We start from the raw sequence: 55,567 nt of genomic DNA, 5'->3' as shown, positions 1-55,567 counted from the left end.
ATATCGAGGATGCGCTGCATCGGCTCGGTGTCGAGGAAGGCGCGTTTGCAGACGAAGAAGTAATCCTCGGTCACGATGCGAATGAAATCGAGGCCGAAGTGCCGAGCGGCCGCCTCGACGCCGAAACTCGCATCCGCCATGCCGCTCGCGACATAGGCGGCGACCGCGGCGTGGGTGAACTCGATCTGCTGCGCGCCGTTGATGCGGCTTTCGTCGATGCGGTGTGCGGCGAGCAACTGGTCGAACAGAAGGCGCGTGCCGGAATCATGGTCGCGGTTGACGAAGCGGACATTTGGCCTGGTCAGGTCCTCGATCGTTTCGATGCCAAGCGGATTGCCGCGCGCGACCATCAGCCCCATCTCGCGCGTGACGAAGCTGATGACGCGGTCCTCGCGCGGATCGAGCCATTCGCGCGCCGCCTTGATGCCTTGTGCCCGCAGCGCGCCGTGCGGCAGATGCAGGCCGGAGAGATCGCAGGCGCCCTGCGCCAGCGAGACCAGCGAATGCTGGTTGCTGACATAGCGCAGGTCGACGCCGATGCCGGGCTCGCGGTCGAGGAATTCGCGCAGCTTCGCCACCGCAAAGCCGTGGCTGGCGTGCACGCGGATCACCGAGGGGCGCTGCTCGAGGAACGGCTTGATCTCGCTTGCCAGCTCCTGTGCCAGGTTTTCCAGCTGCGGCCCGAGCCGGGCCTGCATGCGTTCGCCGGCCCATACCAGCCGCTCGCCGAACGGCGTGAGCCTGGAGCCCTTGCCGCGCTGGGTCTCGACCAGCGGCGTGCCGAAGAACTCCGACCATTGCTCGATCAGATTCCAGACGTGCCGGTAGGAGAGGTGCGCGTCGGCGGCCGCGCTCGTGATCTTTCCGGTCTTCCGGATTTCGTTGAGAACGCCGAGCATGACCACCGCCGTGCGCGGACTACCCTCCTGGCGAAACCGCCAAACTGCCTCGATCTCGATCTGGAGCATGAAACAACCTTATAAAGTGAAGTTCATATGGTGAGTGAGCCATAGGCACACGATATCGTATTTACTGCGGCAATCTCCGTCCTAATCTGGCATACCAGAACAGGAGGAAATATGATGTCAGTTGCATATGACTTTGCGCATTCGCCAGCCAGCGAGTTCATGGCCCGGCCGCAGCATCTGCTCATAGACGGCCGCCGCGTCCCCGCGAGCTCCGGCCGCACCTTCAAATCGCTCAATCCGGCGACCGGGCAGGTCATCGCCACCGTCGCCGAAGGCAACGAGGCCGATGTCGACCATGCGGTAGCGGCCGCGCGCCGGGCGTTCGAGGGCCCGTGGCGCACGATGCGCGCCTCCGAGCGCGGCCAGATCCTGCTGCGCTGGGCTGAGCTGCTCAAGGCAAACGCCGAAGAAATCATCGAGCTCGAGTCGATCGATGCCGGCAAGCCGATCTCCGCGACGCTGCGTCAGGACTTCCCGGCCGCCGTCGACACGCTGATCTACTACGCCGGCTGGGCCGACAAGATCAGCGGCGACGTCGTGCCGGTGCGTGACGATGCCCTGACCTACACCGTGCGCGAGCCGGTCGGCGTGGTCGCGGCCATCGTGCCGTGGAATTTCCCGCTGATGATCGGGATGTGGAAGCTGGCGCCGGCGCTGGCCTGCGGCTGCACGGTCGTGATGAAGCCGGCCGAGCTGACCTCGCTGTCGGCGCTGCGCATCGCCGAGCTCGCGCTTCAGGCCGGCCTGCCGGCAGGCGTCTTCAACGTCGTCACGGGCCCCGGCCGCGTCGTCGGCGACGCGCTGGTCAATCACCCTGACGTCGACAAGGTCACCTTCACCGGTTCGCCGGGCGTGGGTCGTGGAATCATGAAAGGCGCGGCCGGCAATTTCAAGCGCGTCTCGCTCGAGCTCGGCGGCAAATCGGCCAACGTCATCTTCGACGATGCCGATCTCGAAGCAGCCTCGAAAGCCGCGGCCTCCGGCATCTTCTTCAACGCCGGCCAGGTGTGCTCGGCCGGCTCCCGCGTGCTGGTGCAGGAGAAGGCCTATGACGAAGTCGTCGAGCGTCTCGCTGCACGCGCAAAATCGCTGAAGATCGGCGATCCGCTCGACCGCAAGACCGCGCTCGGGCCTGTCATCTCCGAGAAGCAGATGAAGTCGATCCTCGACTATGTCGATGTCGGCCAGCAGGAGGGGGCGAGCCTCGTCACCGGCGGGACGCGGGTCGGCGAGCGCGGCTACTTCATCAGCCCCGCGGTGTTCGCGAATGTCGAACACGAGATGCGGATCTCGCAGGAGGAAATCTTCGGCCCCGTCGTCAGCGTCATCAAGTTCGTGGATGAGGCCGATGCCTTGCGGATCGCCAACGGCACCGCCTACAGCCTCGCCGCCGGTGTTTGGAGCCGCGACATCGGCAAGCTCCAGCGTTTTGCCAAGCGGGCGCGCGCAGGCACGGTCTGGATGAACACCTATGGCTATACCGACGTGCGCCTGCCCTGGGGCGGCGAACGCGACTCCGGCCTCGGTCGCGAGCACGGTACCGCCGCGCTCGACAATTTCACCGAGCCGAAGGCGGTGTGGATGAACTTAGCCGTCTGATTTGGCCGTCTGATACCTCCCGAGCGGCCAAGCCTGGAGCCCGCCTGATCGTTCGGTCAGGCGGGCTCTCTTTTTCGAGATCGATAAAATTGTCTGCATCCCGCTCAGCGGCGGCAAACCCTGCGAACAAGAAGCACGGCGCCTTAAACCTGAGCTTTGGAACCAATGCGCATCCTGTCCGCAAAAGGGCAGGGCATCAGGATGTCAATTCTCAAGGAGATCGTCGCTGCGGTCGCGGGAGTCTACGCGCTCCTGTTCGTCTGCGACGCAGTGTTCGGGGTCGGCGAGGCGCGCTTCGACGACGCCTATTACAGCGCCAGCTTCTACGCGCCGCGGCCAAAGGAATTCCGCTTCGCCGGCGATACGCCGCCGGCCGTCCGCGTCAGCGATGCCTTCGCGCAGTTCGCGCCGGGTGAAGCCAGGCCGAACAGGCGCTACTCGTCGCTGACGACGATCATTCGGTAACGGCTCACTCGCCCTGGATCCATTCCGCCACGCCGCGCCACAGCGTGTCGCGGTGCTCGGGGCGGAAGAAGCCGAAATGGCCTATTCCCTTGGCCCCGACGTCGGACGGCTTCACCGTCAACACCTCCGGCTTGATCGCCGTGAATCCGCCTGTGAGCAACTCGACCGCGGGCCGCGTCGCCCAGGGATCGTCGGAGAAGCACAGCGCGCGCAACTCGCCCTTGAATTTGCGAAGTTCTCCAGCGCGGGCAGTTTTGAATCGAAGAGATAGCGCGGGCTCGAGACCCAGTCGGCCCATTGCAGGAACACGCCCTTGGGCAAATCCTCGCCAATGCCGGCCCAGCCCGGCGCGTAGCCGAACGCATGGGCGAGCGGCACGCCAATGAGGTTCATGAAGGCGAAGACGCGGTATTTCTCCGGCGAGGTCATCAGCCGCCAGGTCGCCGCCTGCGAGGCGACGAACGCGGCGCGCGAGATGTCGGTGTTGTTCGCGATCAGCCCGAGCGCCTGGCCGCCGAAGGAGTGGCCGATATAGGCGAGCGGCAGCGTGTTGTAGCGCTCGCGCATCCAGCTCACCGCGGCGGTGACGTCGAGCGTCCGGCATCGAGGCCTTGAAGCCGACCAGCGATTTCGGCTGATTGTAGCCGACCATTGCCGGCAGCCGGGAGTCGCCGATGCCGCGATAGTCGTAGGTCAGCACCGCGCAGCCGCGATGGGCGAGGTAGGAGGCAAAGCCGCGATAGATTTTTCGCGGGACGGCGGTGGCCGAATTGATCAGGACGGCATTGCGCTTGGCGGCGCGCGGCAGGAACAGGGTGCCGCTCAGCGCATACCCGTCGGTCGCCGGGAAGCTGATCTCGTCGATGAAAACGTCGTCGCGCGCCGCGTCCATGGGCCGCCGGTGTCCTGCCAGTTTCCTTAGCCTTCCCAAGCAAATGCGAATTTGGCTTTCCCTGCAAGGGTTTGCAGTGCGGAATGGATTTACAACTGGCGGCCGGGAGCCAGCCTGTGTATAAGGCGGCCCTCGCAACCCACAGATCAGGTTGTGCTTTTTGCTTCACGGAGAGATTGCGATGTCCGAGCGGTGGACGCCCGAGTCCTGGCGCAGCAAGCCGGTGCTACAGGTGCCCGATTATCCCGACGCCAAGGCTTTGGCCGACGTCGAGGCGCAGCTTGCGACCTTTCCGCCGCTGGTGTTCGCGGGCGAGGCGCGCAATCTGAAGAAGGCCTTGGGCCGCGTTGCGGCGGGCGAGGCCTTCCTGCTCCAGGGCGGCGACTGCGCCGAGAGCTTTGCCGAGCACGGCGCCAACAACATCCGCGACTTCTTCCGCGTGCTGCTCCAGATGGCGGTGGTGCTGACCTATGCCGGCGCAGTGCCCGTGGTGAAGGTCGGCCGCATCGCCGGCCAGTTCGCCAAGCCGCGCTCCTCGCCGACCGAAAAGGTGGGCGGCGTCGAGCTGCCGAGCTATCGTGGCGACATCGTCAACGACATCGCCTTCACCAAGGAAGCGCGTGTGCCGGATCCGCAGCGCCAGCTGATGGCCTATCGCCAGTCGGCGGCGACGCTGAACCTGCTTCGCGCCTTCGCTACCGGCGGCTACGCCAATCTCGGCAGCGTGCATGAGTGGATGCTCGGCTTCCTCAAGGACTCGCCGCAGTCCCGCCGCTACAAGGAGCTGGCCGACCGCATCTCGGACGCGCTCAACTTCATGCGCGCCTGCGGCCTCGATCTGGAGAGCCATCCGGAGCTGCGCGCGACCGATTTCTACACCAGCCACGAAGCGCTGCTGCTCGGCTACGAGCAGGCCATGACCCGCGTCGATTCCACCACCGGCGACTGGTACGCGACATCGGGCCACATGATCTGGATCGGCGATCGCACCCGCCAGCTCGACCACGGCCATATCGAATATTTCCGCGGCATCAAGAACCCGATCGGGCTGAAGTGCGGCCCGTCGCTCAAGCCCGACGAATTGCTGAAGCTGATCGACGTGCTCAACCCCGACAACGAGCCGGGCCGGCTGACGCTGATCGGCCGCTTCGGCTCCGACAAGGTCGGCGAGCACCTGCCGAACATGATCCGCGCCGTGAAGCGCGAGGGCAGGGTGGTGGTCTGGTCGTGCGATCCCATGCACGGCAACACCATCACCTCGACGTCGGGCTACAAGACGCGGCCGTTCGACCGTATCCTGTCCGAGGTGAAGTCGTTCTTCGCGATCCACGCCGCCGAAGGCACCCATGCCGGCGGCGTGCATCTGGAGATGACCGGCCAGGACGTCACCGAATGCCTCGGCGGCGCCCGCGCGATCACGGACGAGGATCTCAACGACCGCTATCACACGGTCTGCGACCCGCGCCTCAATGCCGAGCAGTCCATCGACATGGCTTTCCTGGTCGCCGAACTGCTCAAGCAGGAACGCGCCGGCAAGGCCAGGCCGATGCCGGTCGCCGCGGGGCTCTAAGACCTTGCTGCGGATCTGGAAGGCCACGATCAATTCGCGCAACGGTCTGGCCTTTGCACTTCGATCGGAGCAGGCGGTTCGCGAGGAGATCTTTGCGCTCCTGCTGTCGCTGCCGCTGGCCTGGTTCATCGGCGCGACCGCGATGCGCGCGGTCGAGCTGGTCTGTGCTGTGGCGTTCGTGCTGGTGGTCGAGCTGCTCAACACCGCGGTGGAAAAGCTCGCCGACCGCCTGACCCTGGATCACGACAAGCAGATCGGGCAGGTCAAGGACATGGGCTCGGCGGCCGTCGGCGTCGCGCTGCTGATGGCCGGCGCGTTCTGGATCTTTGCCGTCGTCGAGCGGTTGGGTTTCGTCTAAAGCGCTCATCGCGTTTGAGGTTGTTGTTTGAGCATGATCTTTTCGGAAAACCGCTCCACACTTTTCCGGATCATGCTCTAGCCATTGGATCGGACGGGGGCGGCCATGACCGAACGTTTCAACGCATTCGCGGTCACGCTCGCCCAGCTCAATCCGACCGTGGGCGACGTCGAGGGCAATGCCGCCAGGGCGCGGGCCGCGCGCGTGCGGGCGGCCGCCGATGGCGCCGATCTCGTGCTGTTTCCGGAATTGTTCATCGCCGGCTATCCGCCGGAGGACCTGGTGCAGAAGCCGGCCTTCCAGGCCGCCTGCCGGGCCGCGATCGAAAGCCTCGCGCGCGAGACAGCCGATGGCGGGCCGGCGATGCTCGTCGGCACGCCCTGGGTCGAGGACGGCAAGCTCTACAATGCCTGCGCGCTGCTCGACGGCGGCCGCATCGCCGGCTTGCGCTTCAAATGCAATCTGCCGAATTACGGCGTGTTCGACGAGAAGCGGCTGTTCGCGCGCGGGCCTGCCGCCGGGCCGGTCACGGTACGCGGCGTGCGCATCGGCGTGCCGATCTGCGAGGACATCTGGCTGGATGAGTCTGAGGACTACGAGAACGTGGTCGAGACGCTGGCCGAGACCGGCGCGGAGATCATTCTGGTGCCGAACGGCTCGCCTTACGCCCGCGACAAGAACGACGTGCGCCTGTCGGTCGCGGTCGCGCGCGTCACCGAGAGCGGCTTGCCGCTGGTCTATCTCAACCAGGTCTGCGGCCAGGACGAGCTGGTGTTCGACGGCGCCTCGTTCGCGCTCAACGGCGATCTCTCGCTCGCGGCGCAATTGCCGGCGTTCGCGGAAAGCATCACCACGCTGCGCTTCACGCGTAACGGCGAGGATTGGCGCTGCGCCGGGCCGATCGCCGCGCAACCGGAAGGCGACCACGCCGACTACGCGGCCTGCGTGCTGGGCCTGCGCGACTACGTCGCCAAGAACGGCTTTCCCGGCGTGCTGCTCGGCATTTCCGGCGGCATCGATTCCGCGCTCTGCGCAGCGATCGCGGTCGACGCGCTCGGCGCCGACCAGGTGCATGGGGTGATGCTGCCCTATCGCTACACTGCGGCAAGCTCGATCGCGGACGCCGGCGAGCTCGCGGGCCATCTCGGCATCCGCTACGAGGTCCTGCCGATCGCGGAAGCCGTGACCGGCTTCGAGACTATCCTGTCCGGCATCTTCAAGAATCTGCCGCCTGATATCACCGAGGAAAATCTTCAGGCCCGCACCCGCGGCACCCTCTTGATGGCGATCTCCAACAAGACCGGGCTGATGGTGGTGACGACAGGCAACAAGTCGGAAATGTCGGTCGGCTACGCCACGCTCTATGGCGACATGAACGGCGGCTTCAACCCGATCAAGGACATCTACAAGACGCAGGTGTTTCGGTTGGCGGCGCTGCGCAACAGCTGGAAGCCGGACAGCGCGCTCGGGCCGGCCGGCGAGGTGATCCCGCCCGATATCATCACGCGTCCGCCGACGGCGGAGCTGCGCGAGAACCAGACCGATCAGGATTCATTGCCGCCTTACGACGTGCTCGATGCCATCCTCGAACGCCTCGTCGAACGCGAGGAGCCGCTGGACCAGATCATCGCAGCAGGCTTCGACCGCGAGACGGTCACCCGCATCGACCATCTCCTCAACGTCGCCGAATACAAACGCCGCCAGGCCGCGCCCGGCGTGAAGGTGACACCCAGGAATTTCGGCCGCGACCGCCGCTATCCCATCACCAACCGCTTTCGCGACAAGGGCGAGCCGCTGGCCGCCCCGGACGACACGCTGATCTCGCGCGACAACGGCAGATCTGCGGACGCGTTCGAGGGGTAGCACCGGAGAGAGACGGGCGGTCTTGCCACACGTCTATCTGTCATCATCCGCCTGCGCGGGGCATGACAGTGGAGCGAGGTGCGAAATTCACATGAGCGCTACGACGGTGTTGCGAAGAACAGCACCCGAAGCAAGTGCGTGTATTCGGACTCGAGCACCATGATCGCCACGAATACCAGCACCAGGACCGGCGGCAGCAGGATGGCATAGGCCAAGGCCAGCCGCTCCCAGGCCATGTGCATGAAGACGGCGACGATGAGACCGGCCTTCAACACCATGAACAGCAGGATCAGCGACCATCTGAGACTGCCGTGCAGCCCAAAATAATCGACGAGGTAGGAGCAGGTGCTGAGAACGAACAGCCATGCCCAGACCACGAGATAGAGCTTGATCGGGTGCTGCTGGCCCTTGGCGTGAGCCGTCCCTGGTGCGGCTGCGGCGTGCACATGAGCCTGGATCTGTCCTTCCATGTGTACCGTGGCGTTTGTCATGTGCCGACCTCACCAAAGGTAGAAAAAGGCAAAGATGAACACCCATACGAGGTCGACGAAGTGCCAGTACAGGCCGGTGATCTCGACGATCTCGTAATAGCCTTTGCGGCTCGTGAAGAAGCCGCGCCTCTCGACATCGAAGTCGCCCCGCCAGACCTTGCGCGCGATCGCGATCAGGAAGATGACGCCGATCGTCACATGGGTGCCGTGGAAACCGGTGATCATGAAGAAGCTTGAACCGAACTGCGCCGCGCCCCACGGATTGCTCCAGGGACGGACGCCCTCCATGATCAGTTTGGTCCATTCGAAGGCCTGCATGCTGACGAACGTCGCACCGAATGCCGCCGTGGCCAGCATCAGGATCGCGGTCCTGACGCGATCCCTGCGGTAGCCGAAATTGACGGCCATCGCCATCGTCCCGCTGCTGCTGATCAGGATGAAGGTCATGATGGCGATCAGGATGAGGGGGATGTGCTTGCCCCCGATATTGAGGGCAAAGACTTCGCTGGGATTGGGCCACGGCACGGTCGTCGACATCCGTGCCGTCATGTAGGACAGCAGGAAGCAACTGAAGATGAAGGTGTCGCTGAGGAGGAAGATCCACATCATGGCCTTGCCCCAGGACACGTTCTTGAAGGCGCGCTGATCCGACGCCCAGTCGGCGGCGATACCCTGCCAGCCTTCAAGCCGGGCAGGCACTTGTCCGGTGTCTCTCAGCGCGGTCTCGGCCATCTCGTCTCGTCCTTCCTAGCTCAGCAATTGGCGACAGATGTCGACGAAATCGTCCGTCCAGCCCGTGAGGAGACCGAGCAGGACCAGCCAGACCAGCAGCAGGAAATGCCAGTAGATGGTGCACAGCTCCACACTCAGGCGCATCTCGGCCGTCCCGGTGTCGTGCCGCCATACCCCCGCTGTGGTTCGGCCGAGCGCAACCAGGCCGCCGGTCAGATGCAGCCCGTGCACCGCGGTGATCACGTAGAAGAAGGCATTGGCCGGATTGGACGCCATGAAATAGCCGGCGTCGCTCAGTTGATGCCATGCCAGCAGCTGCCCCGCGAGAAACGCGATCGCCGACGCTCCGCCGGCGAGCAGGCCGACGATGACGCCGTCGATGTCGTTCCGGCGTACGGCCATGAGGGCCCATTGCAGCGCGACGCTGCTCAGGACCAGCACGCCCGTGTTGAACCACAGCACCTTTGGCACCGGCATTGTCCGCCAGTCCACCATGTTCATGCGCATGGAGTAGGCGCTGATGAACAGCGTGAACAACGAACCGGCAACAGCGAGAAACACGCCAAGTCCGACCTTCGCTGCCGGCCAGGTCATGGCGTCCGTGCCGGGGAAATCATCGATCGGACCTGCCTCCAGCCACGGTTTCGCAGTCAGCCGTTGCTGCGAGAGCCACCATCCGACGATGACGGCGATCACGGCCAGGAACAGGATAACGGCGCTCACGGAGCAACTCCCTGAACGGCCCCCGTCGGGGGCGGCTGGTTCTGCGGAATGAAGTCCTGCGCCGCGCCCGGCACGCTGTAATCATAGGCCCAGCGATAGACGATCGGGAGCTGCTTGCCCCAGTTGCCGTGCCCTGGTGGCGTCTCCGGCGTTTGCCACTCCAGCGTCGTCGCTCGCCACGGATTGCCGCCCGAAGGCTCGCCCTCGAACAGGCTCCAGACGAGATTGAACAGGAACACCATCTGGGCGAAACCCACCGTCAGCGCCACCACGGTGATAAAGGCGTTCAGCGAGTGGGCCGACGGCGGGATGAACGCCGCGTCGCCGAGTTCGAAGTATCGGCGCGGAACGCCGAGCAGCCCGAGATAATGCATGGGAAAGAAGATCAGGTAGGCGCCGAGGAACGTAACCCAGAAGTGGAACTTGCCCAGCACGTCGTTCAGCATTCGCCCCGTGACCTTCGGGTACCAGTGGTAGATCGCCCCGAGCACGACCATGATTGGCGCGACGCCCATCACCATGTGGAAATGCGCGACGACGAACATGGTATCCGACAGGGGCACGTCCACGACGACGTTGCCGAGGAACAGTCCGGTAAGCCCGCCATTCACAAAAGTGATGATGAAGCCGAGGGCGAACAGCATCGGCACCGTGAGATGGATGTCGCCATGCCACAGGGTCAGCACCCAATTGTAGACCTTGATGGCGGTCGGGATGGCGATGATCAACGTCGTCGTGGCGAAGAAGAACCCGAAATACGGGTACATGCCGCTTACATACATGTGGTGCGCCCACACGACGAAGCTGAGCGCTCCAATCGCCACGATGGCCCAGACCATCATGCGATAACCGAAGATGTTCTTTCGCGCATGCGTGCTGATCAGGTCGGAGACGATGCCGAAGGCGGGCAGGGCGACGATGTAGACTTCGGGGTGACCGAAGAACCAGAACAGGTGCTGGAACAGGAGCGGGCTGCCGCCGCCATATTTGCTCAGCTGGCCCATCTCGACGAGGGTCGGCATGAAGAAGCTGGTCCCCAGCAGACGATCGAGCAGCAACATCACCGAGCCAACGAACAACGCGGGGAATGCCAGCAGCGCCATGACGGTGGCCGTGAAGATGCCCCACACCGTCAGCGGCAGGCGCATCAGCGTCATGCCGCGGGTGCGCGCCTGCAGCACGGTCACCACATAATTCAGCCCACCCATGGTGAAGCCGATGATGAACAGAATCAGGGAGGACAGCATGAGGACGATGCCCCAATCCTGTCCGGGTGTGCCCGACAGAATCGCCTGTGGCGGATACAGCGTCCAGCCGGCGCCGGTGGGGCCGCCGGGCACGAAGAAGGCCGAGGCCAGCACCAGGACTGCGAGCAGGTAGACCCAGTAGCTCAGCATGTTCACATAGGGAAAGACCATGTCCCGTGCGCCAACCATCAGCGGGATCAGGTAATTGCCGAAGCCTCCGAGAAACAACGCCGTGAGCAGGTAGATCACCATGATCATGCCGTGCATGGTGATGAACTGGAGGTACTGGTTGGCATCGATAAAGGAGAATGTGCCGGGAAATCCCAGTTGCAGTCGCATCAGCCACGACAGGACCAGGGCCACCAGTCCGATGGCGGAGGCTGTCAGCGAGTACTGTATGGCGATCACCTTGGCGTCTTGCGAAAAGACATACCGCGTCCACCAGCTCCTGGGATGGTAGAGCTCGACATCGGGCACTTCGGCAGGCGGAATGTCTGCAATCCTGTCATAGGGGACATCGACCATAGAGCACCTCCTCGGTCGTTTCCTTCGGGGGCGATCAGCTCGTCTTCACGCGCCCGACCTGCATTCTCCTAGTCGTCGCCGGAATTGTACTTCGCCCTCACAACGGCATTTCGACCTGACAATCCGGCAAACGTCTTCTGCTGCTCCAGCCAGGCGTGATAGTCGCTCTCTGCCTCGACGATGACCTTGGCGCGCATCTGGTAGTGAGCAGCGCCACACAGCTCCGCGCAGAGAACATCAAAGGTTCCGGTTCGGATCGGCCTTATCCAGAAATAAGTGACCATGCCCGGCACCATATCCATCTTGGCCCGGAACTCAGGCACATAGAAATCGTGCAGGACGTCAACGGACCGGAGCAAAACCTTGACCGGCTTCCCGATCGGAAGATGCAGGTCGCCATTTTCGATCACGACGTCGTCCTGGCCGTGCGGATCGTCGCGATTGAGACCCATCGGGTTCTCAGGACTGATGTTGCGGACATCGGACGTGCCCAACCGGCCATCCTTCCCCGGCAAGCGGAAGCTCCACTGCCATTGCTGGCCCATGATCTCGACCTCGGTGGCATCTGCCGGAACGGTCACGAACTGGTGCCAGACGACCAGGCCGGGTGCGAGCATGGCAGCGACGCCGACGCCGGTCCCGACACTGAGCCACCATTCAAGCTTCTTGTTTTCGGGATTGTACGCGGCCTGTCTTCCCTCCTTATGGTGAAAGCGAAAGACGCAATAGGCCATGAACAGGATGACCGCGGTAAAGACGAACCCGGTGATCCAGAACGTGATGTTGATCGTGTCGTCGATATAGCCCCAGTTGGTGGCGATCGGCGTCCACCACCACGGGCTGAAGAGGTGAAACAGCACCGAACCGATCGCGATCAGAAGCAGTATCAGTGCGACAGCCATCCTGAACCATCCTTGCCAACAAAGGCTGCGGATACGAATCCAGGGCGGAGCTCGCGTCTGTCGCGATGGCTGACTTTCTCTATGCTGGTTCTATGCTGACATATGCGCCATCGCCGCGCCTCTTGCCTCGCCCCTTCAACCGGTCGCGATATCAAGAGAAGTTCGCGACCGCCAATCTCACCGGAGCTGGGGGCGTCTACATTTCTAAAATGATCCCCCGCGAACCCGGCGTCAATAGCATGTCAACGAGCTTAGGCGGCGTGGGCGATCCATGTTGCCGTGCAAGCTCGCCATCGTCAGTCGCATTCTCGATGTGATGCATCGCACAAAATATGCGACGCACAATTTCACCCAGCCGGGAGCGCTGGTCATTCCACATCGCACGCGCTAAGCTTGGAGCGCAGGTCGCGACGGGTTTCGTCCGGCTAAGCTCCTTCCTCGTTGAGCCTGGAACTGCCGTACTCGGCTCGATCGCGTCTCCCGCACTTAAGGGCGGACACGCGTGGCCGGAAAGCGCGCCGTTCTCCGCCGCGACTTCAGAGGAGGGTGTGTCCATGGCCACTCTTTATTCCGACAAGATCGTCAAGCGGCACCTGTTCGGTGAGGCGGTCTCTTATCCCATTCGCAAGATCGGCTTGCTCGACTTGAAAGAGGTGCTGCGCCTGGGCTGGGAAGATTTCCAGGCGATGCCGAGTCACGCGATCGTCGTCTGCGTGATCTATCCGGTTCTCGGTCTCGTCCTGTTCAGGATGGTCCTCGGCTATTCGGTCCTGCCGCTGCTGTTTCCGCTGGCCGCCGGGTTTGCCCTGATCGGTCCCTTTGCCGCGATCGGCCTCTACGAACTCAGCCGCCGCCGTGAGCGCGGCGAGGAGGTCGATGCATGGGATGCGGTCAAGGTGCTGCGCGCACCGTCCTTCGGCGCCATGCTCGAGCTCGGCGTGCTCTTGCTCGTCCTGTTCGGGGTCTGGATCGGCGTCGCGAACGCGATCTATGTCACCATCTTCGGTCACGCAGCGGCTGCAAGCATTCCGGACTTTGCAACCCGCGTGCTGACCACGCCGGAAGGATGGTCGCTCATCATCGTCGGTTGCGGTGTCGGCTTCCTGTTTGCGGTCGCGGCGCTATGCGTCAGCGTCGTATCGTTTCCGTTGATGCTCGATCGGCATGCGACGGCGATCGATGCGATCCGTACATCGCTGCAGGCGGTGGCCGCCAATCCGGTCGCGATGGCGGGGTGGGGGCTGATCGTCGCGGCGCTGCTCGTGGTCGGCTCGCTGCCGTTCTTCGTCGGTCTCGCTGTCGTCCTCCCGGTGCTCGGTCATGCGACCTGGCACCTTTATCGGAGAGTGGTCGAGCCGAATCCGAATCCGCCGGACGAACCGCCGCCCCCGCCGAAGGGGAAGCGATATGCCGCGGATTTCCCGGCCAATCTCTTCCCGTGGAGCCGCGAGGGCGAGCAGTAGCTGCGAGACCCGGTGGGCGGATGACGGTGCGGCAGGGCTGAGCTACTTCTGCTGCTGCGGCAGGAAGGTCGGTCCGACTGAACGGATCGGCTTGTTCTCCGAGTTCGTCGGAGCCGTGCCGGTATCCGCCGGCGGCGTCGCGGCCGGTGCGGTGGCCGTCGTCGGCGCCGGAGCAGCTGTGCCCTTCTTGGCCGTCGTTGCAGGCGCGCCCTTGTTGAGCCGCTGCTGCTGCATCTTCTTGGCGCTCTCCTCGGTGACGATGATGTCGCCCTGCTGCTCGGCTGCGGCCTTGTCGTCGGCCGACTTCAACGCATCCGCCCAGGTCTGGCCCGCCGCCTTGCAGGAGCAGGACGGGTTGAACTCGCTGCGGAATTTGAATGCGGTCGGCAGCGCCGTGTAGGGCTGGCCGCTGATCGAGACCGCGGAGTTCATGTCTTCGCCGGGATTGCGATGGGTATAGAGCACGGCTTCCGCGGCCGGGCACAGCGCCTTGCAGGTCTTCTCGTCGTCCGGGAAGCGCGCCGGCACGGTCGCAAACGAGACCGGGAAATAGGCGCCGTCGCAGGTGCGCACGCATACGGTGCGGTAGGTGCCGGATTGTGGGCCGAGATCAGAGGGCGGCACGCTTTGCGGATTGTTGGGGTTGTTGTTGCCGCCGAACAGATTGCTCAGGAAGTTGCCGCCGCCTTGCGCCTGCGCGGCGTTGGCGTATTGCGGGCCGCAATTGTTCTGGGCGAGGGCCACCAGCACCGAGCGGCGCTGGCTGTCGCGTTCCGGGCTGAAGCCGCCGGGGCCGCCGCCGCGCAGGCGTTCGAGATTGCCGGTGATCTGGTCCAGATTGGCGCGCATCTGCTGGATCTGGGTGTTGACCGGGCCGCACTGCGCCGACTGGCCGTTGAACAGTGAGAAGAAGCCGGAGGAATCGCAGCCCATGCGCTTGGCCTGCATGGTGACGCGGTCGAGTTCGGCCTGCTGCTTGGCTTGGGAATCCTGATAGCGGCGGATCTGGTCTTCACGCGCGGGGTCACCGCCGCCGCCACGATCGAGCGCGGCGAGCTGGCCTTCCAGTCGCACGCACATCGGATTGGGGCCTAGCCCGTTCTGGCCGGGCTGAGGCGGAGGTCCGGGCGGGCCGGCCTGCGCGAAAGCGGCGTTGGCAAGCATGACGGTGCTCAGGAGCACGGTGCAGGCAAGGATCGAGCGGGCACGGGAGAGAGTCAAAAATTCAGGCATATCCGCCATTCTAGCGAGGTCACGGCCCAGTGTGACTTTCCAACGTGGCTTGGGGGGCGAAGCGCGCCCTCCCATAGCCGCTTCCTGCGGCATCGTCACGTCGTTTCAGGGGCCAAAGATTGGGCCTAAGGTCCGCCAGTTCCGAGCGAATTCAGCGCTGGCAGGTGATTGCGACATATTCGTCGCAATGGCCATGGGAGCAGTTTGCGCCGGTTTTGGGGACAGAGCCGGTAATTTCGTCGGGATCGACCCGGCGATAGCTTGAGGCCTGGGCAAAATCCCGTGACTGGCAATAGGTGCGCGCGACCTGCGCGCCGCATCTGTCGCCCTTGGCCAGGCACTGGTCGATGCCGTAGCCGTCCGCCTGGTTGGCGATGATGAAGACCCGGGTCTCGGCGAATGCGCCGGACGCTGCGATGATGGAGGCACAGGAGACGAGTGCAAGCAGGGATCGCATGGGTGGCACCGGGGGCTGGGGGAACCGCCAGCTTCCGAATAAACTCAAAAGGTTAATGATGATGAACCATCATGGCGGGGCGGCCGCGCTTTGCGGAGATAAGACGGCATTTTCGCGGCTCTCTTGACGCGGGGGCGCCTGATAGCCCATATGTGGCCGCATGTACGGTCTCCTCGCTATTTGCGCCATTTGCCGCGAGATTACGAGCTAGCGATTCGCTGGCTGGAGCCGTCTTTTCTCAAAAACATTGAGAGCCTTGGACGCCCGGCCAACAGCCGACGGGTATCCATATGGAATTGCGCCTCTACGATACGCTGACCAAGGAAAAGCGCACCTTCGTGCCGCTCGATGCGAACAACGTCCGCATGTATGTCTGCGGACCGACGGTTTATGACTTCGCCCATATCGGCAATGCCCGGCCCGTGATCGTGTTCGACGTGCTGTTTCGGCTGTTGCGCCATCTCTATGGCGAGGCGCACGTCAAATACGTCCGCAACATCACCGACGTCGACGACAAGATCAACGACCGCGCCGCGCGTGATTTTCCAGGGCTGCCGCTGAACGAGGCGATCCGAGAAGTCACCGAGCAGACGGGCAGGCAGTTTCACGCCGACGTGGACGCGCTTGGCGCGCTCCGGCCGAGCGTCGAGCCGCGCGCGACCGAGCATATCGGCGAGATGCGCGAGATCATCGAGATGCTGGTCGCCGGCGGCTTTGCCTATGTCGCCGAGGACCATGTGCTGTTCTCGCCGCAGGCGATGAACGCGGCCAATTCCACCCTGCCGCGCTACGGCGCGCTGTCCAATCGCTCGCTGGACGAGATGGTCGCCGGTGCCCGCGTCGATGTCGCGCCCTACAAGAAGGGCAGCACCGACTTCGTGCTGTGGAAGCCGTCCAAGCCCGGCGAGCCGTCGTGGCCGTCGCCGGCCGGCATCGCCGCGCAGGGGCGCCCGGGCTGGCACATCGAGTGCTCGGCCATGGCCTGGAAGCATCTCGGCGAGCACTTTGACATCCACGGCGGCGGCATCGATCTCGTGTTTCCGCATCACGAGAACGAGGTCGCGCAGACCTGCTGCGCCTTCCACCGAGAGCGCATGGCGAACTACTGGATGCACAACGGCTTCCTGCAGGTCGAGAGCGAGAAGATGTCGAAGAGCCTCGGCAACTTCATCACCATCCATGAGCTGCTGGCGGATTGGCCGGGCGAGGTGCTGCGCCTGAACATGCTCAAGACGCATTATCGTTCGCCGATCGACTGGACCATGAAGTCGCTGGAGGAGAGCGCCAAGACGCTCGACGACTGGTATCGCGTCGCGGCCGACGTCGATCCCGGCCGTCCCGCCGCGTCCGTGGTCGAGCCGCTGCTCGACGACCTCAACACCTCCCTGGCGATCGCGGCGCTGCATGGCCTGCGCAACAGCGACGTGAGCGCATTGGCAGGATCGCTGCGGCTGCTCGGCTTTCTCTCCGAGAGCGCCGCGCAGTGGGAAGATCGCAAGCAGAAGGCGAGCGGGGTCGATGCCGGAGAGGTCGAGCGCCTGATCTCGGAACGGACCGCAGCCCGTGGACGGAAAGACTTCAAAGAGTCCGACCGCATCCGCGATCAGCTCGCCGCGATGGGCGTTGCGATCAAGGACTCCAAGGAAGGGACGACCTGGGAGTTTTCGCGATGAAGCGGCCCGACACGCCTTTTCCGCGGCACTGGCTCTACTACATCGCGCTGAAGGTCCTGCTGCTCGCTGCCGCGGTGGCGCTGGCGCTCAAGCTCTATGGGATGTGGTGAAGACGATGGGACAGACTTTGCCAAGGCCGGGCTTGCGGCCCTTCCTGCCTGATGACGTTCCGGTGCTTGCGGCGATCTTCGTCGCGAGCATCGAGGAGCTGACCGGCGAAGACTATACCGAGGCGCAGCAGCAGGCCTGGATGGAGGCGGCGGAAAGCGAAGAGTTCGGCAAGCGGCTCGCCGCCGATCTGACGCTGATCGCGACGCTGGAGGGCTCGCCCGTCGGCTTCGCCTCGCTGCAAGGGGCCGATCACATCCGCATGCTCTATGTGCATCCGGCAGTCAGCGGGCAGGGCATCGCGACCATGCTGGTCGATGCGCTGGAGAAGCTTGCCGGCGGCCGCGGCGCGAAAAGCCTCTCGGTCGATGCCAGCGACAACGCGCAGGGCTTTTTCGCCAAGCGCGGCTACGTCGCCATGCAGCGCAACAGCATCACCGTGAACGACGAGTGGCTGGCCAATACCACCATGAAGAAGACGCTCGGAGCACCGCAATGAGCAAGGAGCGTGGTCACCAAGCGCGATCCTCTCTCCGCTCCCTCCCCCTTTGTGGGGGAGGGTTGGGGAGGGGGGTAGCCCCACACTCCGACCACCCGTGTGGCACCCCCCTCCCGACGATGCTGTGCATCGTCGACCTCCCCCACAAGGGGGGAGGTAACAAGAACGGACGCTCGCGATGAGCTCGGCACAAGCAAAGAAAGAGCGCCTCTATCTGTTCGACACCACGCTGCGCGACGGGGCGCAGACCAATGGCGTCGATTTCACGCTGACCGACAAGCAGATCATCGCCGCGATGCTGGACGAGCTCGGCATCGACTATGTCGAGGGCGGCTATCCCGGCGCCAATCCGACCGACACCGAGTTCTTCGGCAGCAAGCCGAAGCTCAATCACGCGCGCTTCACCGCCTTCGGCATGACGCGCCGGGCAGGGCGCTCGGTCTCGAACGATCCGGGCGTTGCCGGTCTGCTCGAAGCCAAGGCCGACGCGATCTGCTTCGTGGCAAAGTCTTCGGCCTATCAGGTGCGCGTCGCGCTTGAGACGACCAAGGAGGAAAACCTCGCCTCGATCCGCGACAGCGTCGCAGCCGCCAAGGCCGCCGGCCGCGAGGTGATGCTCGACTGCGAGCATTTCTTCGACGGCTACAAGGAGGATGCCAGCTTCGCGCTCGCCTGTGCGAAAGCCGCCTATGAGGCCGGCGCGCGCTGGGTGGTGCTGTGCGACACCAACGGCGGCACCATGCCGAACGAGGTCGAGGCCATCGTCACCGAGGTGACCAGGCACATCCCCGGCGCTCACGTCGGCATTCACGCCCATAACGACACCGAGCAGGCGGTGGCGAATTCGCTCGCCGCGGTGCGCGCCGGCGCGCGGCAGATCCAGGGCACGCTGAACGGCCTCGGCGAGCGCTGCGGCAACGCCAATCTGTGCTCGCTGATCCCGACCTTGAAGCTGAAGCAGGAGTTTGCCGACGCCTTCGAGATCAGTGTGACGCGGGAGAAGCTCGCTACCCTCGTCAAGGTGTCGCGCACGCTTGACGACATGCTCAACCGCGTGCCGAACCGGCATGCGGCCTATGTCGGCGAGAGCGCCTTCGTCACCAAGACCGGCATCCATGCCTCCGCCGTGCTGAAGGATCCGCAGACCTACGAGCATGTCTTGCCGGAACTGGTCGGCAATCACCGCAAGGTGCTGGTCTCAGACCAGGCCGGCCGCTCCAATGTGATCGCCGAGCTCGACCGCGCCGGCATCGCTTACGAGAAGAGCGATCCGAAGCTGACGCGCCTGGTCGAGGAGCTGAAGGAGCGCGAGGCGGCCGGCTACGCCTACGAATCCGCCAACGCCTCGTTCGATCTTTTGGCGCGCCGCACGCTCGGCAAGGTGCCGCATTATTTCGAGGTCGAGCAGTTCGACGTCAATGTCGAGCAGCGCTACAACGCGCTCGGCGAGCGCGTCACGGTGGCGCTTGCGGTGGTCAAGGTCGACGTTGCCGGCGAGCATCTGATCTCGGCGGCCGAAGGCAACGGTCCCGTCAACGCGCTCGACGTCGCCTTGCGCAAGGACCTCGGCAAGTACCAGAAATATATCGAGGGCCTGAAGCTGATCGACTACCGCGTCCGTATCCTCAATGGCGGCACCGGCGCGGTCACGCGCGTGCTGATCGAGAGCGAGGACGAGAACGGCGACAGCTGGACCACGGTCGGCGTGTCCCCGAACATCATCGACGCCTCGTTCCAGGCGCTGATGGATTCGGTGATCTACAAGCTCGTGAAATCGGGCGCGCCGGCGTAGTTTTGATGCTGTCATTCCGGGGCGATGCGAAGCATCGATCCCGGAATCTCGAGATTCCGGGTTCGGCTCTTCGAGCCGCCCCGGAATGACAGCGGAGATAGGGGAGGGGCAGAACTATGATCGACCACATCTCCGTCGGCGTCAGCGATCTCGATCGCTCCGCAACATTCTACGAGGCGACGCTAGCCGCCCTCGGCCTCACGCGTCTCGTCACGCGGCCGCGCACGGTCGGCTTCGGCAAGGCCTATCCGGAGTTCTGGATCAACTTGCGCGAGGGCATGCCGCCCGTAGCCCCGGAGAGCGGCGTGCACATCTGCCTGCGGGCGAAGACCACAGCTGAGGTCGATGCGTTTCATGCCGCCGCGCTGTCCGCCGGCGGCGCATCCGACGGCGCGCCGGGCATCCGCCCGCACGATCGCGTGCGCTACTACGCGGCCTTCGTCGTCGATCCCGACGGCAACCGGATCGAGGCGGTGACGTTTCCTGCGGAATAGAGCGTTATCGCCACGAAGGCGGTGCGCTCCCTCTCCCGCTTGCGGGGGAGGGTTGGGGTGGGGGTATCTCCACGGGCGAGAACCCCCAAGAGGAGAGAACCCTCACCCGCCGCTATGCGGCGACCTCTCCCGCAAGCGGGAGAGGTGACGGAGCCCGCGGTGAAATCGAGCCAACCAATCGTTACAGCTTGCGCGCGACTTCCGGAGCGAGCTCTTTTTCCGCCTCGGCGAGCTGTGCCACGGCGGCCTTCAGCTTCGGCAGGATCTCCTCGACCCGATCGGCCTTGAGGATGTCGACCGAGAGGCCGGCACGGATGAACTCGGTCTGGCGCATGTGCGACAGCAGCGAGAACAGCGGCTCCCAGAAATTATCGATATTGGCGAGCAGCACGGGCTTGGCGTGACGGCCGAGCTGCTTCCAGGTCAACTGCTCGACCAGCTCCTCCAGCGTGCCGACGCCGCCCGGCAGCGCCACGAAGGCGTCCGAGCGTTCGAACATCAGCCGCTTGCGCTCGTGCATGTCGGGGGTGACGATCATCTCCTGCACGCGCGTCAGCGCGTTCTCGCGCATCCGCAGGAATTCGGGAATGATGCCGGTGACGGTGCCGCCATTATCGAGGACGGAGGTTGCGACCGAGCCCATCAGGCCGAGCGAGCCGCCGCCATAGACCAGGCGGATGTTGTTCTCGGCGAGCGCCTTGCCGAACGCCTTGGCGCCTTCGGTGAAGCGGGGATTGGTTCCGGGGCCGGAGCCGCAATAGACACAGACGGTTTTGATCGTGCTCATTGGTGCCATGATGCATTGCAGCGAAGAGGCGTCAAGCCCAATCGGTGATTCGGACCTCCCGGAAATCTACCGGTAAATGGCGACAAACAATCAAAGATTCGCCATCTGGCGGGGTGCGCTCGCTCCCGGAAGCTTCTATATGACGAGCGAAAATCGTTAATCGCACCGCGCCCGCATCCGGCGGGCTTTCAGGCTTCTTGATGAACCAACCTCATTCGCCGCCCGGCGCCGACGTGCCAGATCCCGCCGGCGGGCCGCTCGAGCGGGCCACCCTGATGGGCACGCTGGCGCACCTGTGGCCCTATATCTGGCCGGGCGACCGCTTCGACCTGAAGATGCGCGTGGTCTGGTCGATGGTGCTGCTGCTCGCCGCCAAGCTGATCACGCTGACGGTGCCGTTCAGCTTCAAATGGGCGACGGACGCGCTGACCGGCGCGAACACCGCGCCGGTGCTGCCCGACAATTGGCACCTCTGGGTGATCGCCTCGCCATTGCTGCTGACGGCGAGTTACGGCGTGACGCGCATCCTGATGGCGGTGCTGACGCAGTGGCGCGACGGCCTGTTCGCGCGCGTCGCCATGCATGCGGTGCGCAAGCTCGCCACCATCACCTTCATCCACATGCACGAGCTGTCGCTGCGCTTCCACCTCGAGCGCAAGACCGGCGGCCTGACGCGCGTGCTCGAGCGCGGCCGCGAGGGCATCGAGGTCATCGTGCGCATGGTGATCCTTCAGCTGATCCCGACCATCGTCGAGGTTTCGCTGCTGCTCGCCGTGCTGCTCTGGCAGTTCGACTGGCGCTACGTGGTGGCGACGCTGATCACGGTCGCGGTCTACATGTACTACACCTACATCGCGACCGAGTGGCGGATCGGCATCCGCCGCAAGATGAACGATTCCGACACCGAGGCGAACACCAAGGCGATCGACTCGCTGCTCAACTACGAGACCGTGAAATATTTCGGCGCCGAGGCGCGCGAGGCGCAGCGCTACGACCGCTCGGTCGCGCGCTACGAGGAGTCGAGCGTCCAGGCCTATACCTCGCTCGCGGTGCTCAATACCGGTCAGGCCGTGATCTTCACGCTGGGGCTGACCGCCACCATGCTGATGTGCGCCATCGGCGTGCGCAACGGCACCAACACGGTCGGCGATTTCGTGCTGGTCAACGCCATGATGATCCAGCTCTACCAGCCCCTGAACTTCATGGGCATGGTCTATCGCGAGATCAAGCAGGCGATCATCGACATCGAGAAGATGTTTGGCGTGCTGGGACGCGAGGCCGAGATCAAGGACGGCCCCGACGCGCAGCCGCTGGTCATCTCCGCCGGCATCGTGCGTTTCGAGGACGTGCGCTTCGCCTATGAGCCGGCGCGTCCGATCCTGAAGGGCATCAGCTTCGAGGTGCCGGCCGGCAAGACGGTCGCGATCGTCGGGCCGTCGGGCGCCGGCAAGTCGACCATATCGCGGCTGCTGTTCCGCCTCTACGACATCTCCGGCGGCAGGATCCTGATCGACGGCCAGGACATTCGCGAGGTCACGCAGGCGAGCTTGCGCGCGTCCATCGGCATGGTGCCGCAGGACACCGTGCTGTTCAACGACACCATCCGCTACAACATCCGCTACGGACGCTGGGACGCCAGCGATGCCGAGGTCGAGGAGGCGGCACGCCTCGCGCAGATCGACAATTTCATCCGCATGGCGCCGAAGGGCTATGAGACCCAGGTCGGCGAGCGCGGCCTGAAACTGTCGGGCGGCGAGAAGCAGCGCGTCGCGATCGCGCGCACCGTCTTGAAGGCGCCGCCGATCCTGGTGCTGGACGAGGCGACCTCCGCGCTCGACACCCACACCGAGCACGAGATCCAGGGCGCCCTCGACCGCGTGGCGAAGAACCGCACCTCGCTGGTGATCGCGCACCGGCTTTCGACCATCGTCGGCGCCGACGAGATCATCGTGCTGGACCAGGGCCGGATCGCCGAGCGTGGCACCCACGCAAAGCTGCTCGCGCAGGGCGGCCTCTATGCCAGCATGTGGAACAGGCAGCGCGAGGCGGAGGCCGCGCGCGAGAAGCTGGCCAAGATGGCCGATACCAGCGAGGCGCCCAACCGGCAGCCGCCGCCGGTCGAGGACGCCCTGACGACGCCTGCGGCTGCGGAGTGATCTTGTCTCCGGTCCCAACTCTGGCCTAAACAACTCCAGCGCGCGGGACGCCCTGCGCCATCAACCCTGAGCGGCAGATAGCGATGTCCATTCTCGATTCCATTCAGCGTCAGATCCCGCCGATCCACAAGGAGGGCTATCCCTTCATCGGCGGCTTTGCGCTGGCAAGCCTGATCCTGTTCTGGCTGTGGTCGCCTTTGGGGTGGATCGGCACCATCCTCACCGTATGGTGCGCGCTGTTCTTCCGCGACCCCGTGCGGGTGACGCCGGTGCGCGAGGGGCTGGTGGTGTCACCGGCCGACGGCCGCGTCTCGATGATCACCATGGCGCTGCCGCCGGCCGAGCTCGGGCTCGGCGACCGGCCGCTGCCGCGCATCTCGGTGTTCATGAGCGTGTTCAACTGCCATGTGAACCGCAGCCCGATCGCGGGCAGGGTGGACCGCATCGCCTACCGGCCCGGCCTCTTCATCAATGCCGAGCTCGACAAGGCGAGCGAGGACAACGAGCGCAACTCGCTGGTGATCACGACGCCCACGGCACGGATCGGCGTGGTCCAGATCGCAGGGCTGATCGCCAAGCGCATCGTCTGCTTCGTCAGGGAGGGCCAGGCGATCGGCGCCGGCGAGCGGTTCGGCCTGATCCGTTTCGGCTCGCGCCTCGACGTCTATCTGCCAGTCGGCACCAAGGCGCTGGTGTCGGAAGGGCAGACCGCGATCGCCGGCGAGACGATTTTGGCCGATCTTGCCGGCGACGACCCGAGTCGCGCCTACCGCGCCAATTAACCAATAAGTCGGTCCCTGGGGCCCTTCCGCCGCAATGGCGGAGGGGGACGCGGCTTGCTATATCTCGCCTCAAGGTGAGGACGAGCCATGACGCCCTATGACATCAAAGACCCTGACGTTCGCCGCCGGCGGTTCCGCCCGATTCCGGTGCGGATGCTGGTGCCCAACGTCATCACGCTGCTGGCGATCTGCGCGGGCCTGACGTCGATCCGGCTGTCGATCGAGGGGCGGATGTCGCTCGCCGTCTACGCCATCGTGTTCGCCGCCGCGCTGGACGGCATCGACGGCCGGATCGCGCGCATGATCAAGGGCCAGTCCAAATTCGGGGCGGAGCTCGACAGCCTTGCCGACTTCGTCAATTTCGGTGTGGCGCCCGGACTGATGCTGTATTTCTGGCAGTTGCACGAGCTCGGCAATGCCGGCTGGATCGCCGCGATGGTGTTCGCGATCTCCGGCGGCCTGCGTCTTGCGCGCTTCAACGCCACCATGGACGATCCCAACAAGCCGGCCTTCGCCGCCAATTTCTTCACCGGCGTGCCGGCGCCGGCCGGTGCGATCACGGTTCTGCTGCCGATCTATGTGGCGTTCCTCGATCTCGGCCGCGCGCCCGCGGCGGTGACGGCGGCCTACACGCTGCTGATCGCCTTCCTGATGGTGTCGCGCCTGCCGGTGTTCTCCGGCAAGACCAAGCGCATGCGCGTGCCGCCGGAACTGGTGCTGCCGGCCTTCGTCGCGGTGATCGTCTTCATTGCTATCCTGATCGCCTATCCCTGGCACGTGCTGTCGATCGGCACGGTGCTGTATCTTCTCGCTTTGCCGCTCGGCTACAAATCCTATCGCGACCAGGCGCGCGCGATGGAGGCTGCCACGCCTGCGGGAGGCGAGATCTCGTCGCCGCCGTCGGCGCCGACGCTGGCGAACCTGTCGGAGCCGCCGCACGACGACGACCGGCCCGGACGGCTGCATTAAAGCGCGATGAGATTTGGCTGAAACCTCATCGCGCTTTAGGTCGTTGTTTGAGCATGATCTTTTCGGAAAACCGCTGCGCACTTTTCCGGATCATGCGCTGAGCGTTTTTCGCGGATATCTGCCATGAAGGCGCGCTGAGTTGGGTTGAGGCCCGATCTCGGCTATATCGCCCTGTGCCGGCGGCATCGCGTCAATCAGCCGCCAATCTGGGAGAGAACGCCGTGACTGATACCGCGACCGGGCCGCTGCCCGCTTCCGTCCTCGAAGCGCTGGGCCGCTATGACACCCCGACGATCTGCAACGCCATGGAGATCGTGGCACCCGAGCGCCGGCTGATCGGCTACACCACCAAGCAACTGGTTTGTCCGTTCCCCGACCTGCCGCCGATCGTCGGCTATGCCCGCACGGTTGCGATCCGCTCGGTGCTGAAATCCTCGCTGCCTGCCGAAGAGCAGTCGAAGCGCCGCATCGAATATTACGAATATGTCGGCACCGGCCACGGGCCGCGCATCTCGGTGATCCAGGACATCGACGGCCCCGACGTCGGCTACGGCGCGTTCTGGGGCGAGGTGCAGAGCAACGTGCACAAGGCACTCGGCTGCCTCGGCGTCATCACCGACGGATCGATCCGCGACATCCCGCAATGGGCCCCTGGCTTCCAGGCGCTGGCCGGCTCGATCGGCCCGTCGCATGCCTGGGTGCATGCGGAGAGTTTTGGCGGCGAAGTGCGCGTCGCCGGCATGACCGTGAAGTCCGATGATCTCATCCACGCAGATCAGCACGGCGCCATCGTGATCCCGCTCGACGTCGCCGCAAAGCTGCCCGAGGCCGCCGAACTCTGCGGCCGCCGCGAGACGCCGATCCTGGAGATCGCCCGCAGCCCCGACTTCTCGCTGGAGAAGCTGAAGGCCGCGCTGAAGCGCTCGGCGGAGATCCACTGAGCTTGCAGCTTACGGCCGCGATGCCGGCCGCGGGTCGCCCTGTTCCGTCAGAAACAGGGCGGCCTGATCCGGCTCGGCGAACATTGCGGCGGCGCATCCGATCAGGGTGAAGCCGCCGGCGAGATCCCACAGGGTGATGTCGTCCGCCTTGTCAGGACCTTGAACCAGGCGCGCTGCGATCACTGCGAAAGCGGCTTCGACAAAGAGCAGGACGCTGAACGCCGGCAGGACGAGTTCCGGTTCGAGCAGATGAAGCGCCAGAACCGCAGGAAGCGCGGTGAGAAGGCCGAACAGCGTCAACATTGCAAAACGGCTCCTGTGATGGAGCATGCCGCACCGACCATAGAATACTGTATGATTCCTGGTCACGGATGTGGCCTAGGGCCGCACTTGGAGGGCCCACGATGCAGATGAATGACAAGACGGTCCTGATCACTGGCTCGACCGACGGCGTCGGCCGCTACGTCGCGCGCCGGCTGGCGGCCGAGGGCGCGAAGGTCCTGATCCACGGCCGCGATGCGGCGCGCGCAAAGACGCTGATCGACGAGATCGTGAAAGCCGGTCATGCCGCGCCGATCTTCTATCAGGCGGACCTGTCGTCGATGTCGGGCACGCGCGCACTCGCGGAAGCGGTGAAACGTGATCACCAGCGTCTCGACGTCTTCGTCAGCAACGCCGGCATCGGCTCGCAGACTGACGGGCCGCAGCGTCAGGTCAGCGCCGACGGTCATGAGCTTCGCTTCGCCGTCAATTATCTCTCCGGCTTCCTCCTCGCCCGTCTCTTGCTGCCGCTGCTGAAGGCCGCGGCGCCGTCGCGCATCGTCAACGTCGCCTCGCTCGGCCAGCATCCGATCGACTTCGACGACGTCATGATCACCAAGGGCTATAGCGGCTCGCGCGCCTATGCGCAGAGCAAGCTCGCGCAGATCATGTTCACGATCGATTTCGCCGAGGAAGTGAAGGGCGCGGGTGTCACCGTGAACTCGCTGCATCCGGCGACCTACATGAACACCACCATGGTGCGGGCCGGCGGCATCACGCCGATCTCGACGGTGGAGCAGGGCGGCGCGGCGATCCTGCGCCTCGTCGAGGGCGACGACGTCGCAGGCAAGAGCGGATTGTTCTTCAACGGCATGAATGAGGCGCGCGCCAATCCGCAAGCCTACGATGCCGAGGCACGCAAGCGTCTGCGCGCGCTCAGCCTGGAGCTGGTGGGCATCTCGTCTTAGCCCCGCGCAAACATGGTTAGCGAAGTGTTGAGATTCCCGTCGGGGGGCGGCAAAGCCGGCTTTCTCCTGGCGCGCTGCGCCGGTCCGGCGCGCCGGCTCAACTTAACCTTTACGCGGCTTTAAGGGCGGCCCTCTAGGGTTTCCGATGCGGTTCGGGGTTGGGCCGCGCCAGCGGCCAGGACGGCCGTTGTTGCGTACGCGTTGGAGTCTCTCATGGATATCATGACCGGCGTTGGGCTCACGGCGGGCATCATCGTCATCGCAGCGATGATCTTCATGGGCGGCGACCTCCACATGTTCATCTCCGAACATGCGATGATCATCATCTTCGGCGGCTCGATCTCCGCCACCATGATCCGCTTTCCGCTCAGCGCGCTCCTGCATGGCCTTCCGCTCGGCGCCAAGTTCGCCTTCACCATGAGCCGGCTGTCGGCGCACGACCTCGTTGACGAGCTCGCCCGCATCGCCGAGATCGCCCGCAAGCAGGGCCCGGTGGGTCTCGAAAAGGTCGAGACCGACGAGCCGTTCCTCGCCAAGGGCATCCGCTATGTCGCCGACGGCTACGACCTCGACTTCATCCGCGACAATCTCGAGCGCGACCGCGACAACTTCCTGATGCACCTCGACGAGGGCAGCAAGATCTATCGTGCCATCGGCGACTGCGCCCCGGCCTTCGGCATGATCGGCACCCTGATCGGCATGGTGCAGATGTTCGCGAACATGACCGACCCTTCCAAGCTCGGCCCGTTCATGGCGACCGCGCTGCTCGCGACGCTCTACGGCGCGCTCGTCGCGAACCTGTTCTGTCTGCCGATCGCCGACAAGCTGCACGGCAAGCTGCTGGATGAAGAGACCAACCGCACCCTGATCATCGACGGCATCCTGATGATCCGCGACTCCAAGAGCCCGACGCTAGTGCGCGAAATGCTGCTGGCCTATCTGCCGGAGAAGCATCGCCACGCCGAAGGCGAGCCGGTGCCGGCGTAACGCCGCCCGCCGGGACAGACAGCCATGGCCAAGAAGAAGCGCGGCGATGCTCACGGGGGCGGTCACGGCTGGTTCGTGACCTTCGCCGATTTGATGGGCCTGATGATGAGCTTCTTCGTGATGCTCGTCGCATTCTCGACGCAGGACGCCAACAAGCTCAAGATCGTCGCCGGTTCGATGCGCGACGCCTTCGGCGTGCAGAGCGAAGCGCGCTACGCCGGCATCGTCGAGTCCGACGGCCTGCCGACGCGCCCGCGGCTCAAGAACGTCGACCATATCCAGCCCGAGGATGCCTCCAACACGCCGACCCCGGACCAGGAGGACCGCGACCCCACGTCGGGGGCGAAGATCAAGGTCGACCGCAATTTCGCGCTCGCCGCGGCCTCGCTGCGGCAGGCCTTGCAGGACATGCCGGAACTGACCGAGATGTCCAAGCACATCATGTTCGAGGAGACCAAGCAGGGTCTCAATCTCGAAATCGTCGACCAGGACGGCCGCTCGATGTTCGCCGACGGCTCCAAGGTGCCCTATGACCGCACCCGCCGCCTGGTCGAGAAGCTGGCGATTCCGCTCAAGGCCACGCCGCTCCGCGTCTCCATCGCCGGCCACACCGCGGCCGGCTTCGTGCCGACCCGTAGCGACTACGGTGCCTTCGATCTATCCGCCGACCGCGCCAATGCCGTGCGGCAGATCCTCGAGCGCGAGGGCCTGCCGGCCTCGCACATCTTCGCCGTCTCCGGCAAGGCGGACACCCAGCCGCTGTTTCCGGACGATCCCTCGCTGGCCGCCAACCGGCGCGTGACCATCACCCTGATGCGCGAGGATCCGCCGCTGCCGCCGAATTTGAAGCCGTAGGCATGATCCGGAGAAGTGGGCACCGGTTCTCCTTCGCGACAAACGCGACACGCGTTTGCGCGGGGATCATGTCCAAACGATAAGCCCCTTGCGCTACCATCTTACCTGAGGCATCTCGTCGCGCAGGCGACGAGCGTGGCTGCGCCGTCACAGCATTCGGCCCGGCGCCTGCTAAGGTGGGGTGCCGATTGACAGGCGCGCCGGAAGCGTCAAAAGGCGCCGGATCAAATTCAGGGACGAAGCGTTTTCCATCCACATGACGGCGAGCATCACATCGACCGAGACCCAGGAAGGGCCGGTCACATCGGGCTTTTGGGCGCTCACGCTCGGGAGCATCGGTGTCGTTTTCGGCGACATCGGCACCTCGCCGCTCTACGCATTCCACGAGGCGGTGCGGGGCGCGGCCCATGGCGAGCCGGTCACGCGGGGCATGGTGCTCGGCGTGCTCTCGCTGATCCTGTGGGCGCTGCTGATCGTCGTTACCGCCAAATACGTCCTGCTGCTCCTGCGCGCCGACAACAACGGGGAGGGCGGTACGCTCTCGCTGATGGCGCTCGGCCAGCGTGCGCTCGGGCGGCGAAGCTGGTTCCTGCTCGCGCTGGGCGTGGTCGGCGCCTCCATGTTCATCGGCGATTCCATGATCACGCCGGCGATCTCGGTGCTGTCGGCGGTCGAGGGCTTGAAGCTCGCGACGCCCGCCCTGGAGCACTACGTCGTGCCGCTCACCGTCCTCATCCTGGTGCTGCTGTTCGCGGTCCAAAGCAAGGGGACCGCGCTGGTGGCCTCGGCCTTCGGGCCGGTGATGGTGGTCTGGTTCACGTGTATTGCGGTGATGGGCGCCGTCCACATCGCCGACGATCCGTCGGTACTTGCCGCGATCAATCCCTATTACGCGCTGCAATTCCTGCTGTCGCACGGCACGATCGGCCTGGTGACGCTGGGCGCCGTGTTCCTGGCGGTGACCGGCGGCGAGGCGCTCTACGCCGATCTCGGTCATTTCGGCCGCAAGCCGATCCAGGCGGCCTGGATGTTCTTCGTGCTGCCCTCGCTCTTGATCAACTATTTCGGCCAGGGCGCGCTGGTGCTGTCCGATCCCAGCGCGATCGAGCATTCCTTCTACCGCATGGTGCCCGAGCATCTGGTGCTGCCGCTGGTCGGTCTTGCGACGGCGGCGACCGTGATCGCGAGCCAGGCGGTGATCACCGGCGCCTATTCGCTGGTCTATCAAGCCGTGCAGCTCGGCCTGCTGCCGCGCTTCGAGGTGCGCTACACCTCCGAAAGCCATGCCGGCCAGATCTATCTGCCGCGCGTCAACCGGCTGCTGCTGATCGGCGTGATGCTGCTGGTGCTGTTGTTCCACACCCCCAGCAATCTGGCTTCGGCCTATGGCATCGCGGTCTCCACCACCATGGTCGCCGACGGCATCATGGGCTTCGTCGTGATCTGGAAATTGTGGAACTGGCGCGCGGCTACGGCGGCTGCCGTGATCCTGCCCTTCGTCGTCGTGGACATGAGCTTCTTCAGCGCCAATCTGCTCAAGCTGCTGGAAGGCGCCTGGGTGCCGCTGCTGTTCGGCGCAGCCATGGCGGGGACGATCTGGACCTGGCGGCGGGGCTCGGGAATCCTGATCCAGAAGACGCGCCGGATCGAGGTGCCGCTGGACGATCTGATCCGGAGCCTGGAGAAGCGGCCGCCGCATATCGTCAAGGGCACGGCGGTGTTCCTGACCAGCGATCCATCCTTCGTGCCGACCGCGCTGCTGCACAACCTCAAGCACAACAAGGTGCTGCACGAGCACAACGTGGTCCTGACCATCGAGACCGCGCATACGCCGCGGGTCGATCTGTCGGAGCGGTTCCGGATGGAGAAGATCAGCGACAAGTTCTCCAAGGTCCGCCTGCGCTTCGGCTTCATGGAGCAGCCGAACGTCCCCAAGGCTCTCGCGATCGCGCGCAAGCAGGGCTGGCAGTTCGACATCATGTCGACGTCGTTCTTCGTGTCGCGGCGGTCGCTGAAGGCCTCGGCGCAGTCGGGGATGCCGCTCTGGCAGGACCACTTGTTCATCGCGCTGAGCCGGTCCGCCAACGACGCCACCGACTATTTCCAGATTCCCACGGGACGGGTGGTTGAAGTCGGCACCCAAGTCACCATCTGAACGCAATTGGCGGATCCATGCAAAATTTGCATGGCGAGGGCCCAAAAACGGGCTAGGCTATGCCGACAGCGCAGGACTATAAGCCCGCGCTCTTCCGCCGTTGTGCAGTGAAGCATTTTTAGAGGCCACCGGGCTCTCCCATGACAAGCGACGTAGCAGTTCCCGCCCCGGAAACGGCGGCGGCCAATGGCCATGGCGAGGCCCACACCACGGCCGGTTTCGGCGCGCTGACGCTCGGCAGCATCGGCGTGGTCTATGGCGACATCGGCACCAGTCCGCTCTACGCGTTCCGCGAGGCCGTGACGGCGGCCTCCTCGGGCACCGACGGGCTCGCTACGCCGGCGGCCGTGCTCGGCGTGCTCTCCCTGATCCTGTGGGCGCTCATCGTCGTGGTGACGCTCAAATACGTCGTGATCCTGCTCCGCGCCGACAACAACGGCGAGGGCGGCACGCTCGCGCTGATGGCGCTGGCCCAGCGCGCGGTCGGCACCGGCGGGGCGACCATCGTCCTGCTCGGCATCATCTCCGGGGCCCTGTTCTACGGCGACGCCGTCATCACCCCCGCGCTTTCGGTGCTGTCGGCGATCGAAGGCATGAAGGACGTCACGCTGCGGTTCGAGCCCTACATCGTGCCGCTGACCGTAATCATCCTGGTCGGCCTGTTCGCCGTGCAGTCGCGCGGCACCGCCCGCGTCGCCGCCTTTTTTGGCCCGATCATGTGCGTCTGGTTCGCGGTCATTGCAGTGGCGGCGATCCATCCGATCATCGCGCAGCCGCAGGTGCTGTTCGCGCTGAACCCGCTCTATGCCGTGTCCTTCATGCTCCACCACGGCATCATCGGCTTCGTGACGCTGGGCGCGGTGTTCCTGGCGGTCACCGGTGCCGAGGCGCTCTATGCCGACCTCGGCCATTTCGGAAAGCGGCCGATCCAGACCGCCTGGCTGTTCATCGTGCTGCCATCGCTGGCGCTGAACTATCTGGGGCAGGGGGCGCTCGTGCTCGGTGATCCCGGGGCGATCGAGAGCCCGTTCTTCCAGTTGTTTCCGCAAGGCTGGATCCGTGGCGCCATGGTCGTGCTCGCCACCGCCGCCACCGTCATCGCAAGCCAGGCCGTCATCACCGGCGCCTATTCGCTGACACGCCAGGCGATCCAGCTCGGGCTGCTGCCGCGCTTTGAAATTCGCCATACGTCTGAAGCCCATTCCGGCCAGATCTTCATCCCGCGCATCAACCAGCTCCTGCTGGTCGCGGTGGTGCTCCTGGTGCTGCTGTTCCGCTCCTCGAGCGCGCTGGCGTCCGCCTACGGCATCTCCGTCACCGGCACCATGGTGGTCACGGCGATGATGGGCTTCGTCGTGATCTGGAAGGTCTGGCGGTGGTCGCCGCTCGCGGCGGCCGCGCTCATCGCGCCCTTCCTGTTCCTCGACCTGACCTTCCTGGCCGCCAACCTGCTCAAGGTGTTCGAGGGCGGCTGGGTACCGCTCGCGCTCGGTGCGCTCATGATCATCCTGATGTATACGTGGCGGCGCGGCAGCCGGCTGCTGTTCGAGAAATCGCGCAAGCTCGAGTTCCCGCTCGCCGACCTCGTGGCCATGCTGGAGAAGCGGCCGCCGCAACGCGTGCCCGGAACCGCCGTGTTTCTGACCTCGGACCCGCTCAGTGCCCCGACCGCGCTGATGCATAGTTTGAAGCACTACAAAGTGCTGCACGAGAAGAATGTCATTCTCACCATCGAGACCGCGCAGACCCCGCGGATCGACCCGGCCGAGCGCGTCAGGCTGGAGCAGATCAGCCCGACCTTCTCCAAGGTGACGCTGAAGTTCGGGTTCATGGAATCGCCCAACGTGCCGAAGGCGCTGGCGATCGCCCGCAAGCTCGGCTGGCAGTTCGACATCATGTCGACCTCGTTCTTCCTGTCGCGCAGGGCGCTGAAGCCCGCCGCCCATTCCGGCATGCCGCGTTGGCAGGACCGGCTGTTCATCTCGCTCAGCCGCTCCGCCAACGACGCCACCGACTATTTCCAGATCCCTAGCGGCCGCGTGGTCGAGGTCGGAACGCAGGTGACGATCTAGCGTCCGAGTTGGCGCACGTCCGTCTCCACCGCTGTCATCGCCCGGCCCTTGACCGGGCGATCCAGTATTCCAGAGACGGCGACGGGATACGGCGGGGCCGCGGCGTATTGGATTCCCCGCCTTCGCGGGGAATGACACCGAATGCGTGGTGAGGGCATCCTGAACGCCGGACTTCAAGTCGCTGCGATTTAGCTTTAACTTGCGCCGCGCGGCACAAGCCTTTGCAGCGCTTGATTTTCGTCTCCCGAGAGGCGAGGTTGCCGCCCGCCGGGATCGCCCCGGCATGCGGCTCGCGACGTTGGAGGATGATGTGGCAAATCAAGTACAGGATCTGACCCCGGACGAGGTCTCCAAGGGTGTCGCGGAGGGACGCTATCTGCTCGTCGACGTCCGCGAGCCGAACGAAGTCGACGCCGAGGCCTATCCCTACGGCGTCGTGGTTCCGCTCTCGACCTTCGACCCCAAGGCGATCCCCGATCCCCAAGGCAAGGAGGTCGTGTTCGCCTGCCGCTCCGGCAAGCGCTCGGTGACGGCCTCGCTCGCGGCGCAGGCGGCGGGCCTGCCTTACGACAAGCATCTGGCCGGCGGCATGCTGGGCTGGAAGGCGGCAGGTCTTCCCAGCAAGGTCGGTGGCTGATCCGGCCGATGTCCAAGAGCTCGTCCCTGAACAAGGTCTTCGCCGACCTTCCCGTCACTATCTTTGAGGCGATGTCGCAGGCCGCGCGCGACAACGCCGCCATCAATCTCGGCCAGGGCTTTCCTGACGATCCCGGCCCCGAGGACATCCGCCGCGCCGCGGCTGACGCCTCGCTGAACGGCTACAACCAGTACCCGTCGATGATGGGCCTGCCGGAGCTGCGCCAGGCGATCGCAACCCATTACGGCCACTGGCACGGCCTCAAGCTCGATCCGATGAGCGAGGTGATGGTCACCTCCGGCGGCACCGAGGCGCTGACCTCGGCCATCCTCGCGGTGGTGCAGCCCGGCGACGAGGTGGTCTGCTTCCAGCCGGTCTATGATTCCTACCTGCCGATCATCCGCCAGGCCGGCGGTATTCCGCGCCTCGTCCGGCTCGAGCCGCCGCACTGGCGGCTGAATGAGGACATGCTGAAAAGCGTCTTCAATTCAAAGACCAAGGCGGTGCTCTTCAACAATCCCTTAAATCCCTCCGCGGTGGTCTATCCGCGCGAGGACCTCGAGCTCTTGGCGCGCTACTGCCAGGAGTTCGACGTCATCGCGATCTGCGACGAGGTCTGGGAGCACGTCACCTTCGACGAGCACAAGCACATCCCGCTGATCACCATCCCGGGCATGCGCGAGCGCACCATCAAGGTCGGCTCGGCCGGCAAGATATTCTCGCTGACGGGGTGGAAGATCGGCTTCGTCTGCGCCGCGCCGCCGCTCTTGCGCGTCGCCGCCAAGGTGCACCAGTTCCTGACCTTCACCACCGCGCCGAACCTGCAGGCCGCCGTCGCCTATGGCCTCGGCAAGTCCGACGACTACTTCCTGTCGATGCGCAAGGACCTGACCCGGAGCAGGGACCGGCTGACCAAGGGTCTCGAAAGCCTCGGCTTCCCCGTGCTGAAGTCGCAAGGGACCTACTTCCTCACCGTCGACCTGTCGCCGCTCGGGCTCAACGAGAGCGATACCGAGTTCTGCTGGCGGATCGTGAAGGACTACAAGGTCGCGGCGATCCCGGTCTCGGCGTTCTACGAGCAGGACCCCGTGACCTCGGTGGTGCGCTTCTGCTTCGCCAAGAAGGACCAGACGCTTGACACCGCCTTGGAGCGGCTGTCGGACGCCGTGCGTGGACGCAAGAGGTAGACAGAGATGACGAACGTCGGCCGCTCCGGACTTCGCTTTGGTCTTGGCTTTGGCCTCGCGATCGCCGCAGCGCTGACGTTGCTCTCCGCCCCCGCAGGCGCCGAGGAGCGGGTCGTCAACTTCTACAACTGGTCCAACTACATGGCGCCTGATGTCCTTGAGGCCTTCACCAAGGAGACCGGCATCAAGGTGGTCTACGACACGTTCGACGCCAACGAGACGCTGGAGACGCGCCTGATGGCCGGCAAGTCCGGCTACGACGTCGTGGTGCCGACGGCCTATTTCCTCCAGCGCCAGATCAAGGCCAACATCTTCCAGAAGCTCGACAAGTCGAGGCTGCCGAACCTTAGCCATGCCTGGCCTGTCGTGACGCAGCGCCTCGGCATCTACGACCCCGGCAACGTCTACGCCGCCAACTACATGTGGGGCACCACGGGCATCGGCTACAACGTCGCCAAGGTGAAGCAGATCCTCGGACCCGACGCGAAGATCGACAGCTGGGACATCGTCTTCAAGCCGGAGAACCTCACCAAGTTCAAAGACTGCGGCGTGCACATGCTCGACTCCGCCGACGACATCTTTCCGGCGGCGCTGAGCTATCTCGGGCTCGATCCGAACTCGACCAAGCAGGCGGACCTCGAGAAGGCCGCCGATGCCGTCGCCAAGGTTCGCCCGTCCGTGCGCAAGTTCCACTCGTCCGAATATCTGAGCGCGCTTGCCACCGGCGAGATCTGTTTCGTGGTCGGCTGGTCCGGCGACATCATGCAGGCCCGCGCCCGCGCTGCGGAAGCCAAGAGCGGCGTCGAGATCGGCTACACGATCCCGAAGGAGGGCGCGCAGATGTTCTTCGACAATCTCGCGATCCCCGCGGATGCCAAGAACGTCAGCGAAGCCTATGAGCTGATCAACTATCTCTACCGCCCGGACGTCGCCGCCAAGAACTCGGACTTCCTGTCCTATGCCAACGGCAACCTCGCCAGCCAGAAGCTGGTCGATCCGAAAATCCTGGGCGACAAGAACATCTATCCGGACGAAGCGACGCTCGCAAAACTGTTCGTCATCACGGCGCGTGAGCCGGCGACCCAGCGCATCATCAACCGGCTCTGGACCAAGGTGAAGACGGGGCGCTGACGTGCGGCACCCGTCATTGCGAGCGAAGCGAAGCAATCCAGAATCGCTTCGCGGAGACGCTCTGGATTGCTTCGTCGCTTCGCTCCTCGCAATGACGGCGTAGCTAGCGCCACCTGCGGTGCAGCCACAACCACTGCTCGGGATGCTCGCGCACCCAGCCTTCCACCACGTTGGTGATCGCCTGCGTCGTGCCCTGGATGTCGATCTTGCCGTCGGCATCGCGGACCGGCGGGACTTCCTCCGTCAGCTCCGCGGCGAAGCGGCCGCCGGGCTTGCGGATGACGCGGACGCCGTGGATCGGGCATTCGACCTGGCGCAGGAGGCGCGCCAGCATCGGATTGGCGCGGGTCTTGCGGCCGAAGAAGGTGACCTCGACGCCGCCGGTCAGGTACTGGTCGATCAGCATGGCGACGTGCTTGCCGTCCTTCAGCGCCTGCGCGAGGCGGAGCGGCGCATCGCGCCCCGCAGGGATCAACGTGCCCATGTTGACCTGGCGCATCTCCTGGATGATGCGATCGGCGGAGGCGATGTTCGGCCGGCGATAGAGGATCGCGGCATCCAGCCCGTGCGCGACGGCGGCGAGCGCCGGCAATTCCCAGTTCGCGAGGTGAGCGGCGAAGATCAGCGCCGGCTTGCCGTCGTCTCGGATTTGGTCGAACAGCTCGATGCTGCGCTTGGGCAATTCGATCCGGCTCACTTCCGGATGGTCGCGGTCGTAATCCCAGACGTGGTCCATATGGGCGAATTCGGCGCCGACGCGGCCGAGATTGTCCCAGACGCCCATCAGGATCTGTTCGATCTCCTCCGGCGATTTCTCCGGAAACGCCGCGGTGAGATTGGCGCGGCCGATGCGGTGCTCGCGCAGGCGCGGGCCGATCATTTTCACGGCGCGTGCGAAGAAGTCCGAGGTCTTGACCGGATCGAAATAGCGCGTGGTGCGCAGCATGCCGACCGTGGCGGCGCCGATCAGGGTGCCGCCGATCGATTTGCCAGCCTCCCGCGCGCGGGCCTTGATGCTCGCAGGAACCAGCGCCATGCGTCCGGTCAGGCCGGTTCGCGGGTCAGGATCAGCGAGGCGTTCTGGCCGCCGAAGCCGAACGAGTTCGACATGACAGCGGTCACGCGCGCATCGCGCGCCTTGTTGCCGACGACGTCGAACAGGATCGTGGGATCCGGGGTCTCGTAGTTGATCGTCGGCGGGATGCGCTGGTGCTCGAGCGTCAGCAGCGAGAAGATCGCCTCCACCGCGCCTGCGGCCGAGATGGTGTGGCCGACCATCGACTTGTTGGAGGTGACCGGAATCTTCGAGACGAGATCGCCGAACACGGCCGATGTCGTGTTGTACTCCATCTTGTCGTTTTCGGGCGTCGCGGTGCCGTGCGCGTTGATGTGGTCGATCTGGTCCGGGGTCATGCCGGCATCGGCCAGCGTCTTGTTCATGCAGCCGATGATCGGCTTGCCGTCGGGCGAGGAGCGAGTGCGGTGGAAGGAATCGGTGAGCTCGCCGCAGCCGGCGATCACGCCGAGGATTTTTGCACCGCGCGCAGTCGCCGCTTCATAGCTTTCCAGCACCAGCGCGCCGGCGCCTTCGGCCATGACGAAGCCGTCGCGGTTCTTGGAGAAGGGGCGGGAAGCCGCCTGCGGCGGATCGTTTTGGGTCGACAGTGCCGAAAGCAGCGAGAAGCGGACCAGCGCTTCCGGATTCACCGTGCCGTCGGTCGCGACGCACAGCGCGGCATCGGTCTCGCCGCGGCGGATCGCTTCCACGCCGAGCTGGATCGAGGTCGCGCCCGAGGCGCAGGCCGTGGACAGCGAGATCGGCGAGCCCTTGGTGCCAAAAGTCTCGGCGAGGTGGGCTGCGACCGAGCCGAACATGAAGCGGTGATGATAGGCGCTGTACTTGCCGCCGCCGGAGATGCGCAGCAGGTCGTCATAGGTGAAGTCGAGCTTGCCGACGGCGCGGCCGAGCTCGCGGCGCTGCGGCCATTCGACTTCGACGGGCGCGACCGCGAGGAAGAGGGGGCCCGGGAAATCGGCGCTGGCGCCGATGCCGGCCTGCTCGAGCGCTTCCTGCGTGACCATCTCGGCCATCCGCTCGGACAGGCCGGTGGAGGAGAACGGATCGACGCTGACGAAATCGACCGTGCCGGCCATCGTCGTCTTCAGGCCGTCGACCGGAAAGCGCGTGATGGTGCGGATGCCGGATTCGCCGGCGACGAGCTTCGCCCAATTGTCCGCCTTGCCGGCGCCGAGCGAGGTCATGATGCCCATGCCGGTGACGACGACGACGGGACGCCCGAATTTGTCGCGTGGTGCAGTCATGTCGATCCCCCGCTAGAGCTAGCTTACGGCCTCGACCAGCGCCATGCCTTCGCCGCGCCAGTGTCCGGCCCCCACCACCACAATCTGGGTGGGTGCCCCCTGCATTTCAATCTCGGTCCCTGTGGAATCGTTCGGCGGGAACAGTGCGCCGCGCGAGATCGACAGCGCGGCGAGCGCGATTCCGAGCGGGAATTGCGTCTCCATGGTGTGTCCGAACATCGTGCCGGTCGAGCGAACCGGGAAGTCGGCGTGGTCCTTCAGGAAGCCGCGCTCCTCGGATGTCGCGGGCTCTGCGCCGGTCGCGCCAGTGATGATCGCGCCCTTGCCCTCGCGCTTCGGCAGCTTGGCCCAAAGCTTCTCCAGCGTCGCCGCCATGTCGCCGGGCTGCTTGCGCCGGGCCAGATCGGCCACCACGCTCGACAGTTTTGCGAACGGCTTTGCGCCGCGCGCTTCCGCATGCGCCTTCGATTCCAGCACCAGGAACGCGCCGGCCGAGCCGAGCGCGAAGCCGGCGTGGTCCTTGCGCGCCCAGACGGGCGCGAACTTGTCCTTCAGGTTGAAGTCGCCGAATTCGTAGAGGACCATGAGGTCCTTGCGCTCGCCATTGTGCGAGCCGCCGATCAGGGCGATGTCGCTCTCGCCCGAGGCGATGCGCGCGAGCGCGATGCGCGCCGCATCGGCGCCCGCAACCTCTTCGCCCATGAAGGTGCGCGAGGTGCCGCCGAGCCCGTGCACGATGGCGATGTTGCCGGCGAGGAGATTGGAGAGCTGGGCCAGAAACAGCGTCGGCCTGAGATCGCTCATCAGGCGTTCGTTGAGGAAGCCGGGCGCATTCGCCCCCTTGGCCTCGGCCGTGAGCACGCCGGTGTCGACGTTGAGATCGCGCTCGCCGCCGCCGGCGGCCACGACCATGTCGATCTTCGACAGGATATCCTTGTTGCCCTTGATCCCCGCAGAGTCGAGCGCGAGGCCCGCGGCATAGGTGCCGATGCGCTGCCAGGCTTCCATCTGGCGCTGGTCGCCCTTCTTCGGGATCTGGCTGTCGAAGGAGACCGGCATCAGCGGATGCACGATGTAGGGCGCAAAGCCCTTCTCGTCGACATTGATGCGCTTCTCCTGGAGCGCGGCCCAGTTGGCGTCCAGGCCCTCGCCGAGCGAGGTGGCAAGGCCAATGCCGGTGATCCAGACTTCCGTCTGGCCGGGCTTCGAAGCGGTGTCAGTCATGGCGATACGGCCTGCTGCGGAAAGCCGACGCGCTCGGCGACTTTCGCCATGTATCCGCGCATGTCCGCGTTGGGGAAGGGGATCAGCGTGAAGGTGAGCGCTGAGTTCGCGCGCAGCTTGCCGCCGACCTTGATCTTGGCTTCGGTCATCGCATAGCCCGAGCCCTCATAGGAGAGGCTCGCCTCGATGGTCATGAGATCGCCGGGGAACACCGAGCCGCGCACCTTGGCCTCCTTCACGGCGGCCAGGATCGGCATGCGCTCGAACTTGAACACGCCGAGCTGAAGCCAGCCCGAGGCCTGCGCCATCGATTCGATCAGGAGCACGCCGGGCATCAAGGGATAGCCCGGGAAGTGTCCCTCGAAGACGGTGCTTTCCTTCGGGACCTGGGCCTCGACGACGATCGTCTTCTCGTCGACCCTGAGGTCGACGATGCGATCGATCATATGAAAGTATTCGAGTTGCATGGCCGCCCGATTAGGCGCTCGCGCCCTTGGCTGCAACCAGCTCGTCGATGCGCGCGCACAGGTTCTTCAGCACGAAATATTGTTCGGTGGTCGCTTTGCCGTCGTTGACCTCCTGGGTCCACTTTTCCAGCGGCAGCTTGATGCCGAACTGCTTGTCGATCGCAAACGCGATATCGAGGAAATCGAGGCTGTCGATACCGAGGTCATCGATGGCGTGGCTATCCGGCGTGATCGTGTCGCGCGGAATGTCGCAGGTTTCAGCGATGATCGTAGCGACCTGATCGAATGTGGAGGACATCACTAAGCCTTTGATATATTGCAGATATTTGTCAGATGTTCCAGAGTGGCATGGCGGGTGGGCATCGCGCCCCTGATGACGCCCTCAACCCCCCTCTGGCCGGGTCGAGAGCCCGTATATCGGAGCGCCGCCCTGAGTTCAATGGAGCCGGGCAGGCCAAGGGGACAGCAAGGGACGGAGCTGGGGATGCCTGCCGGAGCCCCTTTGCGGCGGGGATCGGCGGCGGGCCGGGCTAGATGTGCGGCGTCGTGATCTTGGCGCAGTCGCGGCGGCCCATCAGCACGCAATCCTGGGTCCGGCGCAGGTCGGCGATGCTCACGGCGAGCCAGATCCCGATCGCGGTCAGCGCGATGGTGAAGGCGAGCGCGGCGATGTTGGCGAGCATGCGGTGGCGGAAATCGTCCGGCTCGGTGCGGGGCTGCTCGTAGCGCGACAGGTCGAGCGGCTTGGGCGCGCCGCGCATCGGCTGCACGGTGCCGTTGCCCCGGTGGACCGTCGGGGAGGGGGAGGTGCGCGGCCTGAACTGGAGCACCCGGTGCTCCTCATCAGAGCTTATGGGCCGCTGGGATTTCATGGTGCGAGGATCACTCCGAAGCAGCGGTTTTTGATAGCATACGTGGTGAACGCGTTGCAGAAAATCTTCTCAACGCGTACGTGCATTGCGCTTTTGCACGACCTCTTCGCGAAGGCCCGCGACAGCGGTCGTCATGCCGGTGTCAGGATGCGCGGGGTTGCGCTGCAAAACAGCCATGGCACCTGCCGTGCCCGGTCCCGCGAACATCGGCTTGTGATCTCCCTTTGCGCGCCGAACGCATTTTGTCGCCGCAAGGCCCGTGGCATAATCATGGAACCTGGACCACCGGTTGCAACCAACAATGTGAGGGGCTCTTCATGACCACGAACGCGCGCGAGCCGAGGGTGCATCCGGTGCCGATCCTGTCGCTTCGGCCGACGCAGATGACGGTCGGCATGCGCGAGGTCAAGGAGAAACGCAAACGCTGGCGCGAGCACGACAGCAAGAAGCAGGCCGATCTGCTCGGCAAGCACATGATCCCCGTCGTGTACGGGCCGGACAAGCGTTACTACGTGATCGACCATCATCATCTCGGCCGCGCATTGCACGACGAGGGCGTCAAGGAAGTGCTGGTGACTGTCGTCGGCGACCTCAGGATGGTCGAGCGCGAGGCCTTCTGGGGCGTGATGGACAACAAGCGCTGGGTCTATCCCTACGATTCCAAGGGCGAAAGGCGGCCGTTCCGCGACCTGCCGAAATCAGTCGCCGATCTCAGGGACGATCCCTTCCGCAGCCTCGCCGGCGAGCTCCGCCGCCTGGGGGGATTTGCCAAGGACACCACGCCGTTCTCCGAATTCCTGTGGGCCGACTATCTGCGCCGGAAATTGTCGCGCAAGGCGGTGGATGCCAATTTCGACAAGGCGCTGGAAAAGGCGCTGTCCGCGGCCAAGAGCAAGGATGCGATCTATCTGCCGGGCTGGTGCGGGCCGGCGGACGACGATTAGGCGCTGCGGCTCAGATCAGTCGCGCTGGAAGATCTTGGCGCCGGGGTAGATGCGCCGGGCGTAAGTCACGACCAGCGCGCGCTCCTGGGTTTCCAGGAAGGGCGTTCGGATCCGGCTCGATCCGATGATGAGGTGCCATAGGCCATTGAGCTTCTGAATGACGACGTTCATGTGAGTGATCCTCGAAGACTTTGCACTCCTGCAAATGTTGCCCGTTGCGGCAGTCTTGCGATTTCAGGATCGTGAGCGCGTGCGTAAAATTCCCGACACGGCTCGCACCCGCTGCAAGACAGCAGCAACTACCTATTAGTGTATGGCGGCTGCGGCCCCGCGACAGGACCTCATCACAGCCTCTTGAGCGAAGCCATTTTCTGTTCGCACGAAACCGTCCTGAAACAGAGCCGTCCCATCTGTTGGGTCTCGAGCTCACACAGGAGGCCAAAATGCGCCGTCTGGTTTTCGCAATTGCCTTGCTCGCGGTCGCCTCAGCAGGAATCTCGGCATCGTTTGCCGCAGTTCACCACGCCAAGACGTTGACATTTTCCGAGCGCTTTGCCCCGGCGCTCGAGTTGATGGCGAAGCGCTAGCGGCGTAGCGCGTCGCAGATCACTTCGGGGCTTGCGGACCGGGCGGGGACAGCAGGCGCTCCATCTCCGCGGCCGCCTCGCCGTCGCGCGCCTTCTGCAACAGCGTGTGGCGCTCGGCGCCGGCCGGTAGCTTCCTGGCGGCGGCGCGGGCCTCTTGTGTGAACTTGTCCAAGCGCTCCTGGAGAGACAGGGCCGGTTTTGTACGGTTGCGTTTCTTGGTCATGGTTTGGCCTTTCCGGCGCGGAGCCAACCATGCGGACGCGAGCGGCGTCCTTAACTTTTGTTGGAACGGGGGCGGGGATCGCGGGTTTCATGACGGCGGCGCCCGGCGCGCCATGGGTCCAATTCATGCAAACGGAGCGACTTCGCGTGCCCAGCGACACGATCCGTGCTGCGCTTGTCAGGCGTTTGCGCGTCTCTTCCGGCATTTCGGAGGAGGATGTCAGAGAAATCGAAGCGCTTCCGATCGCGGTGAGACAGTATCCGGCGGAGACGCCCGTGGTGAGGGATGGCGAGCGGGCCACCGAATGCTGCCTGATTGTCGAGGGATTTTGCGCGCGCTCCAAGACGATCGCGAGCGGCAAGCGACAGATTCTCTCCCTGCACATTCCGGGCGAGATCCCGGACCTGATGAGCCTGTTCCTGCACGTGATGGACCATGAGCTCTCGACGCTGACGCCATGCACGCTGGGCTTCATCAGCCACGATACGCTGCGAAGATTGCACCAACGCAGGCCGGTCGTCGCCGAGATGTTTTGGCGGGACACGCTGATCGACGCCGCGATGTTTCGCGAATGGATCGTCAATGTCGGCCAGCGTCCGGCGCCTGCACGCCTCGCCCATGTCATGATCGAGCTGCGCGAGCGCCTCAGGGTGATCGGTCGCGTGGACGGCAACACTTTCGAGATGCCGCTGACGCAGGAGCAGATCGGCGAGGCCCTGGGGATCACGGCGGTCCACGCCAACCGGGTGATCAAGCAGTTGCGCCAGGAGGGGATCGTGGAATTTCAGCGCGGCCGCGTCACCGTACTCGACGAGCAGAAGTTCTTCGAACTCGCGGATTTCGACGGCCGTTATCTCCACCAGTCCCCGACGCTTTGAGCCGCCCGATGCCGCGGTCGGCCGTGCGCGGCCCGTCGTCGTGGACTTCCGCTGGCGGGGTGCGCCGTTCCTGAAAGTGTCGATTACGCTGGATGTCGAGGAGGCGCAGGCGGCGGACCGGGCCGAACGTGCGGCCCAACGGCGCAGGTAAAATTGACGTATCGCAAATCGGCGTCGGCGGCGGCCGCTAAGGTCCGCCGGCATGACAGCCGAACCAGCATTGCGCTCCCGCGTCGCCAGGTGGGCTCCGGATCATGCCGACCTGGAGACGCGACGATGAGCCTGATCCTTCGCATTCTGTTTGTCCTGGCCGGAGCCATCACCGCGCTGTTCGTCGCGCGTGATGCGCTGAACTTCACAATCATCCAGACCTTCGTCGCCATACTGCTCGTGACGGCCGTCCTGCTCGCCGGAAGTCTCTGGAGCCTGCGGCGGAAGACGTGAGCGCCACGGAAGCCAAAAGACCGGCCGGGCTGAGCGAGGCCGAGGCTCGGGCGCGGTTGGAAGAGGACGGCGCCAACGAGTTGCCTCGGCCCGAACGACGCAGTCCGCTCCGCATCGTCATGGAAGTGCTGCGCGAGCCGATGCTCGTGCTGCTGCTTTGCGGTGGGCTGGTCTACCTCGTGCTCGGCGATCTCAGGGAAGCGCTGATCCTCTTGGTCTTCGGTGCGATGTCGATCGTGATCACGGTGGTGCAGGAGACCCGGACCGAGCGCGTTCTGGAAGCCTTGCGCGACCTGAGCAGCCCGCGCGCGCTCGTGGTGCGGGACGGTGCGCGTCGGCGCATCCCGGGCCGCGAGGTCGTGCGCGGCGACCTGCTCGTCCTCGGCGAAGGCGACCGGATTCCGGCCGACGCCGCGCTGGTGGACGCGCGCGATCTGCAGATCGACGAGTCGCTGCTGACCGGCGAGTCGGTGCCCGTCCGCAAGCGGGCTGCCGGCAAGGCCATGTCAGCCGATCAGCGGCCGGGCGGCGAGGATCAGCCCTTCGTGTATTCCGGTTCTCTCGTCGTGCGGGGCGACGGGCTGGCGCTGGTCGAGGCCACCGGCCCGCGCAGCGAGATCGGGAAGATCGGGCTGTCGCTGCGCGGCTTGCAAACCGAGCCGCCCCGGCTTCGGCAACAGACCGCAAGACTGGTGCGGCTCTGCTTCCTCGGCGGCGCGGTCGTCAGCGTGGCCGCCATCGCGCTCTACGGAGTCTTGCGTGGGGACTGGCTGCAAGCGCTGCTTGCGGGCATCGCCATCGGCATGGCGATGTTGCCGGAAGAATTTGGCGTCGTGCTCACGGTCTTCATGGCGATGGGAGCCTGGCGGATTTCGCAGGCGCGCGTCCTGACGCGGCGAGCCGCAGCCATCGAGGTCCTCGGCTCTGCGACCGTGCTGTGCACCGACAAGACCGGGACACTGACGCAGAACCAGATGTCCGTCGCGGAGTTGCGGCTGCTCGACGGGGCACGCATGCGTCCGGAGAGCGCCGGGCGGGATGACGCCAGGCCTGAATTCATCGAGCTGGCGCGTTGCGGTGCCCTGGCGAGCTCTCCGGAACCGTTCGACCCGATGGAGAAGGCTCTGCATCTGTTCGCGCAGGACGCCTTGCGGGGAGGCGATGCGCCGGACGGCGACCGGACGCTGGTGCGTACCTACGGTCTGCGCCCCGAGCTGCTGGCCATGACGCAGGTCTGGCGCACGGCCAGCCGGGCGGACCTCGTCGCATGCGCCAAGGGCGCGCCCGAGGCGATCGCGCGCCTGTGCAGGATGAACGCTGCTGATCAGGATTCGGTGCGAGATGCCGCCAGCGCGATGGCGAGGGACGGGCTTCGCGTGTTGGGGATGGCCGTTGCCGCCTGCGATGAGTCTTCACTCCCGCCGACCCAGGAGGATTTCGCGTTTCGATTTGTCGGCCTGGTCGGGCTTGCCGATCCGCTGCGGCCCCATGTCCCGGAGGCGGTTCGCGAATGCCGCGCGGCGGGGATCCGCGTCGTCATGATCACGGGCGATTATCCGGCAACCGCCGTTGCCATCGCGAACCAGGCCGGACTCGACGTCCGTGACGTCATGACCGGCGATCAGGTCAGGCTGGCGGATGATCCGGAGCTTGCGAAACGCGTCGGGCATGTCAACGTGTTCGCCCGGGTTTTGCCGGAGCAGAAGCTGCGCATCGTCCAGGCGATGAAGCTCAACGGCGAGATCGTGGCGATGACCGGCGACGGCGTCAACGACGCGCCTTCGCTCAAGGCCGCCCACATCGGCATCGCGATGGGAGGGCGCGGGACCGACGTCGCGCGAGAGGCGTCGGCGATCGTGCTGCTCGACGACGATTTCGGTTCGATCGTGTCGGCTATTCGTCTGGGCCGCCGCATCTACGACAATCTGCGGAAGGCGATGGCCTTCATCTTCGCCGTTCATGTGCCGATCGCCGGACTTGCGCTGCTGCCCCTGGTCTTCGGGCTGCCGCTGATCTTCAGTCCGGTGCACATCGCATTTCTGGAGCTGATCATCGACCCCGTATGCTCGCTGGTGTTCGAGGCGGAGCGGGACGAGCGCGATGCGATGACGCGTCCGCCGAGGCGGCCTGATGCCGCGCTGTTCTCGTGGGCACTGGTTGGCTGGAGCGTGCTTCAGGGTGCCCTCGCATTTGCCCTGACCGCCATCATATTCGTCGGCGCGCTTCGCTCCGGCCTCGTCGCCGACGAGGCGAGGACGCTCGCCTTCGTGACGCTCGTCGTCTGCATTGTCGCTCTGGTCCTGGTCAATCGGTCCTTCAGCGCATCGTTCGCGTCCGCATTCTTCCGTCCAAATCCCGCATTGACCTGGATCTTCGCGGGGGTGGCTCTCGTTCTCGCCACCGCGCTGCTCTGGCCGCCGGCCTCCAGCCTGTTCCGCTTTGGTCCGCTGCATGCGGACGATCTGATGATCGCGCTCGGCGCGGGGCTGCTGGTGCTGACGGTGCTCGAATTGCTGAAACCGCTGTGGGCGCGGCGGCTTCGGTTCTAGCTCTCATCCGGGGAGCGCGTCTTCGGCGGCGCATCGGTTTCGTGCGTCTCGTCCCTGGCGCCGAGCATCCGGTGCAGCCAGTGCTCGGCGCGGTTGCCGACGGTGAGAATCAGGAAGGCCAGTGTCAGCGCCGTTCCGACGATCGGCCACTGGCCGACGCCGCAGGCGATGCCGAGGCAGGCGGCGAGGAAGGTGCAGGCGGCACTGGTCAGGCCGCGGACGCGAAACCTGTCGCTTTCGTGGACGATGACGCCGGCACCGAGGAAGCCGATGCCGGTGAGGATGCCCTGGATGACGCGGCTTGCCGCATCGGTGATCTTGCCCGCCTCGGCGAACTGCACGGCCAGCAATACGACGGTTGCGGTCGAGAGCCCGACGATGCCGAGCGTCTTCAGCCCGATCGGCTTGCCGTGCAGGTCACGATTGAGGCCGATGGCGCAGCCTGCGAGCGTGGCGACGCCGAGGCGCAGAAGGATCTCGGGCCAGTTCAGCACGGTCATTGCCCGTCAGTCACCGCGTCATTCACTTCTTCGGCAGCCGGCCCATCAAGTAGAACTCGTCGTTCGGCCGCATGCCGGTGAAGTTCGCCAGCCGGTTCGACAGCGCGAAGAAGGCCGAGATCGCGGCGATGTCCCAGATGTCGTCGTCGCTGAAGCCGTGCGGCGCAAGCGCGGCGAAATCCTCCTCCGAGATGCGCTGCGCGTCGGCCGAGACCTTCATCGCGAAGTCGAGCATCGCCTTCTGCCGCGGCGTGATGTCGGCCTTGCGATAGTTCACCGCGACCTGGTCGGCGATCAGCGGGTTCTTGGCGCGGATGCGCAGGATAGCACCATGGGCGATCACGCAATACTGGCACTGGTTGGCCGCCGAGGTCGCCACCACGATCATCTCCCGTTCGGCCTTGGTGAGGCCGCCGTCCTTCTCCATCAGCGCGTCGTGATAGGCGAAGAACGCGCGGAACTCGTCCGGACGGTAGGCCAGCGTGAGGAAGACGTTCGGCACGAAGCCGCTCTTCTCCTGCACGGCGAGAAGGCGCGTGCGGATGTCGTCGGGCAGGGTGTCGAGGGCGGGAGCTGGGAAGCGTTGCGCGGCTGTTTTTGTCATGAGCATGGATTCCGGCTTGGGGCCGGCAACCATAGTCGATGCGGACGCGGGGCTCAACGTGCCACAGGGCACCGGTTGGCGCGGCGCGACGGCGCATCTGCGGTTTGGATGCGCATTGGGGAATGGCGCTCATTCACCTTGCTCCGTCATTGCGAGCGCAGCGAAGCCATCCAGAGTGTTTCCGCGGAGGGATTCTGGATTGCTTTGCTGCGCTCGCAATGACGAAGTGGGTGGCGCGTGGCCTTACCGCAGCGGCTTCTTCAACAGCGAGAAGCGGTCGGGATCGAGGCCCATCGAGGGCTGCAGCATCGGGGCTTCGGCGGTGCCGAGCGTCTTCGCGGGTGGTGCCTGGAACACCGGGTCGTTCGGCACGTCGCGCTGCGAGGTGGCGCCGCGCCAGCGCTCGAGCACGGCGCTGACGAAATGCATGTCGTGACCGGAGGTCACCGACGGCACGCTGCTGATGGTGGCTTCGCCGCGCGGCAATTGGTGCGGCGGCACCTCCTTGAAGCGCAAGCGCGTCGGCAGTGCGACGCCTTCGCCGAACGCCAGCACCTCGCGGGTGCCGAGCGAGGGTACGAAGGAGAGTAGGTTCGCGGCCGCATCCGACACCGCGGCGCGCAGCAGCGCCTGGTCGCGCTCGTTGGCAAGACGCATCGTGAACAGCGTGTTGCACTGGGAGATGATGGTGGCGTCGAGCTCGGCCGGACGCTGGGTGATCAGCCCGAGATAGACGCCGTATTTGCGGCCTTCCTTGGCGATGCGCGACACCGCCTTACGGGTCGGCCCGAAGCCCACATTGCGGTCGGCGGAGGCGTAGCGATGCGCTTCCTCGCAGACGAACAAGAGCGGCGAGACGCCGTCGCTCCACAGGCCGAAGTCGAAGGCCATGCGGCAGAGCACCGAGACGACGGAATCGATCACTTCGGCCGGGAAGCCGGCGAGTTGCATCACCGTCATCGGCTTGCCGTTGGCGGGCAGGCGGAACAGGTGGCTGATCACCTCGGCCATGGTGTCGCCGCCGACATTGGCGTTGTCGAACATGAAGGCGTAGCGCGGATCGTTGCGCACCGCCTCGATACGCGAGATCAGCTTGTGATAGATGATGCGCGAGGAGCGGTTTTCGAGCTTGCCCATGCGCTCGTCGATCAGCGACATCAGATCGACGAGACGATAAGGCACCGGTGTGTCGACCGTGTAGCCGATCTGCTTGGGGTCGATGCGCTTGAGGCCGATGCGGTCGGCGTTCTGGTATTGGGTGTAGACGCCTTTGGCGAGCGGGATCACCTCGGCGAGGATGTCGAGCTCCTCCGGAACGCCCGCGCGGCCGCCGAACAGCACGTCGACGATTTCCTCGAAGTTGAACAGCCAGAACGGCAGCTTCAGGTTCCGCGGGTTCAGCACCAGCGCGCGGTCGCCGAAGCAGCGGCCATATTCGTTGTGCACGTCGAGCAGGAAGATGCGGAGGTTCGGGCGCGCCTTCAGGATCTCGTTGAGCAGCAGCGAGACGCCGGTCGATTTGCCGACGCCGGTCGATCCCAGCACGGCAAAATGCTTGGACAGCATTTCCTCGACGTCGACATAGGCGATCACCGAGCGGTCCTGCTGGAGGAAGCCGACGTTGATCTGGTCCGATCCGGTCGGCGCGTAGATCGTGCGCAGCTCCTGGCTCGTGATCAGGTCGACCGCGTCGCCGATGGTCGGATAATTGGTGACGCCGCGCTGGAATTTGGCCTTGTCGGCGGCGTTGAGGATCTCGCCGAGCAGGTCGACCGAGGCGATGGCGATGTAATTGTCGGCGCTCGACAGATTCTCGCAGGAGACCTCGGTGATCATCGCGACGATGACCGAGCTGGCGCAGCGAATGCTGACGAAACGGCCGACGGTCGCCCGAACCTCCGAGATCGGCATCTGGCTTGCCGCCAGAAGCCCGACCCGGGCGAGCGATCCACGTACCGAAATCACGCGTCCAAAGGATGTCACGATGAATGAACCTGGCAAGAGCACGGGGGTTGCACCGGACTATGCGCGGCCGCGGCTGCACAAACGGTTAAACGGCAGCCGCGGCCGCTTCGTTAAATCCGCGACAATTCGGCCGATAGATTCGTTCCTGATGCATATCTGTGGGCGGAAACGGCCGGAAAGTGCTGCTTTTTGGGGCCAGCAGGCTTTCGATCGAATTAGGGAAGATTTTACCATTCGGGCAGTTCGTCCGCCGTTCGGGGATGGTTCTGCTCAAGCGCGGGGCGCCATTCGGTCCGGGATGCAAGGGTTGGTTTGTTGACGGGACCTAATCATTTGTACATTAGTACAAATGAACCCGCGGCCTCGGTGCCGCCTCCGGGCGCGTGAGCCAATTGCGGCCCTGTGCCCGAATGCGCGATCCGGTTCCTGCGGATCGCAGCCACGCCAGGAGGAAGCATGCAGCCCGAACCGATCCTCGATCTTGCCCATCTCGGCCATATGGAGCTGCTGACGCCCAAGCCCGACGAGAGCCTGAAATTCTTCGTCGACGTGATGGGCATGACAATCAGCGGCCGGAAGGGCGAGTCGGTCTACCTGCGGGGCTGGGACGATTACGAGCGCTATTCGCTCAAGCTCACGGCGTCGAAGACCTCAGGCATGGAGCACATGGCGCTGCGTGCGCGCAGCCAGCAGGCGCTGGAGCGCCGCGTCGCCGCCCTCAAGGGCTCCGGGTTCGACATCGGCTGGATCGACGGCGACATGGGGCAGGGGCCGACGTTCCGCTGCCGAGATCCCGACGGCCACATCGTCGAGCTGTATTACGAGACCGAATGGTATCAGGCGCCGCCGGAGCTGAAGCCGGCGCTGAAGAACCAGGCGCAGCGCTTTCCCGCCCGCGGCGTCAATGTCCGCCGCCTCGACCATCTCAACTGCCTGGCCGTCGACATCAAGGCCAACCGCGAGTTCTTCGAGAACTATCTCGGCTGCCGGCTCACCGAGCAGATTGTGCTCAACGACGGCCGGGAGGCGGCGATGTGGCTGACGATGTCGAACAAGAGCTACGACTTCGCCTATTCGCTCGACCATTCCGGCACACCCGGCCGCTTCCACCACGTCACCTACGCGCTCGACAGCCGCGAGGAGATTCTGCGCGCGGCGGATATCTTCCTGGAGAACGGCATCCACATCGAGACCGGCCCGCACAAGCACGCGATCCAGCAGACCTTCTTCCTCTATGTCTACGAGCCCGGCGGCAACCGCGTCGAAGTCGCCAACGCCGGTGCGCGCCTCATCCTCGCCCCCGACTGGAAGCCGATCGTGTGGACCGAGGAGGAGCGCAAGAAAGGGCAGGCGTGGGGCCTGAAGACCATCGAGTCCTTCCACACCCACGGCACGCCGCCGGTGGAAGTGAAGAAGCACGCATAATATTCAGTGGGCAGGCGATCGCACGCGTGCGATCGTTTCGCGCACGCCTGTCCAGGCCGGCTTGTCGGGGGCGAACTGCCTGCGCAGGCTCGTGACGAGCTCCTCGATCTGCGCGTCGCTCATGCTGTTCCTGAACGCAGGCATGTAGCCGAGATCGCTCGATGCTGGCTCGGCGATGCCGTGCAAGATCACCTGCACGAGATTGTCCGGTGATGCGCTGTGCAGATTGCTGTTGAGCGCGAGCGAGGGCCGGCTGCCGAACAGCGGCAGGCCGCCGACCTCGTGGCAGACGGCGCAGGCGCCCTGATAGAGCCGCGCGCCGGTGGAGGCGGCGGTGGTGACTTGCGTTGCGCTCTCGAGCCTGGCGGCAAGCGCATCCGGCGCCTCGGTGGCGGCGTCGTTGAACGAGTTGAGATAGACGGCCATCGCGCGAATGTCCTGATCGGGCAGGGCCGTGAGATCCCTGACAACAGGCGCCATCGGGCCGGCGGCGACGCCGTGATAGCGCGACTGGCCGGTGCGCAAATAGGCGTAGAGCTCGTCCTCGCTCCAGGGGATCGGTGCATGCGACAGCGACGTCAGCGGCGGCGCCTCCCAACCCTCGGCAAAGCCGCCGGCGAGATAGGCCTCGCGCTGCTCGGCGCCGAGCGCGTTGCGCGGCGAATGGCAGGCGCTGCAATGGCCGAGACTTTCGACCAGATAGGCGCCGCGATTCCACTGCGCGGACTGCGCGGGATCGGGCTTGAAGTCCTTCGTCTGATGAAACAGCGCATTCCAGCCCGCGAGCAGCGGGCGAATGTTCAACGGGAAGGCGAGCGTGTTCGCGGGCGCCGTCGCGCGCGCCGCGGGCTGCGCCATCAGGTAGGCGTAGAGCGCCTGGAGGTCGGCCTCGCTGGTCTTGGAAAAATGCGTGTAGGGGAAGGCGGGATAGAGCTGCCGTCCGTCGCGATGCAGCCCGTCGCGCATCGCGCGCTCGAAGGCGGGATAGGACCAGGCGCCGATGCCGGTCTCGACGTCAGGCGTGATGTTGGTTGCGTAGATCGTGCCGAACGGCGTCGCAAGCGCGCGGCCGCCGGCGTTGAGCGCACCGCCGATCGTGGTGTGGCACTCCGCGCAATTGCCGAGCGCGGCAAGCTGCGCGCCGCGGGCGATGGTTGCCGCGGAATAGACCGATGCATCGGGCCGCGCGATCGGCGCGATGGCGCGCCCGGGCAAGAGGGCGGCGCCAACGCCGATCGCGGCGGTGCAGACGGCGGCAATGGTCGCAAAGATGCCGGCGCGCCTGGCGAACGGATTCTGCCAGATGCGCGATGGCTGCGGCGCTGCGGGAGCGGGCAGGGCCTGCGGCGCGGCCGGCGCGTCGCCGTGCAGGCCCCGGAGGATGCGCTCGGGCGTGAACGGGGGCTCGCGGAAGCGCACGCCGGTGGCATCGAAGATCGCATTCGCAATTGCCGCCGCGCTCGGCACCGAGGCGGACTCGCCGACGCCGAGCGGCGGCTGGTCCGGCCGCGGCAACATCAAGACGTCGATCTTGGGCACGTCGGAGAAGGGGATGATCGGATAGGCGCCCCATTCGCGCGCCGCCACCGCACCGCGCTCGAACGAGACCTCCTCCATCAGCGCGCGGCTGGTGGACTGGATGACGTTGCCGTGGATCTGGTGGCGCACGCCGTCCGGATTGATCATCAGACCGGAGTCCTGCCCGGCGACGACGCGCGTCACGCTGACGTCGCCGGTCGTCTTGTTCACGGCGACGTCGGCGACCCAGGCCGCCCACGCCGCGCCATAGCCCGGAAACTTGCTGTGGACATAGAGCGCATAGGCAAAGCCGCGCCCGTGCACGACCTCGCCGTCCTTCTCTTCGCGGACCGGCCGCGGCGTCCAGCCCGCGCGCTCGGCCACCGCATTGACGAGATCGACGGCACGCTGGTCTTTCAGGTAGCGCAGCCGGTATTCGATCGGGTCGACGCCGGCTTCCGTTGCGGCCTCGTCGATGTAGGATTCATGCGCAAACGTGTTCGGCAGCGCCGAGACGCCGCGAAGCCAGGACGCGCGCACGATCGGCGCCATGTCATGGGCGACGACGCGCATGTGGTCGTAGTCGTAGGGCGGGATCGCGGTGCGGTCGCCCATCTGGAGCACGGCCGGATCGGGCGAGACGCGACCGGTCAGCAGCAGCGCCAGCGTCGGCGCGGCGTTCGAGGGATAGCGCGTGGCGAGGTCGTAAGCCGCGACGCCGCCGTCGGCGTTCAGGCCGCCATTGACGTCGATGAGCTGCGCGGTGCCCTTGGGCTCCCAGGCGTGCTCCTGCTCGCGCGTCAGCTGCACGCGCACCGGACGGCCGACCGCGCGCGACAGCAGCAGCGCATCCGCGGTGACGTCGTCGGCGCAGTTGCGGCCGTAGCAGCCGGCGGCCTCCAGCCGGATGACTTCGATCTCGCTCTCGGGGCGCTCGATCAGCAGCGCCAGATCGCCGCGCAGCAGATGCGGATTCTGCGTGCCCGACCAGACGCGGATGTCGCCGCTCTGGAAGTCGGCGACCGCGCAGGACGGGCCGATCGAGGCATGCATCTGGTACGGCCACACATAGGTGCGCTGCATCGGCTTGGCGGCGCCTGATATCGCCGCATTGACGTCGCCCTTGTCGATCAACGTCCGCGGCGTCGACGGATTGGCGCGCAACGCGGTCTCGACATCGGCGAGGTCGGTGAGGGTGGGCGTCGGCTTCCAGCTCACCTTGAGCTGCTCCGCGGCGCGAATCGCATTCTCCTCGCGCTCGGCGACGATTCCGACGAAATCGCCGATGTGCACGACGGCTATGATGCCGGGAACGTCGCGCACCGAGGATTCGTCGACCGCGAGCAGGCTGGTGCCGACGAACGGCCCGGCATCGACGCCGGCATAGGGCGGACGCACGACGCGGCCGTGCAGCATGCCAGGCAGGCGGACGTCGTGCACGAAGGTCAGCTCGCCCGTGGCCTTCGCCGGCAGGTCGACCCGCGGCATCGACTGGCCGACGATGGCGTAGTCGCCGACGGGCTTGACGGCGACGTCGTCGGCAAGCTCGAGCCGGATCGTCTCGCCGCCGATCAATTCGCCATAGCTGACGCTGCGGTTGTCGTGCCCGCGCACGAGGCCGTCTTCGATCTTGAGGTCGGCCTCCGGCAACTCCAGCCGCTCGGCTGCGCGCGCGATCAGGAAGTGGCGCGCCTGCGCCGCGGCCTTGCGCAGGGGCACGGCAGTGATCTGGATGGTTTCACTGGCGATCGTGGCGCCCTGGTTCGGCACGACAGCGGTATCGCCGAGCACGATGACGACGCGCGCAAAGGACACGTCGAGCTCCTCGGCGACGATCTGGCCGAGCGCGGTGCGGATTCCGGTGCCGAGATCGACATGACCGTTGTAAGCGGTGACCGAGCCGTCTGCGGTGATGCGGACGAAGGTCTCGGATGTGATCTCGTCCACGGTGCGGACGACGACGAGCGAGCCTGATTGCCGCTCAGCTCCGTTCGAGGCAGGGGAGGCCATCAGTCCGCGGCCTCGGTGAGCTGCCCCGATGCGCGCATCACGGCGCGCAGGATTTCGACATGCGTGCCGCAGCGGCAGAGATTGTAGCGCAGCGCCGCCAGCGCTTCCTGTTCTGTCGGCTGCGGGTTGATCGCGAGCAGCGCCTTGGTGGTCATGATCATGCCGTTGAGGCAGTAGCCGCATTGCGCGGCCTGCTCGTCGATGAAGGCCTGCTGCACCGGATCAGGCTTGTCGCTTGTGCCGAGCCCTTCGAGCGTCACGATGTCGCGTCCCGCGCAGCCGCCGACCGGGATGACGCAGGAGCGCGCGGCGGCGCCGTCGATCAGGACAGTACAGGTGCCGCATTCGCCGAGGCCGCAGCCATATTTCGGACCGTTGAGCGCGAGGTCGTTGCGCAGCACATAGAGTAATGGCGTTGCGCGCTCTGCAGTGATCTCGTGGATCCTGCCGTTCACGGTGAGGCGGATCGGTGTCTGCGTCATCCTGTTCCCAAGCCCCGCGACGATCGGGTCGCAAAAATTGCACGTTGCGACGATACCGTTTGTACACAAACGTGCAAGCGGCCATGCCGCAGTGCAGCGCGACTGCCCGCTTTGTGGACAAAGGCGGCAGGCAAATGAGGTTTTATTCGGCAGCGCATCTTTTCGCGCGCGCCGCCGCTTGACAGCTATCGGGACCGCGCGCAACATCGTTCGTATACGAATGATAACCGCAGTGTCCGCTGGCTTGCACATGGTGACTGAAACGACGAGCGCCGCCACCGACAAGATCCGCTGCGATGCCTGTCCGGTGATGTGCTACATCAAGCCGGGCGCGGCGGGCGCCTGCGATCGCTATGCCAATCACGACGGCAAGCTCGTTCGCGTCGATCCGCACGTGATCCTGGAGCGCACCGTTTCGCATGGCGGCAAGCTTGTGCCGTTCAGCCGCACGGAAGACTGGGACGGCAAGATCGTCCACGAACCCTCGACCTTCGTCACCGCGATCGGTGCGGGCACGACCTATCCGGACTACAAGCCGGCACCGTTCATCGTCTCTGCGGAAGTCGACGGCGTCGACATGGTGACCGTCGTCACCGAGGGAATCTTCTCCT

53 protein-coding genes and 1 pseudogene (2 of these 54 running past the window's edge) are annotated in these 55,567 nt (G+C 65.1%); 30 read left to right on the top strand and 24 right to left on the bottom strand.

The genetic code is table 11. From position 1 onward, the window contains the following. Nucleotides 1-968: the 5' portion of a substrate-binding domain-containing protein gene (locus tag ACFLEY_RS27855; protein ID WP_211433446.1), read on the bottom strand. It extends 115 nt beyond the left edge of the window; the window shows 968 of its 1,083 coding nt (coding positions 1-968); its start codon is at nucleotides 966-968; the stop codon falls past the left edge of the window. 114 nt (nucleotides 969-1,082) lie between these two features. On the opposite strand from ACFLEY_RS27855, the gene ACFLEY_RS27850 reads away from it, so the two are divergent. Next, nucleotides 1,083-2,567, top strand: coding sequence for an aldehyde dehydrogenase family protein (locus tag ACFLEY_RS27850; protein WP_060913045.1), 1,485 nt, complete (start codon nucleotides 1,083-1,085; stop codon nucleotides 2,565-2,567). Nucleotides 2,568-2,768: 201 nt separating this feature from the next. After that, a complete protein-coding gene (locus ACFLEY_RS27845; protein WP_038966250.1) occupies nucleotides 2,769-3,032 on the top strand; it encodes a hypothetical protein in 264 nt (87 codons plus the stop codon). Between the two features lie 4 nt (nucleotides 3,033-3,036). Here ACFLEY_RS27845 and ACFLEY_RS27840 read toward each other — a convergent pair. Next, nucleotides 3,037-3,924: pseudogene (locus ACFLEY_RS27840) on the bottom strand (alpha/beta fold hydrolase). Between the two features lie 181 nt (nucleotides 3,925-4,105). On the opposite strand from ACFLEY_RS27840, the gene ACFLEY_RS27835 reads away from it, so the two are divergent. The 3 genes from ACFLEY_RS27835 to ACFLEY_RS27825 all read left to right on the top strand — a co-directional run bounded on the left by ACFLEY_RS27835 (nucleotide 4,106) and on the right by ACFLEY_RS27825 (nucleotide 7,715). Continuing rightward, nucleotides 4,106-5,494, top strand: a complete 1,389-nt coding sequence (locus tag ACFLEY_RS27835) for a class II 3-deoxy-7-phosphoheptulonate synthase (RefSeq protein WP_028170853.1) — start codon at nucleotides 4,106-4,108, stop codon at nucleotides 5,492-5,494. A 4-nt stretch (nucleotides 5,495-5,498) separates the two neighbouring features. Further along, entirely contained in the window at nucleotides 5,499-5,852 is a 354-nt protein-coding gene (locus ACFLEY_RS27830) for a diacylglycerol kinase (RefSeq protein ID WP_060911540.1), read from the top strand. 105 nt (nucleotides 5,853-5,957) lie between these two features. Beyond that, nucleotides 5,958-7,715 carry an NAD+ synthase gene (locus ACFLEY_RS27825; protein WP_060911541.1) on the top strand — a complete coding sequence of 586 codons (1,758 nt, stop codon included), beginning with the start codon at nucleotides 5,958-5,960 and terminating at the stop codon, nucleotides 7,713-7,715. A gap of 98 nt (nucleotides 7,716-7,813) precedes the next feature. On the opposite strand, the gene ACFLEY_RS27820 is transcribed toward ACFLEY_RS27825, so the two are convergent. The 5 genes from ACFLEY_RS27820 to ACFLEY_RS27800 form a co-directional block, all read right to left on the bottom strand. Beyond that, nucleotides 7,814-8,206 (bottom strand): cytochrome C oxidase subunit IV family protein, encoded by a 393-nt coding sequence (locus ACFLEY_RS27820; RefSeq protein ID WP_060911542.1) that lies wholly within the window; start codon nucleotides 8,204-8,206, stop codon nucleotides 7,814-7,816. A gap of 9 nt (nucleotides 8,207-8,215) precedes the next feature. Next, nucleotides 8,216-8,938 (bottom strand): heme-copper oxidase subunit III family protein, encoded by a 723-nt coding sequence (locus ACFLEY_RS27815; protein WP_060911543.1) that lies wholly within the window; start codon nucleotides 8,936-8,938, stop codon nucleotides 8,216-8,218. Nucleotides 8,939-8,953: 15 nt separating this feature from the next. Beyond that, complete coding sequence (locus ACFLEY_RS27810; RefSeq protein WP_060911544.1) at nucleotides 8,954-9,661, bottom strand: cytochrome c oxidase subunit 3; 708 nt, start codon at nucleotides 9,659-9,661, stop codon at nucleotides 8,954-8,956. Then, nucleotides 9,658-11,433, bottom strand: coding sequence for a cbb3-type cytochrome c oxidase subunit I (locus tag ACFLEY_RS27805; protein ID WP_011086565.1), 1,776 nt, complete (start codon nucleotides 11,431-11,433; stop codon nucleotides 9,658-9,660). Before ACFLEY_RS27805 ends, ACFLEY_RS27810 begins: the two co-directional genes overlap by 4 nt. Before the next feature lie 68 nt (nucleotides 11,434-11,501). Continuing rightward, nucleotides 11,502-12,335 (bottom strand): cytochrome c oxidase subunit II, encoded by an 834-nt coding sequence (locus ACFLEY_RS27800; protein ID WP_011086566.1) that lies wholly within the window; start codon nucleotides 12,333-12,335, stop codon nucleotides 11,502-11,504. A 554-nt stretch (nucleotides 12,336-12,889) separates the two neighbouring features. Here ACFLEY_RS27800 and ACFLEY_RS27795 point away from each other — a divergent pair. Then, complete coding sequence (locus ACFLEY_RS27795) at nucleotides 12,890-13,798, top strand: DUF2189 domain-containing protein (RefSeq protein ID WP_028170858.1); 909 nt, start codon at nucleotides 12,890-12,892, stop codon at nucleotides 13,796-13,798. Between the two features lie 42 nt (nucleotides 13,799-13,840). On the opposite strand, the gene ACFLEY_RS27790 is transcribed toward ACFLEY_RS27795, so the two are convergent. Together ACFLEY_RS27790 and ACFLEY_RS27785 are read right to left on the bottom strand one after the other, a co-directional pair. Further along, nucleotides 13,841-15,040 (bottom strand): DUF2865 domain-containing protein, encoded by a 1,200-nt coding sequence (locus tag ACFLEY_RS27790; RefSeq protein WP_060911545.1) that lies wholly within the window; start codon nucleotides 15,038-15,040, stop codon nucleotides 13,841-13,843. 142 nt (nucleotides 15,041-15,182) lie between these two features. Further along, nucleotides 15,183-15,488: a hypothetical protein gene (locus tag ACFLEY_RS27785; RefSeq protein ID WP_060911546.1), complete on the bottom strand. Its 306-nt coding sequence runs from the start codon at nucleotides 15,486-15,488 to the stop codon at nucleotides 15,183-15,185. Between the two features lie 290 nt (nucleotides 15,489-15,778). Between ACFLEY_RS27785 and cysS the strand changes: the two genes are divergently transcribed. The 4 genes from cysS to ACFLEY_RS27765 all read left to right on the top strand — a co-directional run bounded on the left by cysS (nucleotide 15,779) and on the right by ACFLEY_RS27765 (nucleotide 20,054). Continuing rightward, nucleotides 15,779-17,161 carry a cysteine--tRNA ligase gene (gene cysS / locus ACFLEY_RS27780; protein ID WP_060911547.1) on the top strand — a complete coding sequence of 461 codons (1,383 nt, stop codon included), beginning with the start codon at nucleotides 15,779-15,781 and terminating at the stop codon, nucleotides 17,159-17,161. Nucleotides 17,162-17,276: 115 nt separating this feature from the next. Further along, nucleotides 17,277-17,768 carry a GNAT family N-acetyltransferase gene (locus ACFLEY_RS27775; RefSeq protein ID WP_028170862.1) on the top strand — a complete coding sequence of 164 codons (492 nt, stop codon included), beginning with the start codon at nucleotides 17,277-17,279 and terminating at the stop codon, nucleotides 17,766-17,768. A gap of 178 nt (nucleotides 17,769-17,946) precedes the next feature. Next, on the top strand, nucleotides 17,947-19,560 hold the full coding sequence (gene cimA, locus ACFLEY_RS27770) for a citramalate synthase (RefSeq protein ID WP_060911548.1): 1,614 nt from the start codon (nucleotides 17,947-17,949) through the stop codon (nucleotides 19,558-19,560). Nucleotides 19,561-19,676: 116 nt separating this feature from the next. After that, nucleotides 19,677-20,054 (top strand): VOC family protein, encoded by a 378-nt coding sequence (locus ACFLEY_RS27765; protein ID WP_060911549.1) that lies wholly within the window; start codon nucleotides 19,677-19,679, stop codon nucleotides 20,052-20,054. Between the two features lie 181 nt (nucleotides 20,055-20,235). Here ACFLEY_RS27765 and ACFLEY_RS27760 read toward each other — a convergent pair whose 3' ends face one another. Further along, nucleotides 20,236-20,841 carry a TIGR00730 family Rossman fold protein gene (locus ACFLEY_RS27760; protein WP_028170865.1) on the bottom strand — a complete coding sequence of 202 codons (606 nt, stop codon included), beginning with the start codon at nucleotides 20,839-20,841 and terminating at the stop codon, nucleotides 20,236-20,238. 200 nt (nucleotides 20,842-21,041) lie between these two features. Here ACFLEY_RS27760 and ACFLEY_RS27755 point away from each other — a divergent pair, with 200 nt between their 5' ends. The 4 genes from ACFLEY_RS27755 to ACFLEY_RS27740 all read left to right on the top strand — a co-directional run bounded on the left by ACFLEY_RS27755 (nucleotide 21,042) and on the right by ACFLEY_RS27740 (nucleotide 25,689). Next, nucleotides 21,042-22,997, top strand: coding sequence for an ABC transporter ATP-binding protein/permease (locus ACFLEY_RS27755; protein ID WP_028170866.1), 1,956 nt, complete (start codon nucleotides 21,042-21,044; stop codon nucleotides 22,995-22,997). Between the two features lie 83 nt (nucleotides 22,998-23,080). Beyond that, entirely contained in the window at nucleotides 23,081-23,779 is a 699-nt protein-coding gene (locus ACFLEY_RS27750) for a phosphatidylserine decarboxylase (protein ID WP_011086577.1), read from the top strand. A gap of 87 nt (nucleotides 23,780-23,866) precedes the next feature. Further along, nucleotides 23,867-24,748 carry a phosphatidylcholine/phosphatidylserine synthase gene (locus ACFLEY_RS27745; protein ID WP_028170867.1) on the top strand — a complete coding sequence of 294 codons (882 nt, stop codon included), beginning with the start codon at nucleotides 23,867-23,869 and terminating at the stop codon, nucleotides 24,746-24,748. Nucleotides 24,749-24,969: 221 nt separating this feature from the next. Continuing rightward, the gene (locus tag ACFLEY_RS27740; RefSeq protein ID WP_038966252.1) at nucleotides 24,970-25,689 is read left to right on the top strand and encodes an RraA family protein; all 720 of its coding nucleotides are present in this window, start codon (nucleotides 24,970-24,972) and stop codon (nucleotides 25,687-25,689) included. Nucleotides 25,690-25,698: 9 nt separating this feature from the next. Here the strand turns inward: ACFLEY_RS27740 and ACFLEY_RS27735 are convergent, their stop codons facing one another. Next, nucleotides 25,699-25,992 (bottom strand): hypothetical protein, encoded by a 294-nt coding sequence (locus tag ACFLEY_RS27735; RefSeq protein WP_028170869.1) that lies wholly within the window; start codon nucleotides 25,990-25,992, stop codon nucleotides 25,699-25,701. Nucleotides 25,993-26,093: 101 nt separating this feature from the next. Here ACFLEY_RS27735 and ACFLEY_RS27730 point away from each other — a divergent pair, with 101 nt between their 5' ends. The 8 genes from ACFLEY_RS27730 to ACFLEY_RS27695 all read left to right on the top strand — a co-directional run bounded on the left by ACFLEY_RS27730 (nucleotide 26,094) and on the right by ACFLEY_RS27695 (nucleotide 35,942). Further along, nucleotides 26,094-26,918, top strand: a complete 825-nt coding sequence (locus ACFLEY_RS27730) for an SDR family NAD(P)-dependent oxidoreductase (RefSeq protein WP_060911550.1) — start codon at nucleotides 26,094-26,096, stop codon at nucleotides 26,916-26,918. A 213-nt stretch (nucleotides 26,919-27,131) separates the two neighbouring features. Continuing rightward, entirely contained in the window at nucleotides 27,132-27,905 is a 774-nt protein-coding gene (locus ACFLEY_RS27725) for a motility protein A (RefSeq protein ID WP_011086581.1), read from the top strand. Between the two features lie 24 nt (nucleotides 27,906-27,929). Continuing rightward, the gene (locus tag ACFLEY_RS27720) at nucleotides 27,930-28,760 is read left to right on the top strand and encodes a flagellar motor protein MotB (RefSeq protein WP_396604261.1); all 831 of its coding nucleotides are present in this window, start codon (nucleotides 27,930-27,932) and stop codon (nucleotides 28,758-28,760) included. Between the two features lie 256 nt (nucleotides 28,761-29,016). Next, entirely contained in the window at nucleotides 29,017-30,915 is a 1,899-nt protein-coding gene (locus tag ACFLEY_RS27715) for a potassium transporter Kup (protein ID WP_028170871.1), read from the top strand. Between the two features lie 140 nt (nucleotides 30,916-31,055). Then, complete coding sequence (locus ACFLEY_RS27710; RefSeq protein ID WP_011086584.1) at nucleotides 31,056-32,987, top strand: potassium transporter Kup; 1,932 nt, start codon at nucleotides 31,056-31,058, stop codon at nucleotides 32,985-32,987. A 310-nt stretch (nucleotides 32,988-33,297) separates the two neighbouring features. Next, nucleotides 33,298-33,624: a rhodanese-like domain-containing protein gene (locus tag ACFLEY_RS27705; protein WP_028170872.1), complete on the top strand. Its 327-nt coding sequence runs from the start codon at nucleotides 33,298-33,300 to the stop codon at nucleotides 33,622-33,624. Nucleotides 33,625-33,632: 8 nt separating this feature from the next. Beyond that, complete coding sequence (locus tag ACFLEY_RS27700; RefSeq protein ID WP_011086586.1) at nucleotides 33,633-34,811, top strand: aminotransferase; 1,179 nt, start codon at nucleotides 33,633-33,635, stop codon at nucleotides 34,809-34,811. Between the two features lie 6 nt (nucleotides 34,812-34,817). After that, nucleotides 34,818-35,942, top strand: a complete 1,125-nt coding sequence (locus ACFLEY_RS27695; RefSeq protein WP_060911552.1) for a polyamine ABC transporter substrate-binding protein — start codon at nucleotides 34,818-34,820, stop codon at nucleotides 35,940-35,942. A 103-nt stretch (nucleotides 35,943-36,045) separates the two neighbouring features. Here ACFLEY_RS27695 and ACFLEY_RS27690 read toward each other — a convergent pair whose 3' ends face one another. The 6 genes from ACFLEY_RS27690 to ACFLEY_RS27665 all read right to left on the bottom strand — a co-directional run bounded on the left by ACFLEY_RS27690 (nucleotide 36,046) and on the right by ACFLEY_RS27665 (nucleotide 40,827). After that, nucleotides 36,046-36,978 (bottom strand): lipid A biosynthesis lauroyl acyltransferase, encoded by a 933-nt coding sequence (locus tag ACFLEY_RS27690; protein ID WP_060911553.1) that lies wholly within the window; start codon nucleotides 36,976-36,978, stop codon nucleotides 36,046-36,048. 8 nt (nucleotides 36,979-36,986) lie between these two features. Next, nucleotides 36,987-38,264 (bottom strand): beta-ketoacyl-ACP synthase, encoded by a 1,278-nt coding sequence (locus ACFLEY_RS27685; protein WP_028170875.1) that lies wholly within the window; start codon nucleotides 38,262-38,264, stop codon nucleotides 36,987-36,989. 18 nt (nucleotides 38,265-38,282) lie between these two features. Continuing rightward, entirely contained in the window at nucleotides 38,283-39,488 is a 1,206-nt protein-coding gene (locus tag ACFLEY_RS27680) for a beta-ketoacyl-ACP synthase (protein WP_028170876.1), read from the bottom strand. Further along, nucleotides 39,485-39,955 carry a 3-hydroxyacyl-ACP dehydratase FabZ family protein gene (locus tag ACFLEY_RS27675; RefSeq protein WP_011086591.1) on the bottom strand — a complete coding sequence of 157 codons (471 nt, stop codon included), beginning with the start codon at nucleotides 39,953-39,955 and terminating at the stop codon, nucleotides 39,485-39,487. Before ACFLEY_RS27675 ends, ACFLEY_RS27680 begins: the two co-directional genes overlap by 4 nt. A 10-nt stretch (nucleotides 39,956-39,965) precedes the next feature. Continuing rightward, the gene (locus ACFLEY_RS27670) at nucleotides 39,966-40,253 is read right to left on the bottom strand and encodes an acyl carrier protein (protein WP_007592476.1); all 288 of its coding nucleotides are present in this window, start codon (nucleotides 40,251-40,253) and stop codon (nucleotides 39,966-39,968) included. Nucleotides 40,254-40,485: 232 nt separating this feature from the next. Then, the gene (locus ACFLEY_RS27665) at nucleotides 40,486-40,827 is read right to left on the bottom strand and encodes a hypothetical protein (protein ID WP_028170878.1); all 342 of its coding nucleotides are present in this window, start codon (nucleotides 40,825-40,827) and stop codon (nucleotides 40,486-40,488) included. Nucleotides 40,828-41,144: 317 nt separating this feature from the next. Here ACFLEY_RS27665 and ACFLEY_RS27660 point away from each other — a divergent pair, with 317 nt between their 5' ends. Continuing rightward, complete coding sequence (locus ACFLEY_RS27660; RefSeq protein WP_028170879.1) at nucleotides 41,145-41,771, top strand: ParB-like protein; 627 nt, start codon at nucleotides 41,145-41,147, stop codon at nucleotides 41,769-41,771. 15 nt (nucleotides 41,772-41,786) lie between these two features. Here the strand turns inward: ACFLEY_RS27660 and ACFLEY_RS27655 are convergent, their stop codons facing one another. Continuing rightward, nucleotides 41,787-41,942, bottom strand: a complete 156-nt coding sequence (locus ACFLEY_RS27655) for a hypothetical protein (protein ID WP_165448149.1) — start codon at nucleotides 41,940-41,942, stop codon at nucleotides 41,787-41,789. 272 nt (nucleotides 41,943-42,214) lie between these two features. On the opposite strand from ACFLEY_RS27655, the gene ACFLEY_RS27650 reads away from it, so the two are divergent. Then, on the top strand, nucleotides 42,215-42,358 hold the full coding sequence (locus ACFLEY_RS27650) for a hypothetical protein (RefSeq protein ID WP_165448150.1): 144 nt from the start codon (nucleotides 42,215-42,217) through the stop codon (nucleotides 42,356-42,358). 19 nt (nucleotides 42,359-42,377) lie between these two features. Here the strand turns inward: ACFLEY_RS27650 and ACFLEY_RS27645 are convergent, their stop codons facing one another. Then, on the bottom strand, nucleotides 42,378-42,581 hold the full coding sequence (locus tag ACFLEY_RS27645) for a hypothetical protein (RefSeq protein ID WP_011086594.1): 204 nt from the start codon (nucleotides 42,579-42,581) through the stop codon (nucleotides 42,378-42,380). 146 nt (nucleotides 42,582-42,727) lie between these two features. On the opposite strand from ACFLEY_RS27645, the gene ACFLEY_RS27640 reads away from it, so the two are divergent. The 3 genes from ACFLEY_RS27640 (at nucleotide 42,728) to ACFLEY_RS27630 (ending at nucleotide 46,452) form a co-directional block, all read left to right on the top strand. Then, the gene (locus tag ACFLEY_RS27640; protein WP_038966262.1) at nucleotides 42,728-43,459 is read left to right on the top strand and encodes a Crp/Fnr family transcriptional regulator; all 732 of its coding nucleotides are present in this window, start codon (nucleotides 42,728-42,730) and stop codon (nucleotides 43,457-43,459) included. A gap of 276 nt (nucleotides 43,460-43,735) precedes the next feature. Beyond that, a complete protein-coding gene (locus tag ACFLEY_RS27635) occupies nucleotides 43,736-43,903 on the top strand; it encodes a hypothetical protein (RefSeq protein ID WP_165405372.1) in 168 nt (55 codons plus the stop codon). After that, on the top strand, nucleotides 43,900-46,452 hold the full coding sequence (locus ACFLEY_RS27630) for an HAD-IC family P-type ATPase (protein WP_060911554.1): 2,553 nt from the start codon (nucleotides 43,900-43,902) through the stop codon (nucleotides 46,450-46,452). The genes ACFLEY_RS27635 and ACFLEY_RS27630 overlap by 4 nt, the downstream gene beginning before the upstream one ends. On the opposite strand, the gene ACFLEY_RS27625 is transcribed toward ACFLEY_RS27630, so the two are convergent. The 3 genes from ACFLEY_RS27625 to ACFLEY_RS27615 form a co-directional block, all read right to left on the bottom strand. Further along, a complete protein-coding gene (locus tag ACFLEY_RS27625; protein WP_060911555.1) occupies nucleotides 46,449-46,952 on the bottom strand; it encodes an MgtC/SapB family protein in 504 nt (167 codons plus the stop codon). The two genes, ACFLEY_RS27630 and ACFLEY_RS27625, sit on opposite strands and share 4 nt — an antisense overlap. Before the next feature lie 22 nt (nucleotides 46,953-46,974). Then, nucleotides 46,975-47,556 carry a peroxidase-related enzyme gene (locus ACFLEY_RS27620; RefSeq protein WP_011086598.1) on the bottom strand — a complete coding sequence of 194 codons (582 nt, stop codon included), beginning with the start codon at nucleotides 47,554-47,556 and terminating at the stop codon, nucleotides 46,975-46,977. Between the two features lie 243 nt (nucleotides 47,557-47,799). Beyond that, nucleotides 47,800-49,392 carry an ATP-binding protein gene (locus ACFLEY_RS27615; protein WP_236842234.1) on the bottom strand — a complete coding sequence of 531 codons (1,593 nt, stop codon included), beginning with the start codon at nucleotides 49,390-49,392 and terminating at the stop codon, nucleotides 47,800-47,802. Between ACFLEY_RS27615 and ACFLEY_RS27610 the strand changes: the two genes are divergently transcribed. Together ACFLEY_RS27610 and ACFLEY_RS27605 are read left to right on the top strand one after the other, a co-directional pair. Beyond that, nucleotides 49,385-49,840: a hypothetical protein gene (locus ACFLEY_RS27610; RefSeq protein WP_396604260.1), complete on the top strand. Its 456-nt coding sequence runs from the start codon at nucleotides 49,385-49,387 to the stop codon at nucleotides 49,838-49,840. The genes ACFLEY_RS27615 and ACFLEY_RS27610 overlap by 8 nt on opposite strands. 137 nt (nucleotides 49,841-49,977) lie before the next feature. Then, nucleotides 49,978-50,946, top strand: coding sequence for a catechol 2,3-dioxygenase (locus ACFLEY_RS27605; protein ID WP_011086600.1), 969 nt, complete (start codon nucleotides 49,978-49,980; stop codon nucleotides 50,944-50,946). Nucleotides 50,947-50,949: 3 nt separating this feature from the next. Here ACFLEY_RS27605 and ACFLEY_RS27600 read toward each other — a convergent pair whose 3' ends face one another. After that, a complete protein-coding gene (locus tag ACFLEY_RS27600; RefSeq protein ID WP_211433444.1) occupies nucleotides 50,950-54,474 on the bottom strand; it encodes a molybdopterin cofactor-binding domain-containing protein in 3,525 nt (1,174 codons plus the stop codon). Continuing rightward, nucleotides 54,474-54,956 carry a (2Fe-2S)-binding protein gene (locus ACFLEY_RS27595; protein WP_060911557.1) on the bottom strand — a complete coding sequence of 161 codons (483 nt, stop codon included), beginning with the start codon at nucleotides 54,954-54,956 and terminating at the stop codon, nucleotides 54,474-54,476. Before ACFLEY_RS27595 ends, ACFLEY_RS27600 begins: the two co-directional genes overlap by 1 nt. 250 nt (nucleotides 54,957-55,206) lie before the next feature. On the opposite strand from ACFLEY_RS27595, the gene ACFLEY_RS27590 reads away from it, so the two are divergent. Then, nucleotides 55,207-55,567, top strand: partial view of a hypothetical protein gene (locus ACFLEY_RS27590; RefSeq protein WP_028170886.1) — the 5' end (the start) only. Its footprint extends 1,097 nt past the window's final position; 361 of the gene's 1,458 nt are visible here — the first part of the coding sequence; its start codon is at nucleotides 55,207-55,209; its stop codon lies beyond the right edge, outside the window.

Origin of the sequence: Bradyrhizobium sp. YCK136, from assembly GCF_044570075.1 — a bacterium.
Taxonomy (GTDB): Bacteria; Pseudomonadota; Alphaproteobacteria; order Rhizobiales; family Xanthobacteraceae; genus Bradyrhizobium; species Bradyrhizobium diazoefficiens.
This window is presented reverse-complemented; position numbering and strand designations above follow the sequence as displayed.

Coding starts and splice junctions, on each gene's coding strand:
- ACFLEY_RS27850 (WP_060913045.1), top strand. CDS start 1,083: ATGTCAGTTGCATATGACTTTGCGCATTCGCCAGCCAGCGAGTTCATG.
- ACFLEY_RS27845 (WP_038966250.1), top strand. CDS start 2,769: ATGTCAATTCTCAAGGAGATCGTCGCTGCGGTCGCGGGAGTCTACGCG.
- ACFLEY_RS27835 (WP_028170853.1), top strand. CDS start 4,106: ATGTCCGAGCGGTGGACGCCCGAGTCCTGGCGCAGCAAGCCGGTGCTA.
- ACFLEY_RS27825 (WP_060911541.1), top strand. CDS start 5,958: ATGACCGAACGTTTCAACGCATTCGCGGTCACGCTCGCCCAGCTCAAT.
- ACFLEY_RS27820 (WP_060911542.1), bottom strand. CDS start 8,206: ATGACAAACGCCACGGTACACATGGAAGGACAGATCCAGGCTCATGTG.
- ACFLEY_RS27815 (WP_060911543.1), bottom strand. CDS start 8,938: ATGGCCGAGACCGCGCTGAGAGACACCGGACAAGTGCCTGCCCGGCTT.
- ACFLEY_RS27805 (WP_011086565.1), bottom strand. CDS start 11,433: ATGGTCGATGTCCCCTATGACAGGATTGCAGACATTCCGCCTGCCGAA.
- ACFLEY_RS27800 (WP_011086566.1), bottom strand. CDS start 12,335: ATGGCTGTCGCACTGATACTGCTTCTGATCGCGATCGGTTCGGTGCTG.
- ACFLEY_RS27795 (WP_028170858.1), top strand. CDS start 12,890: ATGGCCACTCTTTATTCCGACAAGATCGTCAAGCGGCACCTGTTCGGT.
- ACFLEY_RS27790 (WP_060911545.1), bottom strand. CDS start 15,040: ATGGCGGATATGCCTGAATTTTTGACTCTCTCCCGTGCCCGCTCGATC.
- ACFLEY_RS27785 (WP_060911546.1), bottom strand. CDS start 15,488: ATGCGATCCCTGCTTGCACTCGTCTCCTGTGCCTCCATCATCGCAGCG.
- cysS (WP_060911547.1), top strand. CDS start 15,779: ATGGAATTGCGCCTCTACGATACGCTGACCAAGGAAAAGCGCACCTTC.
- ACFLEY_RS27775 (WP_028170862.1), top strand. CDS start 17,277: ATGGGACAGACTTTGCCAAGGCCGGGCTTGCGGCCCTTCCTGCCTGAT.
- cimA (WP_060911548.1), top strand. CDS start 17,947: ATGAGCTCGGCACAAGCAAAGAAAGAGCGCCTCTATCTGTTCGACACC.
- ACFLEY_RS27765 (WP_060911549.1), top strand. CDS start 19,677: ATGATCGACCACATCTCCGTCGGCGTCAGCGATCTCGATCGCTCCGCA.
- ACFLEY_RS27760 (WP_028170865.1), bottom strand. CDS start 20,841: ATGAGCACGATCAAAACCGTCTGTGTCTATTGCGGCTCCGGCCCCGGA.
- ACFLEY_RS27755 (WP_028170866.1), top strand. CDS start 21,042: ATGAACCAACCTCATTCGCCGCCCGGCGCCGACGTGCCAGATCCCGCC.
- ACFLEY_RS27750 (WP_011086577.1), top strand. CDS start 23,081: ATGTCCATTCTCGATTCCATTCAGCGTCAGATCCCGCCGATCCACAAG.
- ACFLEY_RS27745 (WP_028170867.1), top strand. CDS start 23,867: ATGACGCCCTATGACATCAAAGACCCTGACGTTCGCCGCCGGCGGTTC.
- ACFLEY_RS27735 (WP_028170869.1), bottom strand. CDS start 25,992: ATGTTGACGCTGTTCGGCCTTCTCACCGCGCTTCCTGCGGTTCTGGCG.
- ACFLEY_RS27730 (WP_060911550.1), top strand. CDS start 26,094: ATGCAGATGAATGACAAGACGGTCCTGATCACTGGCTCGACCGACGGC.
- ACFLEY_RS27725 (WP_011086581.1), top strand. CDS start 27,132: ATGGATATCATGACCGGCGTTGGGCTCACGGCGGGCATCATCGTCATC.
- ACFLEY_RS27720 (WP_396604261.1), top strand. CDS start 27,930: ATGGCCAAGAAGAAGCGCGGCGATGCTCACGGGGGCGGTCACGGCTGG.
- ACFLEY_RS27715 (WP_028170871.1), top strand. CDS start 29,017: ATGACGGCGAGCATCACATCGACCGAGACCCAGGAAGGGCCGGTCACA.
- ACFLEY_RS27710 (WP_011086584.1), top strand. CDS start 31,056: ATGACAAGCGACGTAGCAGTTCCCGCCCCGGAAACGGCGGCGGCCAAT.
- ACFLEY_RS27700 (WP_011086586.1), top strand. CDS start 33,633: ATGTCCAAGAGCTCGTCCCTGAACAAGGTCTTCGCCGACCTTCCCGTC.
- ACFLEY_RS27695 (WP_060911552.1), top strand. CDS start 34,818: ATGACGAACGTCGGCCGCTCCGGACTTCGCTTTGGTCTTGGCTTTGGC.
- ACFLEY_RS27690 (WP_060911553.1), bottom strand. CDS start 36,978: ATGGCGCTGGTTCCTGCGAGCATCAAGGCCCGCGCGCGGGAGGCTGGC.
- ACFLEY_RS27685 (WP_028170875.1), bottom strand. CDS start 38,264: ATGACTGCACCACGCGACAAATTCGGGCGTCCCGTCGTCGTCGTCACC.
- ACFLEY_RS27680 (WP_028170876.1), bottom strand. CDS start 39,488: ATGACTGACACCGCTTCGAAGCCCGGCCAGACGGAAGTCTGGATCACC.
- ACFLEY_RS27675 (WP_011086591.1), bottom strand. CDS start 39,955: ATGCAACTCGAATACTTTCATATGATCGATCGCATCGTCGACCTCAGG.
- ACFLEY_RS27670 (WP_007592476.1), bottom strand. CDS start 40,253: ATGTCCTCCACATTCGATCAGGTCGCTACGATCATCGCTGAAACCTGC.
- ACFLEY_RS27665 (WP_028170878.1), bottom strand. CDS start 40,827: ATGAAATCCCAGCGGCCCATAAGCTCTGATGAGGAGCACCGGGTGCTC.
- ACFLEY_RS27660 (WP_028170879.1), top strand. CDS start 41,145: ATGACCACGAACGCGCGCGAGCCGAGGGTGCATCCGGTGCCGATCCTG.
- ACFLEY_RS27655 (WP_165448149.1), bottom strand. CDS start 41,942: ATGAACGTCGTCATTCAGAAGCTCAATGGCCTATGGCACCTCATCATC.
- ACFLEY_RS27650 (WP_165448150.1), top strand. CDS start 42,215: ATGCGCCGTCTGGTTTTCGCAATTGCCTTGCTCGCGGTCGCCTCAGCA.
- ACFLEY_RS27645 (WP_011086594.1), bottom strand. CDS start 42,581: ATGACCAAGAAACGCAACCGTACAAAACCGGCCCTGTCTCTCCAGGAG.
- ACFLEY_RS27635 (WP_165405372.1), top strand. CDS start 43,736: ATGAGCCTGATCCTTCGCATTCTGTTTGTCCTGGCCGGAGCCATCACC.
- ACFLEY_RS27625 (WP_060911555.1), bottom strand. CDS start 46,952: ATGACCGTGCTGAACTGGCCCGAGATCCTTCTGCGCCTCGGCGTCGCC.
- ACFLEY_RS27620 (WP_011086598.1), bottom strand. CDS start 47,556: ATGACAAAAACAGCCGCGCAACGCTTCCCAGCTCCCGCCCTCGACACC.
- ACFLEY_RS27615 (WP_236842234.1), bottom strand. CDS start 49,392: ATGATCACCGAGGTCTCCTGCGAGAATCTGTCGAGCGCCGACAATTAC.
- ACFLEY_RS27605 (WP_011086600.1), top strand. CDS start 49,978: ATGCAGCCCGAACCGATCCTCGATCTTGCCCATCTCGGCCATATGGAG.
- ACFLEY_RS27600 (WP_211433444.1), bottom strand. CDS start 54,474: ATGGCCTCCCCTGCCTCGAACGGAGCTGAGCGGCAATCAGGCTCGCTC.
- ACFLEY_RS27595 (WP_060911557.1), bottom strand. CDS start 54,956: ATGACGCAGACACCGATCCGCCTCACCGTGAACGGCAGGATCCACGAG.